Consider the following 57,671-nt stretch of genomic DNA (forward strand, 5'->3'; position numbering starts at 1 on the left):
TCAATCAAGCGTAAATCTACGTGATCCTCATCTGTAAAATGGAGTAGGTTATCTTCTTTAACGAATTTGATTTGTGCATCAGCTAAACGTTGGGCCCAAAAATCTAGGCTGCCTTTAGGGATTTTTAAACCAATCGTGCTTAAAAAAGAATCGTTATCATAACGTCGTCCAAGTGCAGGAACTATAAAAAACGTAATAACTGATCCAGGCGTTCCAGCATAATCACCATAATAATAGTGAAGCATTTTATGATTCTCTTGGTTGACTGTTTTCTTTACAAAACGTAAACCAAGAATAGTTGTGTAAAAAAAATGATTTCTCTCAGCAAATCTAGTTAATAGTGAAACGTGATGGATAGGTGCAAACATAGCGGTTCCTCCTTTTTTTAAAAAACTTACTTTTAGTAAGTGTAACGTTTGAAAAAGACAGTTTCAAGTAATTTGTCTTTTTGAGAAATGCTTTCTTCATAGCCAGATACTATAAAAAATGGTAGAATGACCAAGACAAATCAAGGAGAAAGAGTGACAACTATGTTAAGTACAGAAGATTTTGATTTTGATTTACCTGAAGAACTGATTGCGCAAACCCCTTTAAAAGATCGAACGAGTTCACGTCTTTTAGTCTTAAATCATGAGACAAAAGAAATTGAAGATAAACATTTTCATGACATCATTGATGAATTAAAGGCTGGAGATGCACTAGTCATGAATGATACAAGAGTACTTCCAGCTCGATTGTACGGTGAAAAACCAGAAACGGGTGGTCATTTAGAAGTCCTTCTTTTGACTAACACTGTAGGGGATACGTGGGAAACATTGATCAAACCAGCCAAACGAGCAAAAGTTGGGACCAAAATCAGTTTTGGTGATGGTCGTTTAACAGCAACTGTCGTTGAAGAATTAGAACATGGCGGTCGGATCGTCACGTTTAATTATGAAGGAATTTTCTTAGAAATCTTGGAGTCACTGGGAGAAATGCCCTTGCCTCCGTATATCAAAGAACGGTTAGAAGATCCTGAACGATATCAAACGGTGTATGCTAAAGAAAATGGCTCTGCAGCAGCTCCTACAGCGGGTTTACACTTTACGCAGGAATTACTTGCTAAAATCCAATCAAAAGGCGTGAAGCTCGTTTATTTGACCTTACACGTGGGATTAGGCACATTCCGCCCTGTAAGTGTGGAAAATATTGCAGAACATGAAATGCATAGTGAATTTTATCGTCTAACTGAAGCAGCAGCAGAACAACTGAATGAAGTTCGTAAAATGGGCGGTAGAATTGTTGCGGTTGGGACAACATCGATTCGAACATTAGAAACAATTGGAACAAAATTTGACGGACAAATCAAAGCTGATAGTGGTTGGACAGATATTTTTATCACACCCGGCTATGAATTTAAAATTGTTCAAGCCTTTTCGACTAACTTTCATTTACCGAAGTCGACCTTAGTGATGCTTGTTAGTGCTTTTGCCGGCAAAGATCTGACCCTTACGGCTTACCAGCATGCAATCGATGAACGCTATCGCTTCTTTAGCTTTGGCGATGCGATGTTCGTAAAATAATCTAAGCTAAAAAACTCATTCTCTTTTAACTGAACACCAGTGAAGAATAAATACGCTGCAAACGTGCAAAGGTATTTATTCCACATGTTCTAGCTAGAAACAGAATGAGTTTTTTTGATTTTTTACTTCGAGGTAGTAACAGTCATAAGCCGCTTAAAAGTAAAGTTTGTGATAATTCTCTTTTGCGAACAGCTCTAGGTAAGAAACAGCGAATTTCATCTTCATTAAAGCCGATTTGTAATCTTTTTTCATCGATCATGATTGGACGACGTAATAGTCCAGGATTATCTTTTACCAACTCTAGTAATACATGTAAAGGAAGCTCATTAATATCTGTATCTAGTTTTTGGAAGACCTTGGATCGGATGGAGATAATATCTTCCGTGCCTTCTTCGGTAAGGATCAATATATTTTTTAGTTCGTCTAATGTAATAGGAGTAGTGCCAAAATTCTTTTCCTCAAATGGAATATCATGGTCAATTAGCCATCTACGTGCTTTTCTACATGACGTACAACTATTGGTGGTATATAATTTTAACATATTTTTTCATATCCTTTCAAAAATATTGGTACATACCTCTTAATAACTATAATATACGAAAAGTAAAAAATTCACAAAACAAATGCTTACAAAATAGCTGTTTATTTCTATCAAAAGGCTGAAATAACTAAAAATTCACAATCTTTTGTTATTTTTGTTGAATAATTTTCAAGGTTGATCGTAATAGAGGGAAGCAGACATGTTATGTATAGTTTTGGTAAATTAGATAAGCTTTTCACTATTTTTTGATAACGCTTTCGGTAGGCGTGGGAATTTGTTTTTAGTGAGTAGTGTTAGAAGGTTCGGACAGATAGTCACAAAATAACCATAGTATTTTGGCTATTTATTTATTATTATAAAGAAGAACAGAGAAAATAAAGGAGAGGTAATGATGATTGAGGAGTTGACATATAGTTATGCTACAACAATGTCCGAAAGAATCCAAAGTTGGAAAGCGTTGGATTTAGGAGACGATGGACAAGAATACTTAGCGCAATGGCAAGCGCGTAAAAGTTTAATGAAACTAGCTGACTATGATAAAATGCTTAAAAGCTATCACTTAGATGAACAAACGTATAGTGTTGGATTGCTCCCTTTCACTGAAAAGCGGGCACAGTCATTACTTCCGACTGTCGAAAAAAGTGACTGGTTTCAATTACATAGACAGCTATTTAAGTCTGAGATTACGATAAAAGAAATGAGTTTATCCGCAGCATTACGTTTTCATCTACATTATTATGAAGAACATATTAGATATCTGAGAGATAAATTTTCTTTGATTCAGTTATCAGAAAGAGTAATCAAAGAACTCATTGATCAATTGTCAAAAGAACTTTTTTTCCTTGCACAAAAAACATTGGTTTGGGATATTCATCAAATGATTGAAGAATATCAATTACAAGCGGCAACAAAAGAGGAAGAATTTACTAAATATATCGAAGAATTCCTTGGTGATAAACAAAGAACCTATCTTTTTTATGGTGAATATCCAACTCTTGCTAGAATTCTTGCAGTTAGATTGACCTTTGCTTGTGAAATGATTGAAGAATTCTTTGCTTCGCTAAATGATTCAACAGAACAATTGGCGGAAACCTTTGCTATTTCGACTCCGCTAATACTTACTCAAATAAAGCTAGGGCAAGGAGATAGTCATGATCGTGGGAAATCAGTAATCCAGTTTCAAGTGCAGGAGCAGTCGCTGATTTTCAAATTTAAAAATTTGAAAATAGGCGAAGGGTTCAATGATCTACTAAAGTATCTAGAAGACTTAGATAAAACGTTATCGTTCTATAAAATCAAACGAATTATCGCATCAAACTTTACGATTGAAGAAAAAATTGCTTATCAAGAATGTCAAAATGAAAGGGATGTGGTGGACTTTTATCAAAGGTACGGACAACTGTTAGCTGTTGTCTATTGGTTAGGCGCAACTGACTTACATATGGAAAATTTGATTGCCAGCGGATCGTATCCTGTCTTGATCGATGTAGAAACACTAATTCGTCCTGAAATGTTTAAACAAACACAAAAAGTATCACGACAAACTAGAATAGAAAAACACTCTGTGATCGTTTCAGGATTATTGCCGCAAAAAAAACAATGGAAACGTGTACTAGAAATGGATGCATTATCTGGGACAAAGCAAAAATTACCTGAAAAAGTTAGAAGACTGCGAAATACTCGTTCCAGTGATATCGCATTTCAACTAGAAGAAGGATATATGGATGGGGCTCAAAATATTCCTTGTTTAGCAGGAAAAGAAGTTGATTATAAACATTATCGTGATGTGATCCAAACCGCGTTTCAAGCAACCAATCGCCTATTATTAAAAAATAAGGCAGCCTTTATTGCAAAAGTCAAAGCGTTATTTGCAAATCAGACGATTCGATTGATTTACAGAGATACACAAAATTATGGAGATTTATTGAATTTTACATTGCATACTGAGAGTATGTCAAACTATATTGAACGAGAAAAGATTATTGAGAATTTATGGGCGAGTAAAATCATTCCGGAAGCTTTGATTCCTTTTGAAGTTCAAGCGATGTTGGATCATGATGTTCCTTTATTTACGGCCAATACCTCTTTAACGAATGTCTATACTAACAATCAAGAGTTGCCTAAATTATTAAGAAAGACACCGCTACAAGACACTATTGAACACATGGAACAGATAACAGAGAAAACAAGTAATTTTTCCTATCTATTACTAAAGGAAAGCTTAGGGACTTTAGAATATCAGGAACAACCAATAACAATATCCAAGAGAAATCACTCAATCAAACAGCCATTCCTACAAAAAGCCGCAGATATTGGGGATACGATCATTGACCAACTGGTATTAGATCAAACAAATGGTGAAATTGACTGGATGTCGGTTTTGCCTGAATCTGATAAAGAGATAGGGATTGTATACCCTAGTACGAATCTTTACGAAGGAAGCGCAGGAATCTATCTATTTTTCATCTACCTGAATCATTTTGCTCCAAAGAGTAGCTACCAAAAAGTAATCGAATTATTGGAAAAAGAGATTTTTCAAACATCGGTGGATAAAAATAGCTATGAGAGTGCTTTTTTTGACGAAGGAATGCGTTTAACAGTAGCTTTTTATGTGACAAAGTTACTTGATGATTCAAAACATCGGACCTATCTGGAAAAGAGTTTAAAAGCTTTAAAAATAGAGGACATACAAACAGAAAAACAATCAAATGAATGGCTGTATGGCAAAGCTAGCTTACTAGCTATTTTAGCAGCAGTTTATCAGGAGTTTCAAAGTGAAGAGGCCTATGAGCGGCTTTGGGACTACACACAAGTATTAAGCTGTCATGAAATGGCAGATAACAGCTTTGCTCATGGATATGCAGGTGTTTGTTATGGCCTAGTTAAAGCACATCACATCCTTCAAGAAACGTGGGTTGAAGAAAAACTTGGCTGGTACCAGGAACGATTTGAAGCAATGCTTGAAAGTGACGAAATCCAAAATGATTCTTGGTGTCGAGGGAGCGTAGGAATTAATGAGGTTTGCCAAGAGTTGGGCCTAGATTTTCCAGATAAAATGTCCAGAAGTGTAGAAAATAAAGAGCGGTTAGATGATTGCTTGTGTCATGGAAACTATGGAAGTGCAGACAATCGTTTGGATGATATTCAGTTATTATTAGGAGATGTTATTACACTAAAGTCTGATCCTGCGAACGTTCCTGTGAGCCTTTTTTGTGGTATAGCAGGGGTGGGATACCAACTATTGAGAGCTTACGATCCAGTAAATGTTCTCTCCTTGTTATTTATTAAGTGACACAAACTGAAAAAAGAACTTTACTTATCGGCGAGAACGCTTTATAATTTAGTTATTAACGCAAGGGGGAGAAATTATATCATGAGAAAATTATCAATTGAAAAAATGGAAGCAGCAAAAGATTTGAAGAAAGTAGATGAAGTTGTAGGAGCTTCATTTGAAAGAAGTAAAAATGCCGAGGATACTGATCGTTCAGAAACGATTGTTGCGAATACTGTTAATGGTTGGACACGTCTTATTTGTTTCTAGTAGGAATGATAAAATAAAAAAAGAATGGGATAAGTTTTTATCCCATTCTTTTTAATTTAATTTTCTTAAAATTAGTATACTAATTACGTTAGATCCAGAGATAATTACTAACATAAAATTTAATAACCAAGAATATGCGTTCACACTGCTAGAAGCAACATCATAGAAAAAGTTACCTAAAATGAAAATTGTGATCATAGTAACGATAAATGAAATAAAACTTGCCGTTGAAATGATTTTCTTTCCTCGTTCATCTTTTCCTTCTTTGCTAAAGAAAAAGTAGACTGAGTAAATAATAAATATCAATGAAAGTCCAATAATTAAAAAGCTAGACCAATGATTTACAGGCAAGTCATCAAAAAAAGATTTAAGTGATTCAGTCATAATTTATCCTTTCCTTCCGTTAGTCGGTTTCTTCGTTCGTTTGCTCGTCTTCTGTTAATTTCTTGAACGTGAAGATCTGTTCAATAGGCACTTCGAAAACGTCTGCTATGTCGTGAGCCAGTAAAAGGGAAGGATTGTACCTATTTCTTTCTAACTGAATAATTGTTTGTCTAGATACTCCCACCTTGTCAGCAAGTTCCTGTTGGGTCATGCGTTTCATGGCTCTGTAGACGTGAATGGAACTCTCAAAAGATGAGTTCTTCTTTTTTGGCAATGCAAATCCCTCCAATGGTCTAATTTATGTAGTAAATAAAAAGCGCATAGTCAATATACCATATCTTACTTTCACTTACAAATATCTTGCAAAGAAAAAAGCCAAGCTTCTCGATTAGCTTGGCTTTTGTTTCTGGAAGGAATCAGCGTATTGAATCATAAATGTTTTACTTTTCGTTATACATGTAAAGTAATTAGTCGAATTTCTTGTTCATAAACCAAATGTTGTTTTCATTACATTTTCTACATTTCTTTTTTTAAATTTTTTTAATCAAACTATCTTTATATGTGTTTTTTTATTGTATTTGGCTTGTTTCTACAAATTTTTGCACATATTCACTATTTGTAAAGATGTCTTTATGATTTTTATACTTTACATATATTTTTGTTGAAAGGTGAATGGTGTTCTGTTAACAATTTTGTGTTTAATTTTGTCATGCTTCGAGAAATTCTTCAATACAACTGATGGTACCTCCTTCCTTCTATAAACAGAATAGCATAATTAGTAAGCGTTTTCAAATAAAACGACTTTTGATTACAGAATAAAATTTTATTGGACGAATGATCTACTTTTAAAAAAAGTAAGCTAAAAAAATGAAAATTTAGCCATATTTATTGAAGTTTGAAAAAAAAACATGGTATAGTGAGTATAGATACTATATTAATAGAAGGAAAAAATAAGAATGGGGGGATAGGATGGAAGCATACAAACAACCTATCGAAACAATTATCAAAGAAGTGAATACGAATAAAGAGCAAGGATTAACGGAACAAGAAGTCAAGAGACGGCTTGCTGAGCATGGTGCCAATAAGTTCCATGAAGCCAAGAAAGAGTCGATAGTAAAGAAATTTCTTCATAGTTTATCTGATTTTACAACAATCATTTTATTGGTTGCGGCAGCTATCTCATTTTACACAGCCATTGCAACAGACCATGGGGATTATTTTGAAGGAATCTTGATTATCGCCATTGTGATCATCAATGCAGTATTAGCAATCGTTCAAGAGGGCAATGCTGAAAAATCGTTGGCCGCACTGCAGGATATGAACAAACAAAGTAGCTCTGTTTTACGTGACGGCAAAGTAGAAACGATCGATGCAGAGGATGTAGTCGTGGGTGACATACTTGTATTAGAATCAGGCTCCATGATTACAGCAGATGCTCGTTTGATCCAGGCATCACAACTTAGAGTAGAAGAATCAGCACTTACTGGAGAAAGTGAACCTATTGAGAAAGATTCGGAATACATAGGGAAACAAGATGCACCGATCGGTGATCAAATAAATATGGTCTTTAAAGGCTGTACTGTGGCAAATGGTCGTGGGCGAGCAATCGTTACGTCTACAGGAATGCAAACAGAGATGGGAAAAATCGCAGGCTTATTGAACGACGATGTGACCCAACAAACACCTTTGCAAAAACGTTTAAATCAATTAGGGAAGCGTATCAGTTTTATTGCTTTAGGAGCTGCGGCATTGGTATTTATCATAGGTGAACTACAAGGGGAACCTGTATTGGAAATGTTTATGACAGCTGTGTCCTTAGCAGTTGCAGCAGTGCCTGAAACACTGATGGTGATCGTAACATTAACACTTGCATATGGTGTGCAGAAAATGGCGAAAAAACATGCCATTATTCGTCGTTTGCCAGCGGTTGAAACATTAGGTACAGCAAATGTGATCTGTTCTGATAAGACGGGTACGCTGACGCAAAATAAAATGCGTGTAAGACGCGTTTGGTCACGCGGCGATGAAGTGACCGATACAGAAGATGCAATGACCGATGAAGCAATGGAAGTCTTGAAAATGGCCTCTTTGTGTACTGATGTGATCGTAGATAAAGATGGAGACGATTTAGTCATTCAGGGAAATCCTACTGAGGCAGCGATTGTCCGTGCTGTTGAGGAAAACTATCATACAAAGGCTGAATTGGAAGAAAAATATCCAAGAATCGGTGAAATTCCTTTTGACTCAGAACGTAAGATGATGACGACAGTTCATAAGATGGGGAAAAAATACATTTCTGTAACAAAAGGAGCCTTCGATGTCTTATTGACTCGCTTTCGTTTTGGAGATGTTGAACAGGCGGCTGTGGTCAATGACCGTTTTGGAAAACGTGCATTACGCGTAATAGCAGTTGGTTATGCAATCTATGATGAGGAACCCACGGAGATCACTTCAGAGGCTTTAGAGAAGAATCTACGTCTATTAGGATTGATTGGTATGATCGATCCGCCAAGACCAGAGAGTAAAGGTGCTATTGCCAGAGCCAAAAAAGCTGGGATCAAAACAGTGATGATCACAGGAGATCATGTGGTGACGGCTGGAGCAATTGCAAAAGAATTAGGCATTTTAACGGATAAAAGTGAAGCACTTACTGGCTCAGAACTGCAAAAAATGTCCGATGAAGAATTAGACTCTCGCGTGAAATCACTTTCTGTTTATGCTAGAGTAACGCCAGAAGATAAGATTCGCATCGTAAAATCTTGGCAGCGGACAGGTGCTGTTGTTGCAATGACAGGTGATGGTGTCAATGATGCACCAGCCTTAAAAGCGAGTGATGTCGGGTGTGCTATGGGAATCACAGGAACAGATGTAGCTCAAGGCGCAGCAGATATGATTTTGACGGATGATAATTTTGCTACGATTGTAGATGCTGTTGCTCAAGGGCGAGCAGTTTATCGTAATATTCGTAAGGCGGTAAACTTTTTATTAAGTTGTAATATTTCGGAGATTTTTATTGTACTGATTGCGATGTTACTTGGCTGGGGAGCACCATTCACAGCTGTTCAATTATTATTTGTAAATGTCGTAGCAGATGGTCTTCCAGGCTTTGCTTTAGGGAAAGAACCTGTTGAAAAAGGGATCATGGATGAAGCACCGATTCCTAGAAATGAAGGGATTTTTGCACGTGGTTTGTGGCAAAAAATCGGAATCAATGCCTTTGTCTTTACAGTTATCACACTGTTTGGTTTTTATTTAGGAGCAAATGTTGATTCTGTTTCCTACTTCTTTGAAGCAAGTCATGAAATCGGACAAACAGTTGCCTTCTTGATTTTAGCTTATTCATCGATCTTACATGTTTTTAATGTAAGAAGTACAGAATCGATTTTTAGAGTCAAGTTATCAACAAACAAATCACTTTTCGAAATGGCCGTGTTAGCAGTGATTATCACAACGGTTATCGCATTGTTACCATTTACACAGGATTTGTTTGGGTTAGTTCCAATTGGGATCAACCATTGGTTGTTAGTAATGGGCTTATCGATCATTCCGATTTTTGTGAATGAAATGATTAAATTCCACTACTCAACTGAAGACGACGAAGAATAAATTAATTATTGAAGGAACACTTGAAGGTTGATTTTCTTAATGAAAATCAGCATTTCAAGTGTTCTTTTTAGTTAAGTTAACTCAATTGAAAGAAGTCTTTGAAAATACTATTGAATTTATTTACATAAAAGACTTGCTAAAATAGTAAAGGAGTATTATAGTTGTTATCGAAATCAGTTATTTTGATTTTTTTCTACTATTTTTCAATTAAATCATAAATCGTAACCGATATTTTTGTTTGGACATCCAAATAAAAATCTTAGGGGAGTAGCAGCATAGTCTATCTATGTTTTTAGATCAACAGCAAGTGTGAAAACACTGGTCTAAGAATGAAATTGCGAGACCTAAGTGTAAGGGCCAAGTGTCGTTTCACTTAGGTCTCTTGTTATATTCAAAAGTGACAGTAGCATCTCATTTTTTTATAAAAAAGTGTGGTATCCTATTGAACTTTCGCATTATCTAGCTTTGCAGGCAAGCCTGCTCAGCGTTTAAATTGGAGGAGAATCTTGTGGTAGAGAAGTCTAAAGTTTCGCATCATCAGAAATTGACCGCTGCTGGTCTGTTAGTAGCAATGGGTGTCGTTTATGGAGATATCGGAACAAGTCCGCTGTATGTAATGAAAGCGATCGTAGGTGACAATGGAGGTCTTCAAAATGTTTCCGAAAATTTCATTATTGGTGCGGTATCATTGATTTTTTGGACATTAACGATTTTAACAACGATTAAATATGTTGTGATTGCGTTGAATGCGGATAACCATGGTGAAGGAGGAATATTTTCTTTATATACACTAGTACGTAAAAAAGGAAAATATCTGATCATTCCAGCTATGATCGGAGGAGCCGCACTGCTTGCAGATGGGGTCTTAACGCCTGCTGTAACAGTGACCACAGCAATCGAAGGTTTGCGGGGAATACCAGTGTTCTTTGATCGCTTTGGTAGTGATCAAAACATTATCGTGATGATTACTTTAGTGATTATTCTTATCTTATTTTCTGTCCAACGTTTTGGGACAGACGCAGTTGGTAAAGCGTTTGGACCGATCATGCTTGCTTGGTTTACATTCTTAGGTGTGATGGGACTAATCAATTTTGGACAAGACTGGACGGTGCTTCGTGCATTGAATCCTTATTATGCGATTCAACTGTTGCTTAGTCCTGAAAACAAATTAGGGATCTTCGTTTTGGGCAATGTTTTTCTAGCTACAACTGGGGCCGAAGCACTGTATTCTGATTTAGGTCACGTTGGAAAACATAATATTCGAGCTAGTTGGCCATATATCAAAGTTTGTTTGATTCTTAATTATTTAGGTCAAGCTGCTTGGATCTTAAGTGCCAAAAATGATCCATCTATTTTAGCGATTGAAAATTTAAATCCATTTTTCCAAATGATGCCAAATAGCATCATGCTTATCGGCGTTGTGTTTGCGACAGTTGCCGCTGTAATTGCTTCGCAGGCGTTGATTTCCGGTTCATTTACATTAGTGTCTGAGGCAATCAAATTAAAATTATTGCCAAGATTGAAAATTATTTATCCAGGTGCCAATATCGGTCAAATGTATATTCCAGCAGTCAACATGATGTTGTGGATCGTTTGTTCACTGATCGTTATCACCTTTAGAACCTCTACCCACATGGAGGCTGCTTATGGTCTGTCCATCACTGTAACGATGTTGATGACCACGATTTTATTAATGTTTTATTTACTTCAAAAAGGAGCGCCACGTTGGGTTGCTTATCTTGTTACATTGTTCTTTGGTAGCATCGAGTCGATCTTTTTTGTCTCAAGTATTGCGAAATTCTTCCACGGGGGTTATGTTGCTGTAGGGATCGCTTTATTGATTTTAGCTGTGATGACGATTTGGGAATGGGGCAATATCATCAAAGAGAAAACCTCTGATACCGTTCCACTGAAGCAGTATGTCGAACAATTGCGGATGCTAAAAGAGGACACGTCCGTTCCAAAATCGCAAACCAATGTTGTGTTTATGACTCCAGATACGATTGGTGACGAAATTGGACGCCAGATCATTTATTCAATCTTAGATAAACAGCCGAAACGAGCGAATGTATATTGGTTTGTTAATGTTGAAGTAACAGATGAACCTTTTACGAAAGAGTATTCTGTTGATATGATGGACACAGATTTTATTGTTCAAGTCCAACTATATCTTGGTTTCCATGTAGCGCAAGAAGTGAATGTCTATATCCGTCAAATCGTTTATGATTTAATGAAGGAAGGTCGCTTGCCAAAACAACCACAAAAATATTCATTGACACCAGGTCGTGAAGTTGGTGATTTCCAATTTATTATTATTCGAGAAGAATTATCAAAAGTAACAGAATTGAAGAAGTGGGATCGTCAAATCATGCAACTGAAATTAGCCATCAAAAAAAGAACAACTTCTCCAGAAAACTGGTTTGGTCTAGAATATAGTGAAGTAAAATACGAATCCGTTCCGTTGATTATTGGAGATGCGCGGAAAACGCGATTAAGGGAAAGAAAAGTGTTATTATAAAAAATTAAAATCTCTAAGACTGCCGCCGAAGGTCTTAGAGTTTTTTGTTTCTCCTCAATAGCTCCTATTCGCGCTAATTAAAGAGGACAAGTATAATAAGAGAGAAGAAGAAAAACGAGGTGTAAATATGCTTGCAATAAATTTTTTCATACTATTTTTAATGATTGCGATCACAGCATTTTTTGTAGCAAGTGAATTTGCTTTGGTCAAAATCCGAATGTCCAGGTTGGAACAATTAAAAAAAGAGAACGTCAAGAACGCCGAACTAGCAATTCATGTAACACATCACTTGGATGCTTATTTATCGGCTAGTCAATTAGGGATCACATTGACAGGGTTGATTATTGGGTGGGTCGGTGAAGGATCAGTCGCGGCATTGTTGCATCCACTTATTGGCAACTTGCCGATCAGTACAGCCCTTAGCCGAACAATATCAGTTATTTTAGGGTTTGCTATCGTGACGTATGTCGATGTCGTTGTAGGTGAATTATTACCAAAAAGCTACAGTATTGCACAAACAGAGAAAGTCGTCTTAGGAATTGTTAAACCATTGCATTATTTTTATAAAGTGATGTATCCCTTTATCTGGTTATTGAATCATTCGGCAGCTAGATTGGGGAAACTGTTAGGGATCCGTTTGGTCTCAGAAGGTGAAGAAACATTGACTCAGGAAGAATTGTTATATGTAGCAGTTGATTCCTATAAAAAAGGTGAACTAACCAAAGAAGAATATCATTATATGGAAAATGTTTTTGAATTTGATGATACTTTAGCGAAAGAAATCCAAGTCGACCGAACATCGATGGAAGTGTTTGAAGCAGATGAAACGGTCGAACAAGCAATCCAACATTCACTAGAACGTGGGCATACGCGCTATCCAGTGATCGAAGAATCCAAAGATAATGTTCTTGGTTATGTAACGTTACCAGCCCTGATCAAGGAGTCGTTTACCGATAATCAAAGAAAAGTCAGTGAATTAGTTGAAGAACCGATTGTTGCTTTGGCGACAACGCCAATTAAGAGTCTTTTAACGATGATGCGTAAAGAAGGAAAGCATATCGCCATTTTAAAAGATGAATATGGTGGAACGACAGGGATGGTAACGATCGAGGACATTTTAGAAGAACTAGTTGGCGATATCAGAGATGAAACGGATTTAGAAAATGCCTTGGTCGCTAAAAAATCTGATAATAGCTATATTGTTTCTGGAAAAATCACACTTGATGATTTTGAGCGTTACTTTAAAGTGAAGCTCCCAACGTTCGAAGCGTCTGACATGTCTACATTAGCTGGCTTTATCGTAGAGAAAAAAAACAATCAAATTATAGTTGGCGATCAAATTGTGATTGATGATTTTACTTTTGAAGTACTAGATTATGAACATGCTCATATTGATTATTTTAAAGTAACAAGAGCCGTAAAATAAAGCGAATAAAAAAGTAAGCAGAACTACTTCTAGATTTTGCTTACTTTTTTATGTTATTGAAAGCAAGGTGAAAAGAACTATTTTTAGTGAGAATGCTAGAATAAACTAGTTAAACAAATTCTTGAAAAGAAGGTTGACCAAAGGTTTCGATTCAGCTAGGATTAATTGTAAAAGGAAGTGTTTGAATGCGTAAGGTAGGAATCATTGGTTTAGGACATGTTGGGGCAACTCTTGCTTATACCTTAGTAATGGAAAGTTTGGTTGACGAACTAGTTTTGATCGATAAAAATGAACAGTTGGCGGTTTCTGAGCAATATGATTTGGAAGATGCACAAGTTTTTTTAACAGGTAAAACAAAAATCCTCATTCAAGACTATCAAGCGTTAAAAGATGCAGCAATTATCGTTTTCTGTGCGGGACAAATCAGTGCACTTGGTGAGGAGGGTGATCGGTTTAAGGAACTTGAGATTACTAGTAAAATCGTGGAAGAAACGGCACCTAAAATCAAGCAGTCTGGTTTTACTGGCATTATTTTAACGATTACTAATCCATGTGATGTGATTGCGGCGTATATGCAAAAACTGACAGGATTTGAAACATCTAAAGTTTTTGGGACAGGGACAATGTTGGATACAGCTCGCATGAAACAAGCAGTAAGTCGAAATTTAGCAATTGATGGACGCAATATTGGCGGATATGTTTATGGCGAACATGGGGATTCCCAATTTATTGCTTGGTCGACCGTAACGGTTGGAGATCAACCACTTTTGTCTTGGAATACTGAACTTGATTTAGAAAGCTTGGATGAAGATGTTAGAGCAGGAGGATGGAAGGCCTTTTTTGGCAAAGGTTATACAAGCTATGGTATCGCAACTTGTGCTGCTCGTCTGATTCGGATGATTTTGAACGATTCAAAATCAATCGTGCCTGTTTCAGCCTATAGTCATAAACTAGATGCCTATTATGGGCAGCCTGTTGTGATCGGGAAAAATGGTGTAGAATCGTTTGTTGACTGTTCGCTATCAGAAAAAGAATCTGGTTTATTAACACACTCTATTCAAATTATTAAAAATGGACTGGATAAACTGCCATTTAAACAGTAAAATAAAAGAGAAGGCTTATTAAGTATGGAGGCTATTCATTGATAAATTTAACAGAAATAACGGAGAAAATGTCTCCCAATCAAAAAATAAATTATGATCGCGTTTTACAAAAAGTTATCTTAGAATGGGAAAAGTCTGCTCTACGACCGACAATATTACTTCACAGCTGTTGTGCTCCTTGTAGCACATACTCTCTTGAATACCTGACGCAATATGCAGATGTTACGATTTTCTTTGCGAATTCCAATATTCATCCAAGAGCAGAATATCAACGTCGAGAAATTGTTCAACAAACTTTTGTAAAGGACTTTAATAAACAAACTGGCAGTAAAGTCAAATTTTTAGCTGCTCCTTATGAGCCAAATAAATTTATCCAAATGGTGCAGGAAAAAGAACTGACTGAAGAGCCTGAGGGTGGAAAACGTTGTTCAGCCTGTTTTCAAATGCGTTTAGATATTGTAGCGGAGAAAGCACAAGAATTAGGCTATGATTATTTTGGTAGTGCACTGACGTTATCACCAAAGAAAAATAGTCAATTGATCAACGAAATCGGAATCGATATTCAAAAATTTTATGCCACTAATTATTTACCTAGTGATTTCAAGAAAAACAATGGCTATAAACGTTCGATTGAATTATGTAAAGAGTATGATGTTTATCGTCAATGTTATTGTGGTTGCATGTTTGCTGCAACGAAGCAAGGCCTGGATTTGAAAGCTGTTAATAAAGAAGCAAAAGACTTTTTGGCGCAACAAGAAAAATAGTTTAAATAGTTGAATTTGAAGAAACAGAGCTATGACTCTATGAGTCATAGCTCTGTTTCTTCTATAAAATATAGTTATAAACTATATTTATCAATAGTAAATAAGTGTTATTCTATATTTCTTTCTCGTGGTAAAGTAGTTGAAATACCTTATTGAAGGAGGAAAAGTATGAAAACATCAATTATTGGGTTCCCGCGGGTAGGAGAGTTAAGGGAATTAAAATTTGCAACAGAGAAGTATTTTAGAAAAGAAATCACAGCAGAAGAATTAGAAAAAACAGGAAAAGAATTGCGCCTTAAACACTGGCAGTTGTTGGTAGATCAAGGAATTGATTTTATTCCGAGCGGTGATTTTTCATTTTTTGATACAATATTAGATACAGCAGTTTTGCTGAATCTCGTGCCTAAGAAATATCAAGAATTGGGATTGCCGCCATTAGAGACCTACTTTGCCTTAGCGCGAGGTTATCAAGGTGAGTCTGGTGACGTTACTGCTTTAGCTATGAAAAAATGGTTTAATACCAACTATCATTATATGGTTCCTGAAATCGATGATGATACAGAACTAAAGCTAGTCGGCAATCAACTATTCACAACTTTCTCTGAAGCAAAAGAGGCTGGCATTCAGACTCGCCCAACAATAGTAGGACCATTTACCCTATTGAAATTAGCAACCTATCATGGTTCCAAACAGGCAAAAGATTTTTATGAAGAGGCAATCATAGCCTATACACAAATCTTTGATCAACTAACAAAACTTGGTTGTGAATGGTTTCAAATCGATGAGCCGGCCTTGGTTTTAGATTTAACGCCAACAGATATTCAGCAATTTAGAGAATTGTATGAAAAGCTTTTAGCAAAAAAAGGTCAATTAAAAATCTTAGTTCAAACTTATTTCGGAGACGTTCGAAATGGGTATCAAGAATTAATTGAACTACCATTTGACGGGATTGGATTAGATTTTGTTGAGGGGCGAAAAACAATAGATTTACTCGAAGAACATGGGTTTTCAAAAGAAAAAACTTTATTTGCAGGCATTGTAAATGGAAAAAATATTTGGAAAAATAATTATCAAAAGACATTAGAATTACTAGAGATGATTCAACCGTTCGGTGATATTGTATTAAATACTTCCTGTTCATTACTTCATGTTCCATTTACCTTAGCGAATGAGAACGTGTTAGAAAAAGACGTGACAGCTTATTTTTCTTTCGCTGTAGAAAAATTAACCGAGTTAAATGATTTAAAAAAAATCCTTGAAGATAAAAAAATAAATCAAGATCTGTTAAAGGCGAACAGTGTATTATTTACTCAGGAACGTTTTGTCAAAAACAAACGAGTAGCAAAACAAATCGAAGCATTGACAAAGAATGATTATGTTCGTTTACCAAAATTGTCGGAACGAGCAATTATTCAAAAAGAGAAACTAGAACTACCTACTTTACCAACCACTACGATTGGTTCTTTTCCACAAACAAGAGAAGTCAAACAAAACCGGGCAAAATTCAAAAAAGGAGAAATCACAGAAGCTGAGTATATAGCGTTTAATCGGAAAAAAATCGATGAATGTATCGCTTTTCAAGAAACGATCGGCTTAGATGTTTTAGTTCATGGAGAATTTGAACGGAATGATATGGTTGAGTATTTTGGTGAAAGTTTAGAGGGGTACTTATTTACTGAAAAAGCTTGGGTTCAATCGTATGGTACTCGTTGTGTCAAACCACCGATCATTTGGGGAGATGTTTCGCGCTCGAAACCAATTACTGTTGCGTATTCAAAATATGCGCAAACCTTGACCCATAAGCCAATGAAAGGGATGCTAACAGGTCCAGTAACAATCTTGAACTGGTCATTTCCGCGAGAAGATATTAGTTTAAAAGAAGCGACATTACAATTGGCTTTAGCAATTCAAGAAGAAGTTTTAGACTTAGAAGCGAATGGAATTGAAATTATTCAAATCGATGAAGCTGCTTTACGTGAAAAGCTACCATTACGTCAATCAGATTGGCATACTGAATATCTAGATTGGGCGATTCCAGCATTCCGACTTGTTCATAGTAAAGTACAGCCGACAACACAAATTCATACACATATGTGTTATAGCGAATTTGCCGATATTATTCAAGATATCGATCATATGGATGCGGATGTCATTTCCTTTGAAGCTTCCCGTTCAAATTTAGATATTTTAGATGCTTTAAAAGCAATCGATTTTCAAACGCAAGTGGGACCAGGAGTTTATGATATTCACTCGCCACGTGTTCCTTCAGTAGAAGAAATCGAAACAACGATCCAGAATATCTTAAATAAATTACCAATCGAAAAAATTTGGATCAATCCAGACTGTGGCTTAAAAACCCGCGGTGTATCAGAAACACAAGCAAGTTTGAAAAACTTAGTATTGGCAGCTAAAAAGGTACGTGGAGGGGTGTAAATGAGGACTGATACCTTGTTCAAAGAAAAGACCGTTTTCTCCTATGAAATTTTTCCACCTAGACGAACAGCACCAGTTGACACGATTTATCATACCTTAGATCGTTTGAAAGGCCAACAGCCTGATTTTATCAGTGTAACTTTAGGTGCTGGGGGAACCGATGCTAACTTAAGTACAGCAGATATTGCACAGAAAATCCAAGATGAACAATTTTTACCTAGCGTAGCACATTTACCTGCTGTAAATTTTTCAAAAGATGAGATCAAAGTTATTTTAGAGGAGCTTAAACAAAAAAAGGTAGAAAATATTCTAGCTTTAAGAGGAGATATTTTACCAGATAAAGAACCAAAGAAAGACTTTTCTTATGCGAATGATTTAGTCGCATTTATCCAAGAACAAGGTGATTTTAATATTATCGGTGCTTGCTATCCTGAAACCCATAGCGATGCCGTAAATTCAGTTGAAGATATCAGAAACTTAAAACGAAAAGTTGATTCTGGAGTCAATCAATTGATCAGTCAATTGTTTTTTGATAATAACTATTTTTATACATTCAAAGAAAAGTGTGATATTGCGGCTATTGAAGTACCGATTCAAGCGGGCATTATGCCTGTTGTCAATAAAAGACAAATTGAGCGTATGATAAAGATGTCTAATGTGACGTTGCCAACTAAATTTTTAAAGATGATGGAGCGTTATGAGCATAATCCGGAAGCTATTCGTGATGCAGGGATCGCTTATGCGATCAATCAAATTGTTGATTTAGTTTCACAAGGAACAGAAGGGATTCATCTTTATACGATGAATAATCCGTATGTAGCACAAAAAATCAGAGAAGCAACACGTAGTTTATTTGAAACGTAGCACAAAGTAGAATGTTCAGTTATGGAAAGGAAGAAGCCTCTTTTTTTAAACACTCTTTGCTTGATAATTATTTAAATCTAAAGTGCGAATTCAAAACAAGTAGTTTGTTTTGGGTTCGCACTTTTTTTGATAAAATGTTAAAAAATGAATAAATAACTTGTTTATTGTTATTTTTAAAGGATGGAAGTCCCCTTTTTTTTATCTAATTAAATAACATGTAAATAAATTTTGTTTCATCTTTTCTTTTAGGTGTATTTATTTATTTTTTTGAAATTAAAAAACTTAGAATTAATGTAATTTTTTTAGAAAATTCCTTTTTTTTGAATAAACTCTATTTTAACGAGGTTTATCGCTGTTTTTTATAAATTTTTGTGCTGTTTCCAATTTTAGAGAAATCAGTTTCCTCTTTTAGTAAAAAATAATGACTGAAAAAAATAGAAATAGATTGACATGAAAAATAACAAGAGATATAGTTTACATGTGGATTAAAATAATAATGTATTGTCATGTTTTTTGTTTTTTATGGTTGTATCTTATTATTTGTTTTTATGAAAGTCATGATGAGTGAAATTTTATATGACTGATTATCTTTTGAAATGAAAGGAGATTGTATATGCCAAGAAGGACTCCTGTCCGAAAAAATCGCCGTTCTATAGATGAAGAGGTTAGGCAGAGTATTCCTAAAAAACGTTCACGCACTTATGTAGAGCCTGAAAGGATCTATATAGAAGACGAAAGCCATAGGCAACGTATTGGAAAGAAAAGGGGGCGGCCAACAGCGCAAAGCTCTCGTAATGATTTTTCCAAAAAGCCTAGACGATCTGAATATCAAGAGTCTCCTCGAAGGCATCGACCTCGTAGGCCTGACCAAGAACGCGGAGTAACAGCTGAGTATCTTAAAGAGCGTGAGCAACCATCTAAAAAAAGTTCAGGTATCCTAATATTTTCTTTTTTGAGCAATTTGGTATTTTATGGTCTTACGATTGGAATCATTTCGATGGCAGTGATGTTTTCATTTAGTTCGAAATCGACAGCCTCGATTTTTGGGTATCGGTTTTATACAGTTTTGACTAATTCGATGGTTCCACAAGAAAATGGTCCCAAAGGTGGTTTTTATGCTGGAGATATCGTTATTGTTAAATTGACAGATGGGAAAAAAGTCAAAAAAAATGATATTGTAACTTTTGCTGTGGGAGATGGCTCACGCTATCTAACTCACCGAATGGTGGAATACAAAAATGAATTGAACGGAGAAAAAGGAGATTATCTTGTTACTAAAGGAGATGCCAATAAGAGCAACGACCCGCCAATATCGGCAGACAGAGTATTAGGAAAAGTAGTATTTGCAGTGCCGAAGGTGGGAAGTATCATAGAATTTGCTCGAGAAGAATTTTGGGCTTGTTTAGTTTGTATTCTTTCTTTATATGGATTCTTTTTAGTATTGAAATCTTATCTGTTTACAGCAAATGAAGAGTCGGTTGGCAGGAAAAGAAGACGCCCAATGTATGAAAAGGGATATTAACACTTTGCTTTACTTAAAAAAGCAAGTGAAAATATACATTATAATTTATAGGAGGATTATTTAAAATGAAAAAGAACAAAAAGAAAAAGTTGGCAGCAGCCACGGGATTAGCTTTAGTAGCATTCCTTGCAGGTACCTTTGCTTGGATCAATTCTCAAGACCAAAAAATTAACCGTGTTGATGCGGCTGCAATCAAAGATGACAGTGTTACTGTGGAGGAGAACTGGAAACCTAAGGATATTATCCCAGGAACAGAGGCTACCAAAGAAGTAGCTATCAAGAATACAGGGAACGTACCAGTGTTTGTTCGTGTATCTTATGAAGAAGTTTTGAAACATTTAGCGGAAAAAGGTGCTGTAACAAACCGAGATACAGGTTGGAAGGCTAGTGCTACACCAAAACCGTTAGAAGATGATATTCCTGTTGAATATGACGGAGATAAGTATGTCAAACAAGCAAATGATTATACAGATGTAACAAGTAAGGTCAAAGATGCTGGAGGAGCAGCTATACCAGAAGGTGTAAAAGTTTATGCAAAAGGTTCTGTCACAACAAACCCTGTGACAAACGCAGATGTCACAACATTTACATATTCAGCATTCTATGAATATGCACCAGGTAAATATCAAGCAATGGAAACTAATGTGTCCGTGGCTGGAGGAAATACTGCTGGAACATCAGTAGAAAACTGGGATTTTGCTTTATCTAAAGCGAAATATTCAGTTTACAGTGGTGGCTACAAATATGCAGTATCAAACTGGGCAGCCTCTACTTTAGATGGAGCGTCTACAGAAGCAACAGCAGCAAAAGCTGCTCTATTAGGAAGTGCTGGCAAAAAATACGATGTAGATTATGACTATACAGTCGCAACTTTAGGACTTACAGCGATTCCACCAGTTTCTGTCGCAACAGCAGCTGATCAAGTACCAGTAGCTGATTCAGAGAAAAAAGGTGTTCAGACAGATAAGGCTGCGTTAAACGTTAGTGGGATAAACATTGAGTATGGCACAGATATGGCGACGATTGCGGATCTGAAGAATGATAAATGGGCATATAATAAAGAAGATGGCTATTTTTACTTTACAAGCCCAGTCAATTCTGGAGCAACAACACCGCACTTATTGAAAAAATTAGTGTTTACAAATTCTATAGGAAAAGAGTTTACAAATGCAACATACGACTTAATCATAAAAATGGAAGCCATTCAAGCAACTAAGGAAGCTTTGGTCGATAGTACTGGTTGGAATTTAAATGGAGCTGACGGTTCAGAAACAAAAAAAATCACGACTTATCTAGATGGTCAAGCAGTAAGCTAATTATGAATAAAGCGTAAAAAATGGGAAGGGGGAAAAATGATGCAGCAACAATTAAAGCGAAAACATCGATTATTTCTGGTGTTATGTAGTTTGTTAAGTCTGTATATCACTTTTACCAGTGGAACACTACTAGCTGTTGCCCGTCAAACCCTTCCTCCAGGAGTGGTCATTGGCGATGAAACTGGAGTATCTGCTTCTTCAGAAGGAGAGTACTATGTTGATTTGCCAAATGTCTTACCTGGAGAAAGTTATGAAAAAACAATTACGATTCGTAGTATGGATATAGAGGAACCATTTGAACTAGGTATTTTAGCAACCCCAAAGTCTACAAAAGGTGTAATTGATTTTGATAAACAGATCACATTGACCTTATCACTTGATGGGAAACAGTTGTATCAAGGGCCATTGTTAGGAAATGGGGAATTTGATTGGACCGTTCAGCCTTTGATAATAGGGACTTGTGAATATGGTAAGGATCAAATTTTGACGGCAGTATTTGAAGTAGACAAAGATTTAACTCTTGCAGACTATAAAGAAGATAGTCAATTACTATATCACTGGACATTTGTTGCAACAAAAAACCAGCCCGAGTCATCAGATACTAGTAGTAGCAAAGACTCCCCAGCAAAGGCGAAGCCCAAAGGCATGTTTCCGATGACTGGTGAAGAAATAAAAAATTTACTTTATAAAACCTTAGCTGGATTGTTGCTGATGTTGATCGCAATTTTATTATGGAAAAAGCGTAAAGACGAACAAAACAATATTGTGTAGAGGAGGGGGAGACCAATGAGAAAAGGAAGAAGATTATTGAAAACAATTAATCAAAATAAACCTTTCTTAGCCATATTTTCTGTGTTTTTAAGCTTATTACTGGTAGTGGGAAGTACATACTCTTGGATTACCTATAGTGATGAAAAAATCAACCCAAGTATGACCAATACAAAAAAGCTTTCTGCAACAATCGATGAAGTCTTTACCCCAAATCTGCAATGGATACCTGGAACAACGACGGAAATGAAATTATCAGTAAAAAATAATGGACAAATACCAGCCATTGTTCGCATCTCTTTATATGAGTTTTTAGGTCAATTTGAACAGGATATGACTGATGGGACAGGGAATGGCAGTCTAAAAACTGTCTCTAAATCAAGTGGCTCAGATATAAAGATGGAAGATGTCGCTACATGGACAAAGGGGAGTACATACAAGCTAGCTTCGGGAAAATATTATATAGCATCCGAGATTTATAAAGCGGATAAGAACAATTCAAATACAGCATATGTGTATAACGGGAATCGATTAACTGAAGGGCTTAATTATTTAACGATTCAATTTAATAGTACGGTTATCTATGATGTAAACAACAAACCCGCAACTGGGGTACGTCACTATTGGTATTATTCAGAAGGTTATTTTTATTACTCAGAGGTATTACAGCCTAATGAACAAACGAAGCAGCTGATTCAAAGTGTGACAGTAGATAAAATGTTACCAAACAAATATAAAAGTTCGTTATATCAATTAATTCCAGTTATGGATGCTCATGATATTACAAAATCCTTACTAGCTGATTGGGAACTCACTTCTAATTCATATGTAGGAACAATGTATCGTGAAAAAGTTCGTTAGGAGGAATTAAAGATGAAAGACAAGAAAAAGTTTATTCGTTTTTTCTGGATAATCCCTGCGTTAATCATGTGTTTAGTTATTGGAAGTGTAGTAGCATATGCTGCAATGACAGAAAGGGAAGAGAAAGTAAATTTTTTTCAGATTGGAAATTTTCAAACTAAAATAGAAGAGGTTTTTAAAGAACCAACAACGATTTCACCAAATACTTCCGTTGAAAAGAAAGTAACTATAAAAAATACAGGCTCTGTCGATCAATTTATTCGAGTGATGATTCTTCCGGAAATTCGTTTAGAAAGTGGTGAAAGTAATCGCTTGTTACCTTCAAAAATTGGTGAGGAAGTGCTTTTGGACCTGAATACGACACAATGGAAGTTGGGAGAAGATGGATATTATTATTATTTAAATGTCTTGGAATCTGATCCGTCTAAAGTTGCAGAGAATTTGTTTACAAAAGTTACATTAAAAAAAGAGTTAGGTCAGGAGTATCAGAATGCCTCTTTCAATTTGTTAGTAAAAGTAGAGGCAATTAATTGTGCAAAATTTGCTTATCGTGATGCTTGGTGGCAAGGAACTACACCGAATAATGGGAATTTACAAATAATAGATAATCAATTAGCTGGAAAAGCAAAATAAGCTAGGCGCATGGAATAATTGTTCCATGTATGCCTTTTTCAATTATTCAACACTCATGAAATGAGTGTTTTCAACAAAGAAACCATTGATTTGATGAGTCTTGAAAAGAAGGAGATAAAATGAAAAAGAGAAGACTAAGAAAGCGATTATTAAAAAAAAGTAGTTGGTTGTTATTTCTATTAATAACATTTGTTGCCATTGGTAGCTATCTGTTTACAAACAAGGAGAAAATGCAAGCCTCTACTATTGTTAATAATGGAGACTTTCGATTGACGGCTGAAAACAAGTGGAGTTCTCAAGATAAAAAAAGCTATGCGGATTTAGAGTGGGATAAAGTAGACGATCTAAGTCAATCGGGTTATCAATTGTTTCAATCAGAAGACGGTGAAATCTGGGAGAGTCGCTCTTTAAATTATGGGAAATCTATCAAAGTTCTAAATATCTATCCTGATGAACCTAAATCGAATACACTAAAAAGTTGGATGGATGGTTTAAAATTAACGGCAGCAGATGGGAGTAATCTGATTCAAGTTACCTCGGTATCGATGAGTGATTACAATGCGAATCCAAATAACTATTTAAAAAGTAGTGCTGGGGAGTACAAATATGATGTTTTGATGTTTGGATCATGGGATTCAAATAACAATAAGGATATTACTGAAAATGCTGCTAAAATAACAAATGAGTATCTTAATACAGGAAGAGGAGTATTATTTGGTCATGATACCATCAACAATAACCCAAAAAGAGCTGTGTTTTATAAGTATTTTAAAGATGCAGTAGGGTTAGGCAACCGTCAGGCAAATTCTGTCACAGGTTCTGCAGAAGTTAAATTAATCAATAATGGTTACTTGATGAAATATCCATTTGAAATGAAAAATGATATTGTTTTAGATATTCCGTATGCTCATAATATTGATTTACAAGATACCACTGTGGGAACAGTATGGCTGGAATTTATTAATCCCTCAGGTGCATGGCCAAATCCAATTTTAGTAGACGGGAAGTGGCGTGGAGGTTGGTATTTAAAGACTAACAACAATGTCGGGATGATTCAAACAGGACATTCTAACGGACAGTCGAGTCTGGATGAAAGAAAAATAATAGCAAACACATTATATAATTTAGCACAAGTATCATTAGAAAATGTTGCTACTGATCAAACGGTCAAAGATGATAAGGCTCCTAATACTCCCCAAGTTAGTGTCCGTTGTGATAACGGTAGCAATAATTTAAGTATAAAGGCAGACGCTGTTGATATTGGTAAGGAATATCAATGGTACGTAGAAGCAAGTACTAAAAGTAACGGTATCAAAAAATCAGATGTGGTAAAAGAAGTAATTAAAAGTAACATTGCTGGCTATTTTTACGAAGTAACCAATTTACCAACATCAAATTTAGCAAAACAGGTTGAGAGTTATAAAGATTCATATGGTCGGATAGATGCAAGTAAATTTGATCATTATGTTGCGCCGAACGATGATTCTCTTGATTATGAGACAAGAAGTACGTTTACAATTACGGAAAATAAAGATTCAGGAAAATATCTTCATGTTTTGGCTGTAGATCGTTCTAACAATATTTCTCAAGTGAGCAGTCAAAAAATCAAAGAGATACCTCAAAATATTGATTTTAAAGTTGAACGTACAAAGAATGAATCAAGGCTTATTGAACTGAGTATAGATAGTTCTTTAAATAATTCAATAGAAGAAGTAGAAGTCCGTACCCCTAAGAATACAATAATTAAAGATTTCACTTCTCTGATACTTCCTACTAATTGGAAGGCTCACGAAAATAGTGAAACAACTGAATACAAATCATTTTCATTTATGACTAAAGGAAATAATGATTTATCGACACTCACTAAATTTATAAATGATTTACGCTTTACAATTAATGCTCCACTTGATCAAAAAGGAGAAATTCAGATAATTCTGCATGAAAAAGCTCAAAGTGCTACACTGGTAAACGAGGTAACGAAAGTTTGTAGGATTGCAGAAGTCCCTCAACGAATTTCCTTAAAAGCGTATAGTGAGACAGGGGAGCCGCTTCAATCGGGAGACATATGGTTAGATCAGAAGATAACAATCAACAAAAAGGAAAGTATCACAACAAAAAATGTTGATCTATATGATTTTATTAAATTAGTAGGGAGTGGAGGAAATCAAATCTCACCTCTTGAATGGGTTGTTACCAATGAATTCCAAGAAGGACGGTTAATTTATAGAAGCCGTAAACTAACTGTTCATAGTCGACAAGTTGTAACTAATCAGAATGATCAGGTAGTGATACCTAAAACAGGATTTGGGGTATTAGAAAGTCAAACTACGTTAGGGCAAAATGGAGAGGAATTTCCATTAACAATGAGTTCTACTATAGATAATAAGGCAAATTTTGATACTTATATTATTCGTTATCAATTCAGTCAGCGGATTTATTCTTTTGTCCCAAAGGTTCCGATGAATTATAGACTCCTTGGCTACGTACTAACAACTAAAAACGAAGCGCATTTGCCTAGCAATAGTACATTAAATCCAATTAAGATTGATGCATCGGCGAACCCAGAATTTTGGTTGACGACATATATCGAGCCGGTAACAGAAAAACCTACTTTCTATCATTGGGAGTATAAGGAAAATAAATTAGGTGCAATTAAAGTAGAATAAAAGAATAGTCTATCTAAGGATATTGAGGGATTTAAGAAGTTTGGTTCATAGGGTCCTCCATTACTATAGAATGATGAAAACCCTAAATCTATATAGATAGGAATAACATATAATGTATTTACTGTTGATAGTATTAGGGATTATTACATTTGTTCATAGTGTATTATTCATAATTGTTATTCAAAAAAATGCAGAAATAACAAATAAGCTTAATCAAATTACTAGAAAAAAAACTTATTCCAAAGCAAACGAGCAACCTTTTGCATCAAAAAAAGAAATAACTAGAAGGGATAAGCGTGCTACAGATAAGAGAATAATTGATGAAACGAGGAAGTAGATAACGATGAATATAGGCTATGCTCGTGGCAATAAATTGAATCAACAGTTTGATTTTTTAGAAAATTATGAAGTAGAAGAAATTTTCTCGGATAAAAGCCAGAGCTATGAAGTACTTCAAGATCCTGAAAGTGACTATCAACGCTTATTGGACTATACAGAGCCAGGTGATTGTGTAGTGATTGCGTTTTTAGAAGCTATCTCGAGAGATTATCAAAAACTACTAGAATTTTTTAATGAACTAGATGAGTTGGAGCTTGATTTAATTGTATTGACCTCGCCAGACTTAACTTTGGCTGAGTGGCGAGAAGTACTTTTGTGGATCAATAAAAACGATCGCTTGTTGCATCCGCGTCTGATCAAACTAAAGTTAAAACAAGAAAAAAATAGAAATAAAGAGAGCTACTCAGTTTTTAGTAGAGATAGTGAGGCAAAGCAGTTATATCGGGATGTTTTATGGCAGCTGATTGGGAAACGGAAACTACGAGAAATTGCTCAACAAAAAAGTGTTCCTATTGAAACAATCTATCGAATTCAGCAAGAATTCAAGCGGATAAAATTAGCAGGAATTTTAGCAATTTGTTTTTTTCTCGCAATTGCTACGCTTAAAATATCGGAAAATTTTTCGGATAATCTGTGGATTCAAATCACTGTGTGTATTGTCGCAACACTGGCCATTTTGTATAACGTTTTAGCGGATAATGAAGAGTTGTAGTACTTTTTATTCCTAAATAAAAATAGTTTTGCTTTTTCCGATTGGTTAGGGAAAAGCAAAACTATTTTTAGGTTAAAAATGCATCTTCTCAATTCGGTCAAATGCATCTTCTAAAATTGTGATATCTTGAGTTGCGGCTAAACGTACATAATTATCTCCAGTTGTCTCACCAAATGCCTTTCCCGGAATCATCAATACGTTCGTCTCTTTCAAAACTTTCTCCACAAAAGGAACGGAAGTCATTCCTGTTTTAGAGATATTGATAAAAGCGTATATGCTGCCTTTGACAGGATGTAAAGACAGAAATGGGATTGTTGCAATACGTTGTTCAAGATATTCTAAACGTTCTTTAAAGACAGAAACGACGTTTGGTACTAAACTATCAGAGTGATTTAAAGCATAAATCCCTGCCTGTTGAGACGGACTTGGTGCAGAATAGGTAATACTTTCATTGATTAGTTTTGCTGCATCATTGATATATTTAGGTGCGATCATATAGCCAATTCGCCATCCAGTCATAGCAAAAGTTTTTGAAAAACTGCTAAAAGTAATGGTATTCTCAGGTGCGAAGGTAGCCATTGGGACAAAATTATCGTAGAAACAAAATGCTTCATAGACTTCATCAGATAGAATATAAAACTCTTTCTCGATGGCTAAATCTGCGATAGCCTTAAATGTTTCTGGAGAAAATACGGCTCCAGTAGGATTATTAGGCGAATTGATAATAATTGCTTTTGTTTTATCTGTGATTGCGGCTTTTAAAATGTCGATATCAATCTGAAAACCATCTTCTTCATAGGTTGGGATAAATATTGGGTTGCCGCCAGCTAAAAGTACTTGATCTTTGTAGGGAGAAAAATAAGGCTCATGGATGATCACTTCATCATCAGGGTCTAAAATCACCTGTAACGTTAAATACATACCATGCAACGCACCAACTGTTGCTCGGATTTGAGCAGGTTTGAAGGCCAAACCATATTGCTTTCGATAAAAGTCAGCTACAGTATCGATAAATTCTTGACTACCGCCGGATGCAGTGTATTTTGTATGACCATTTTTGACATCAGCAAAAGCCGCATCAATAATTCGTTCATCGGTAATTAAATCCGGATCACCAATCGATAAATCAAGTAGGTTGGGGACTTGTTTAGCTAAAGTGGCAATATCCATCAATATATTTTCAGCAGGATGCTGGTGCTTTTTTGAAATAGTTGAAATGTCCATAATTCTTTCCTCCAATAGTTACTTGCTTTAATCTATTCTATCTTACTTTGTGAAAGAGGACAAAGCAAATTTAGATGAATTTGCTTTGCCCTCTTGCAATGTTATAGTACTTTTCTAAGAAAATCTTGCGTACGTGGATTTTTTGGTTGTCCAAAAATTTCTTCTGGCGTCCCTTCTTCTTGGATAATTCCAGCATCCATGAAAATAACACGATCAGCAACTTCACGAGCAAAGCCCATTTCATGTGTCACAACAACCATAGTCATTCCTTCGACGGCCAAAGCTTTCATTACTGCCAGCACTTCACCAACCATTTCTGGGTCCAGCGCAGAGGTAGGCTCATCGAACAACATAACATCAGGATTCATTGCTAGTGCTCTTGCAATGGCTACTCGTTGTTGTTGACCGCCAGATAAACTGGAGGGATAGCTGCTGCTTTTATCTTTTAGCCCTACTTGTTCTAATAGAGCCTGAGCTTTTTCTTTAGCGGCTTCAGCAGTTTCTTTTTTCACTTTAATTGGACTAATCGTTAAGTTATCTAAAACTGTTTTATGAGGAAATAGATTGAAGTTTTGAAATACCATACCCATTTTTTGACGAAGGGCGTCGATATCGGTATCTTTGTCTAATAAATTTTTTCCTTCAAATTCAATCGTTCCATCTGTTGGTTGTTCTAATAAGTTCAAACAACGTAAAAAGGTACTTTTTCCGCTACCTGAAGGTCCGATGATTACAACGACTTCGCCAGCCTTGACATCTAAGTCGATGCCTTTTAAGACTTCATTCTTTCCGAATGTTTTGTGTAGGTTTTTAATATTAATCACTAGTACTCATTCTCCTTTCAGCAACACCTAATAGGCGGGAAATCGTAAAGGTTAAAACAAAATAGATCAATGAAACAACTAGATACGGTAAGAATGGTTTAAAACTTGCGCCTTGAACATTACCGGCTTGGAAAATCAATTCAGAAACACCAATAACTGATACAACTGAAGATTCTTTGATGACTGTTACAAATTCATTTCCTAATGCAGGTAAAATATTTTTGATTGCTTGCGGTAAAATGATATAGCGCATTGCTTGAGGTTGGTTCATTCCTAAAGAACGGGCCGCTTCTAATTGTCCATTATTAACAGCGTTGATCCCAGCTCGAACGATTTCTGCAACATAAGCGCCACTGTTTAAGGCAAGAGCGATACATCCAGCTGCAATTTTTGATAGATCAAGCCCTAAAACACCTGTACCAAAATAAACGATGAAGATTTGTACTAATAACGGAGTACCTCGAACATATTCTATATAACAAATTGCGATGCCACGTAAGATTTTTGATTTGGATAATTTCATCAAAGCGAGTAAGCCACCGAGAATTGCACCAAACAAGACACCCATAAAAGCTAAGAAAATCGTATAGCCAGCACCGCTGATATAGAATTTACCATACTTCCCAAGAAAACTTTGATCGTCAGTAAACATTAATTTCCCGGCTTCTTTTTTATAACCTTCTAACAAGTTATTGTCATTGATGGTTTGAATCGAAGCGTTGACCTTTTGTTCTAAGATAGGAGCATTTTTTGGAATAGCAACGGCGGCGTCCTTTTGCCCTTGTTCAAAGGTGACATCTGCAAATGTCAATTCTTTGTCACGATCGACATAGGCTTCAGCAACTGGACCTTCTAACACTGCTGCTTCAACTTTTTTATTTTTTAAGTTCATGATAATGTCTGGAACTTTTTGTAAAGAGGTTGGAATCGATCCAACTAGTTCTGTTTTCGCTAATTCTTCTTGGGTTGTCTGTTTTTGAACACCAACTTTGACACCATCAAAATCTTTTGTTGACTGAAAGCGATTTTTATCGTCTGCTCGAACAACAACTTTTTGTTGAACGGTCATATAAGGTGTCGAAAAATTGACTTCCTGCAGCCGTTCAGGTGTTGGGGCCATCCCTGAAATAATCAAGTCGATTTTACCAGTTTTCAATGCACCTAATAATGCATCAAAACCCAATTCTTCAATTTTTAATTTTACACCTAAATCATCAGCAATTTTTTGCGCGATAGAGATGTCAAAACCCACGACCTGGTCTTTGCCATCAACATCTGCATGGAATTCATAAGGGGCATAATCGGCTGATAAGCCAACGATTAGTTCGCCACGTTTCATGATAGCATCATAGACTGGATCTTTTTCTTCAGCTAAGGCTACACTGGTAGGCAAAAAAGTGAGTAATACCAATAGTATTGGTATGATAAGTGCTAAGGTTCTTTTACATAGTTTCATTTGTTCGTCTCCTTTATAGTAGATTGTTCATAAGCATAAACACTCGATAACTTTCTGTTTCAATAAATATTCTAAAAATAGCATATATATGTATAAAAATTTATTGTTTTTGGATGTGTTTTATCATATCATAGATTAAGGGAAAGGAAAAGTGAATTTTACCAAAGAAGTCATAATTTTTCACTTTTGCATAAAAATAAGAAAAAATGAAAGGTCGAGAACGATGAATCAATCATTAATAGTAAGAGGGGCACCTCAAGAATATGAATGCCGAGTGGGTGCGTGGGATAGTTTGGAAGAGCACTTAAATAGAAGAAACATTAAGTGTGTCATGATTTTACATGGGAAAGACTCGTGGGAAGCAGCTAAACCATACTTTCCTACTTTCATGCATATAGATACATGTTTTGTTGAGTATGGTGGAGAATGTACGGATGAAAAAACAGCAGAGCTAAAAGCGATTTTTGAGCAAAAAGAGTTAGATGGGATCATAGCTGTAGGTGGTGGGAAAATTGCAGACTTAGGTAAAGCGATTGCGAATCAGTGCCAAACGCCGATTTTAATTTTACCTACATTAGCGGCTACTTGTGCGGCTTATACCCCCCTAAGTGTCATCTATAATACAGATGGTTCGATGGACCGTTACGATGTATTTCCTATCAGTAATGCTTTAGTTTTGATTGAACCAAAGGTGATCTTGACCTCTCCAAGCGAGTTGATGATTGCAGGGATCGGCGATACGGTTGCAAAATGGTATGAAGCAGATGCAATGATCTCACAGTTAGCAACCCAACCAATTGAAATTCAAGTGTCCGCATTCGCTGCTAAAAAATGTCGTGATGTGTTGCTTCGTGATAGTCAAGAAGCGTTGAAGGCCATGGCACAAAAAGAAATCAATCAAGCCTTCTTAAATGTTGTAGAAACGAATATTTTACTTGGCGGAATGGTTGGCGGCTTTGGGGATGATTATGGACGGACGGCAGGAGCGCACTCGATTCATGATGCGTTGACGATTTTACCAGAAAGCCATCAACAACTACATGGAAATAAAGTAGCCTATGGTGTGTTTGTTCAATTGGTAATCGAAAATAAATGGGATGAGATCGAACGATTAATTCCATTTTATCAAAGCTTGAAGTTACCTGTTTCTTTAAAAGCGATGAATATGGTTTTATCTGAATTCGATTACGAGCAAGTTGCAGAACGCGCTTGCGAGTCGCATGAAACCATTCATTATATGAAAGAAAAAATCACACCAGACGTTGTAAAAAATGCGATGATGGCATTAGAAACAGCAATGAAGAACAAATAAATGAATTAAAAACTCAACGAAACTAGAGACAAACGATTGTATACTTGCCTCTAGTTTTTATTGTCTAAGGATATACTAAAGAAAGCCTGTAAAACCTTGCAAATACGAATAAAAAAAAGTATGATGATTGAAGTGTAAATTTGTAAAAGAAAGTAGGGAAATGAATGACAGAACCAGCCATTCGTTATCGTTTAATAAAGAAAGAAAAGCATACAGGTGCTCGTTTAGGAGAGATAGTCACACCACATGGGACTTTCCCCACACCGATGTTTATGCCTGTAGGAACGTTAGCGACAGTAAAAACAATGTCACCAGAAGACTTAAAGGAAATGGGAGCAGGAGTGATCTTGAGCAATACGTATCATTTATGGCTTCGTCCTGGAGATGATTTGATTGCAGAAGCAGGTGGTTTACATAAATTTATGAATTGGAATCAACCGATTTTAACAGATTCGGGTGGTTTCCAAGTATTCTCATTAAGTGATATGCGTAAAATCACAGAGGAAGGTGTTCATTTTAGACATCATTTGAATGGATCTAAGTTATTCCTTTCACCAGAAAAAGCAATTAATATTCAAAATAACTTAGGATCTGATATTATGATGAGTTTTGATGAATGTCCACCGTTTGATGAAAGCTATGATTATGTGAAGAAATCAATTGAGCGTACATCACGTTGGGCAGAACGAGGGTTGAAAGCTCATGCTAATCCAGATCGTCAAGGCTTGTTTGGAATTATCCAAGGGGCAGGATTTGAAGATTTACGTCGTCAAAGTGCTAAAGATTTAATTAGTATGGACTTTCCAGGTTATTCCATTGGTGGTTTATCTGTTGGGGAGCCTAAAGCTGAAATGAACCGCGTATTAGACTTTACGACACCTTTGATACCTGACAACAAGCCAAGATACTTGATGGGTGTTGGAACTGCTGATTCATTAATTGATGGTGTGATTCGTGGAATCGATATGTTTGACTGTGTACTGCCAACCAGAATTGCTAGAAATGGAACTTGTATGACCTCTAAAGGTCGTTTGGTTGTTAAAAATGCTCAATACGCTAGAGATTTCCGTCCGTTAGATGAGAAATGTGATTGTTACACATGTAAAAACTACACACGTGCATATATTCGTCACTTGATTAAGGCTGATGAGACATTTGGTATTCGTTTGACTTCGTACCATAACTTGTATTTCCTATTGAATTTGATGAAACAAGTTCGTCAAGCAATTATGGATGATAATCTATTGGAATTTCGTGAAGCCTTTTTTGAAGAATATGGCTTTAATAAAGAGAATGCAAAAAGTTTCTAAAAAAATGATCAAAAGACTAGTGTTGAACAAGAAATTTTGTTACAGTAAACTAGTGATTATACGATAGAGAGGTGAATACAAAATGGGCGGAGGACTTTCGTTTATTTTACCATTAATTCTTTTAGCAGGAATGATGTTTTTTATGACTCGTTCGCAAAAGAAACAACAAAATGAACGTCAAACACTTTTAGATGCAATGAAAGTGGGCGATGACGTTGTAACGATTGGGGGATTACATGGTGTAATCTCTGAAATCGACAATGACAAAAAGACTGTACTGATTGATTGTGAAGGAATTATCCTTGAATTTGATCGTGCAGCAATTAAAACAGTTAAACCAGGTACAGTAGTAGCGAATGATAGTGATGTTACTGTAGTTGAAACGCCAGAAGAAACAATCGTTGAAGAGACAACGGTTGAGACAACTTCTGAAAACAACGAAACGAAAGAATAAATTCCAGCTTGCTGGAATTTTTTCTTTCTAAAACACATATAAAGAATAGCATAGATCATTTTTTACAAAGAGGAGGGAGAACCATCGAAACGTTGTCGTGGCATCAAAAGTTCTTATTAAAAAAAGAATTAAAAATCACTTGCCGATCGTTTCAGCAACTTGGTTATTCATCAGTCAATGAAATAGAATTGATGAATTACCTCGTTTCTTATCGTTGGAAAAAGAAAGCTCCATCGTCTATCAAGGCTTGTCGCGAAGACATTTTACATATTGAACCAAACGAGTTCTTTGATTATCAACAATTGATTGCACAAACAAGCAACTTAACGATCAAAGATTGGCATGATTTAACGGATTTATTCTAGTATAGAATAAATTCGTTTTTTCTTTTAGTACGATAAAAAACGCTTACGATAATAAGTTGAATAAAAATAGGTTTAAATGTGAAAAAAATCACAATAAACTATTTACAAGAAAAAAATAATGTTGTATGATATGTATGTGAAATGGTTAACAAACAAAAATAAATTACTTATTTTTCTAGGAGGATCACAATGGCTAAAACAATGAAGCAAGAAGAGACGAAAACTGTTGATGTACCAGCAATGATTGATGAGTTAGCAAAAAAAGCAAATGTTGCTTTAAAAGAAATGGAAGACTTCGATCAAGAAAAAGTCGACCACATTGTGCACCAAATGGCAATGGCAGCGTTAGACCAACATATGCCTTTAGCAAAAATGGCTGTAGAAGAAACTGGCCGTGGAATTTATGAAGATAAAGCAATCAAAAATATGTACGCTTCAGAATATATTTGGAACAGCATCAAACATGATAAAACTGTTGGGGTCATCAACAAAGATGACCAAACAGGTTTAATTGAAATTGCTGAACCAGTAGGTGTGGTTTGTGGTGTTACACCGACAACAAATCCAACATCAACAACGATTTTTAAAGCATTGATTTCCATCAAAACACGTAACCCAATCGTATTTGCTTTCCACCCAAGTGCGCAAAAATGTTCTGCAGAAGCTGCTCGTATCGTTCGGGATGCTGCAATCAAAGCGGGTGCTCCTGAAAACTGTGTACAATGGATCGAACAACCTTCATTAGAAGCTACTTCAGGTTTGATGAATCATCCTGGAATCGCAATCGTTTTAGCTACTGGTGGTGCCGGCATGGTGAAATCAGCTTATTCAACTGGTAAACCAGCATTAGGTGTTGGACCAGGTAATGTTCCTTCATATATTGAAAAAACAGCGAAAATCAAACGCGCAGTCAACGATTTGATCGTTTCTAAATCATTTGACAACGGAATGATTTGTGCTTCTGAACAAGCTGTAATTGTAGATAAAGAAGTTTATGCAGCTGTAAAAGCTGAATTTGAAGCACATCAAGTGTACTTCGTCAAACCAAACGAATTACAAAAATTAGAAGATGCCGTTATGAACGAAGGAAAATATGCAGTAAATCCTGCGATCGTTGGGTACTCTGCTGAACATATCGCAGAACTTGCTGGCATCAAAGTACCAAAAGGCACTAAAATCTTAGTTGCTGAAATCGAAGGTGCTGGAGCTGAATATCCATTGTCACGTGAAAAACTATCGCCAGTTTTAGCGATGATGAAAGCTCAAAATTCAGAGCATGCTTTTGATTTATGTGAAGCAATGCTTGAACTAGGCGGGTTAGGTCATACTGCTGTGATCCATACAGAAGATGAAGATCTACAAGTTAAATTTGGATTACGTATGAAAGCGTGCCGTATCTTAGTGAACTCTCCATCAGCTGAAGGAGGAATCGGTAATATCTATAACGAAATGATTCCTTCATTAACATTAGGTTGTGGTTCGTATGGTAAAAACTCAGTCTCTAAAAACGTATCTGCTGTTAACTTGATCAACGTCAAAACTGTAGCGAAACGGAGAAATAATATGCAATGGTTTAAATTACCACCAAAAATTTTCTTTGAAAAAAATTCATTACAATACCTACAAAAAATGGAGAATGTTGAACGTGTAATGATCGTTTGTGATCCAGGAATGGTTCAATTTGGTTATGCAGATACAGTTCGTAAAGAATTACAAAAACGTAAAAACGACGTTCAAATTGAAGTCTTTTCAGCAGTAGAACCAAATCCATCTACAAATACAGTGTATGCTGGAACAAAAGTTATGGTTGATTTTGAACCAGATACGATCATCGCTTTAGGTGGCGGATCTGCAATGGATGCAGCCAAAGGCATGTGGATGTTCTATGAGCACCCAGATACAGAATTCTTTGGCGCTAAACAAAAATTCTTAGATATCCGTAAACGTACGTACAAAATTGAAAAAGCAGTTAAAACACAATTTGTATGTATCCCAACAACATCAGGTACAGGTTCAGAAGTCACACCATTTGCTGTTATTACAGATAGTGATACTCACGTAAAATATCCATTAGCTGATTACGCATTAACGCCAGATGTTGCGATCATCGATCCACAATTTGTCATGTCAGTTCCAGCTTCTGTAACAGCTGATACTGGGATGGACGTTTTAACACATGCAATCGAGTCTTACGTTTCAGTAATGGCTTCTGATTACACTCGTGGATTAAGTTTGCAAGCAATCAAATTAGTCTTTGAACACTTGGAAAACTCAGTGAAACGTCCAGATGCAGAAAGCCGTGAAAAAATGCATAATGCATCAACAATGGCTGGTATGGCATTTGCCAATGCATTCTTAGGAATTTGTCACTCTGTAGCTCATAAAATTGGTGGAGAATATGGGATTCCTCACGGACGTACAAATGCGATTTTATTACCGCATATTATCCGTTACAATGCCAAAGATCCTTCAAAACATGCAATGTTCCCTAAATATGACTACTTCCGTGCTGACACAGATTACGCTGATATCGCGAAATTCTTAGGTCTTAAAGGGAAAAATACAGCCGAATTAGTGGATGCATTAGCAACAGCTGTATACGATTTAGGCGTATCTGTTGGAATCGATATGAACTTGAAAGCACAAGGTGTGACACAAGAAATTCTTGATTCAACTGTTGATCACATGGCTGAATTAGCTTACGAAGATCAATGTACAACAGCAAATCCAAAAGAACCATTGATCAGTGAATTAAAACAAATCATTATCGATGCTTATAATGGCTAGTCGAATATAGTAAGAAGAGCGACGTAAAAGTTGCTCTTCTTTTTTTATTTAGAGGTATAATAAAGTCAAAAGAAATGGGAGCGATGTAAGATGACGATTAGAGAAGCAACGTTAGAAGATGTAGAAGCAATCAATCAGCTAAATACTGGTCCATTAAATCACGAATATCCCTTGGCCGATGCAAAAAAACAGTTGTGCTATTTATTATCTTCTCCAGTAAATAAATTATTTGTGAAAGAGTTAGATGAAAAGGTTGTGGGCTATATTCAATTAAGTGAATATGTTAGCACATATGCGCCTAGATTAATGAATGTTTTAGCACTTGTGGTAGCTGAGGATTTCCATAGTCAAGGGCTAGGAAAAGCCCTGCTTGATTATGCAGAGCAATGGGCAAAGGAACAAGGTGTTAAAGGGATAAGGTTAAACTCGGGTGTAGAAAGAACCGCAGCCCATAAATTTTATGAGAAGCAAGAGTATGTGAGAGTGAAAAATCAAGTCAATTTCAGAAAATTATTTAACGAAAGAATCTCAAAAGAGTAATCAAAAAAATGAAAGTTTTTCTTATTCATTATCAAAAATATAGCCGCTTCTATATAATAAAAGTAGAACAAATCCAATTGAAGAAAATGAACAATTAGGTTTATCAAGAAAGGATGATCCGAAATGCCAAAATTTTCTCCATGTTTGTGGTTTGATGGGAAAGTAGAAGAAGTGGCTGAATTTTATGTTCATGCTTTTGACTATAGAGCTAACACTTGCAGGACAAGAAGTTATTTTGCTAAATGGTGGATTAGATTTTTCATTTACCCCCTCAATCTCTCTTTTTGTAGAGTGTGAAACGGAAGAACAAATTGATAAATTATGGGAAACGTTAAGTTTCAATGGTAAGGTATTGATGGAATTTGGGCCCTATCCATTCAGTGAAAAGTATGGCTGGTTGGAAGATCAATATGGCGTTTTTTGGCAACTGGTTTTGACGTGAAGGACGCAGTCGACTACACCAAGCTTTTTGTTTTCGGGAGAGCAGTTTGGAAAGGCAGAGGCAGCTATGCATCAGTGGATCGAGATTTTTGGTGAGGGAGAAGTAGAGTATGTCCAAAAAAATCCAGATGGTACTGTTGCTCAAGCTTTATTCACAATGCATGGACAATCCTTTCGAGTGATGGATAGTGGTGAAACACATGCTTTTACCTTTTCAATGGCTACTTCATTTTATGTCTATTGTAAAGATCAAGCTGAAATCGATCGTTTATGGAAAGCTGTGACATCAAGAGAAAAAGAATGGCCGTGTGGGTGGATGGAAGATGAGTATGGTGTATGTTGGCAAACGGTTACGAAAGATATGGATATGTTATTCGATAACTCAGATCCTGAAAGAGCTTATCGAGTCATGTAAGAGTTGTATAAAATGAAACGAATCGACATAACTACGTTGAGACGAGCGTATGAAGGATAAATTAAAAAGAAGATTGGGCTTTTTAAGCTCAATCTTCTTTGTTTATTTACTTCTCTTAGCAAAAGGCTGATAAGCAATGCCACGACTTTCACACCAGTGAATGATTTCGCCAGAAAAAATAATATCAGTTGTTGCAAGATCAGCAGTTGTCTTTTTACCAAGTAAGGTATACATCATTTTAAGTTCATCTTCCCATTGTTGGATCAGTTCGATTGTTTCATCAACGCTATTTGTCATCAAATGGTTTAAAATAGTGCCAGCAACGCCAACACTTGCAGCACCTAAACTCAGGGCTTTGATAATATCCATAGATTGACGGATACCGCCAGAAGCTAAAATAGTTAGTTCTTTTTGCCAGTCCGTAGATTCTAATAAGGAGAGAACCGTTGATTGCCCCCAGTCCGTTAAGAAACCTAATTCTCTTTTTTTTCGACGAGCATTTTCGATTTGGGTAAAACTAGTGCCGCCCTGTCCACTGATATCTACCAATTTAACACCTCGGCAGATTAATTGTTCGATTGTTTCACTGCTCATACCGAACCCAACTTCTTTAACGAGGACTGGAACAGACAAGTGAGCAACGATATCTTCAATAGTATCCAACCAGCCATGGAAATCACGATCTCCTTCAGGCATTACGAGTTCTTGAGGAGTATTCACATGAATTTGCAGCCCATCCGCTTGAAACAAGTCGACTGCCCTTTTCGCATCTTCTAAAGAGAGGCCTGCGCCAATATTCGCCCAAATCACACCATCAGGATTTTCCTTACGCATGATTTGGTAAGTATCTGCTAAATCAGGATTCTTCAAAGCGGCATTAACTGATCCTGTTGCAGTCATTATTCCAGTTTCTCTAGCGATGATACCTAATTCCTGATTGATTTCTTTCGCTCGTTTACTACCGCCGGTCATAGCATTGATGTAAAAAGGTTGCTTAAAGGAAAAATCAAGAAAAGAAGTTGAAATATCGACTTCATCCATTGCAATTTCAGAAAATGAATGATGCACAAAACGGATTTGATCAAAGTCATTGGTCTTTTCTTTATGAAAGGCTTTAGCTAAAGAGATGTGTTCATCTTTTCGGTTCATTTTTTTCCTGCTTTCCGTAAAAATAGACGTGTAATGGTAAAGGCGTGATTCCTTCTTTTTCCCAAGAGCTCATTAAAGGTAGAATTCCTGATTTTTGTTTGAATAGGACGATTCCGCAATCACCACCACCTGCACCAGACGATTTTGCTGCGCCACCGTATGTTTGTGCTAAGTTACATAGTTTTTTTAGCGCAGGCGTTTCAATCGTAACACCAGTGATGGAGGTCAATTGTTGGAGTAATTTACGGTTTTTTCGTATTTGGGTTTGGATCAAGGAAATATTTTCTTGATCGAAGCCTGCTATCATTGTCTCAACACAGGTTTTACTTTCATCAAGAAATTCCTGATAAGCGTTCTCTTTTACATCTTTTGATTGATGGACTTGATCCACCAAATCTGACGTTGAAGCAGGGCTGCCAGTCCAACCGATCAATAAGCGTAGTTTCTTAGGAACGACCAAAGGTTTGATCATTAATTTTGGCCAAGTTGCCTGAAGCAAGGTCGTTAATGTTTGTGTCTGAGATTGTTCATTGACCCAACGGTGATCAAAGGTTGAAAAAGCGATCCAACCACCATAACAGCTTGCCGCAATATCGCCGCAGGAGCCGTTTCCTTGAACAGCTAAATGAGCTAGAGCCGAAAGTTTAAAAATCTCTTCTTCTTTTAATTGCAAGTCATAGAAGAGGGCTAAAGCTTTCACTGTTGCTACAGTAACGGCACCGCTGGAACCTAATCCGTATTTTCGTCCGTTTGAACTATCTAACTCACTGGTGACTTTTAAGTGATAAAAAGAAAGCTCTTTTTGTTGTTCATGCGCATATTTTTCAGTTAAGCGAATTGCAGCAAGAACATAATGAAACGGATTTTCTCGAATATCAAGGACAAGTTCGTTATTTCTTCTAGTCCAACGCACAGGTAGTGTGCTATATTGGGCAGATTGGATACTGCCGACATCTTTTGCTGTTTCGACAGTGACTGTCACAAATTGGTCTACTGCAACAATGATTGCCGGATGTCCTGGTTCAACAACGGCATATTCACCAGCAATAAACAATTTACCTGGTGTAGAAACTTCTATCATAACTTTTCCGACCTTTCTAAAGGAATCAGGGCAATCTTAGGTCCTGCGTAAGCTTCAATCAATTGTTTTTTAGAAAAATGAGTAGCTAAATGATTTTTTAAAGTACTCAGATTTTTCTTCTCAACTAAGATTTTGACGTTTGGTCCAGCATCCATTGTGAAGTAACACGGCAACCCTTGTTGGCGTGCGCTCCGGACTAATTGCATGACCTTGAGACTTTCAGGTGACCAGTATGTAAATGGCGGTACAGCAGCTAAAGTCGTTCCATGCATACGTAAGCCATTTGCTTCAGTGACTTCCCCTAACTTATTAAAATCTTTTTCTGCGATGGCTTGTTTGGCTGTCGCTAAATCGGCTTCGACTGTTTCCAACCAACCTGAATAAAAACTCGAGCTTTCAACGGTTCGTTTCATACCGTCACGACTAGAAACATCTTTCACACCATCATCCACTAAAACAAATAACATCGCTAATTCATCTTCCCAGTGATCAGATGGGATCCCTTGGGCAAAGGAGGTTTGATCAGAGTCGCCTTTTTGCCATTCAGCAAATCCACCAAAAATACTCCGGCAAGCTGATCCTGAACCGCGTCTAGCTAAACGGGATAATTCAATTTCAGTTAATTGCAAGTCTAACGCTTCATTGCAAGCACCAGCTAAAGCTGCTAAACCACTAGCAGAAGAAGCAAGACCAGCTGCAGTCGGGACATAGTTTTGACTATCTACTTTAGCAAATAAGGCTAGATTTTGCTCTTTTCGAACAAGGTCTAAAAATTTAGAAATCTTTGCAGTTTGTTTCGTGTCTTGTTTTTGTCCATCTAAGACAAAAAGATCTTCGGTCAAATTTTCATCGAATTGTACACTAGTTTCTGTATAAAAAGCATCTAACGTTAAAGAAAGACTGCTGTTCATCGGTATTATCAAGTGTTCATCTTTTTTTCCCCAATATTTGATCAAAGCAATATTTGTATAGGCTCGTGCTTTCCCAGTGTACATTAATTTTTCACTCCTAATGATTGAATCCAAGTAGCTACAGCACCAGCTGATTCTAACGCTACTGCTATATTTTCTGCTTGTTTTTTTGAACCAGCTAAAGCGATCATACAACCACCGCGGCCGCCACCTGTTAGTTTTGCCCCTAAGGCCCCGTTTGCACGAGCAGTGCTGACCAAGTGGTCCAACTGTTCATTGCTGACAGTCAGTGCGCTAAGATGTTCCTGAGCTTGGTTCATGACATTGCCTAACGTATCAACTTCATCTGCTAAAATAGCGTGTTTTGCGCTTTTAGTCAAGTGGCCTAATGTTGTAATATGTTGTGAAATTCGTTTTTTATCTAATTCAAAAAGGTGCGCCACATCTCTGACCGCAGCTCTTGTTTGGCCCTTGATACCTGTATCTGCAACGATCAAAAAAGCATTGGAAACATTCATGGGGAATGATTCTAATGGATGACTTTTTATAAAAAATAAAGGTTCATCACCAGTTGTTGCTGCCGCGTCTATACCGCTAGGATTACCGTGAGCTATTTTTTCTGCACGATTTACTAATGGAAGCAGAGATTCAGACGTACAAGGAATATCAAAATAATCAAACAAAGCTCGAACGATTGAAACGGCAACAGCCGCACTTGAACCCATGCCTCGTTCAGCAGGAATCGTACTAGTAATGGTAATTTTTAAGGTTGCCTCTTCATGGTGAAGAGCAATCAGTGTTTGATCGATGACCTCTGATACACTTTTTAATTGTGAAGGAACTTGCGAAAGCTCTCCTGAAAAGTAATGACACTCTAAGATCATAGTAGAGTCAGGTTCAACTTTTGTTGAGATATAGGTCTCCTGAAATGGAAAAGCAATTGCAGGTTCACCGTAAACCACAGAATGTTCCCCCATCAATATAATTTTTCCAGAAGCTTGGCCATGACCAATTTTTTTTTTATTCATTTTAATAAACAGTCCTTTTAGTTAAATATCAGATGCGTAGACATCTAAGGTTCCTCATAAGAATCATGCATTGCACACCGTAATTCATGCTCAACTTATTAAGAGTACCACAAACGCTTCCTACCAGCAAAATCCCCAAAATAGTAATCAAGTCGGCTTCCATATAAGTTCACAATAAATTAAAGTCGATAAACAATCCAAGTATTGCTTTATGAGTTTTTTACGATCGATGCTGTTATCTGACGAGCATCGTTCATTCATTTACTTTTCTAAAAGCGGAGAATCATTCTTGACCTATCCTAGTTTACCAAAAAAGCACATGAAATAAAATCATTGGATTCTTCTTAAGAAAAAAATTAATAAGTAAATAAAAAAAATCCTAAATAATTTTAATTAGAAATCCAGTTATTATTTTATTAGGTGCGGTTTATTTAAAAAGAACACAACAATAAACTAGGTATAAAGATCGGACAACGGAGTTAGCTGAAATCTGTGGGATTTGTTGAAGCAATCAACGATTCTTTAGGAACGATACCTCCTAGACAAAATCGAGTATAAGAATTAAGCTTATGACTTAGTCTTATTTAATATGAAAGAATACCAAATGGCTGTTGCCAATGCCAGTGTTGTAGGTCTGAATGATTAGTTTCTAACCCCAAGAAAGCTTAAAAAAGAGCAAAAAACGACAAAATCCTACTCGATTTTGTCGTTTTTATTATTCAATAATCAACCCTAAGCCTGCAGCAATAGTGATTGCTTGTTCTTGAGTCACCTTTAGCCCTTTAAGTAATTCTTGTGAAAAGGCAATTCTTTCAAAAGTACATGTTGTTAAATCAAGAGCAGCTAATTTTGTATGGAACCAGTTGCTACCTGTGACAGAACACTGATCAAGTAGCAGGTTATTATACATCACTTCAACAAATTCTGTATTATTCAAGCTAGTTTTTTTAAATTCAACGACTTTTTGATTTGTAGCACTGAACGAGGTGTAATCGGCAAGGCAGTCTTCAAAAAGGCAATCTCTTAGGTAACTCTCAGCAAAATTTGTTCCAGTTAATTTACATTGACGAAAATGAACCTGGTGAAAACTAGCACCAATCCATTCTGTATTCGAAAGGTCACAATGATCAAAAATCACATTACTACACTCAAAACGTTCTAAGTGATTGCGGTTCATCGTTACTTTTTCAAAGCGAGATTCTCGAAAGACTAAATTGCGGATATCCTGATAACTAAGATCTTGGTCTTTTAAGGAGAGACCTTCAATAATGACCTCATCATCGATAGAAATAAAATCTGTTTTAGTGAGTTTGGGTAACACGGGTGTAATCGGCTTTTTGATTTTCATAAATAAAACCTCCAAAAAATTGTAATAGCGGTGGTGATTTATTCTGTTTCCTTATCTAAATTTTCGTTTAATTGGTAAGCACGATTGTAAAATTTCAAACTAGTCGTCAATACAAACGCACCTAAAAGGCCCAAAAGACTACCTAAAACAATACCGATCAAGCGGTAATTCAAGAGACTGATTAAATATTGATGACGGGCGAGATTGGCCAATAGTAAGGACATTGGCGTTGTAAAAAAATTTGCAATTGCATAATTTCGTTTAATAAAATATTCCACAGTCAAAAAGAAAAAGCAAATCAGCAAAATAGTTTCTAAAGAAGTAAAAGAGATGCTCAATAAAAAAGCGGCAATCAATAAGCCGATCATCGTACCTAAGATCCGTTGAATATTGCGATGCATAACAGCACGTAGATTATCCCCTTGTAAAACAGCGGCACAAGAAACAATCATCCAATAAGCATTAGTCAAATGCAATGATTGACTGATATAGGTCGCTAAAAATAGAATTGCGGCATAATGCAAAGCATCGAGTAATGCGGAAGGATCTGTATAAAGTCGCTCTTGTAAAGAGATTTTCTTTTGTGGTTCCACAGATTCCCTTTCAATAAAAAATAAAACGACTGCCACAACAAGGGATGTTATAACGCCCAACAAAACATAGCTCATCATGGTGGGAACACTTTCTAGAGGGATTTTAGTTCCACTCCCCATTGCAGTTACCATGACAATAAAAAAAGCCCCCGGCTTAGCGATTCTGTATAATCTGAAAATAATACGAGCACAAAAGGCAACCAATGCAATAACGATCGGTATGATCCAAGGAATATGAGTACTTAACATCCCAACCAGATTTCCGAAAAGTAAAAAAGCGCCAATCGAACTTAAGCGAATCAGCAATTCTCTTAATGGAAGAGTTTGATAATAAAGAAAGGTAAAGATACCTAGAGAACCAAAACTGCCAATCAATAAATTATTTGAAAAATAACCAATAAATAATGGTACCGCCATACAAACTCCTGCACCAATCAAGCGAAAAGGTGCTTTTTGTGGTTTATGAAAGGTTGTTAACTCTTTGAAAAATGATGAATGATGCATCAAATCACTCCTTATTGTTGTGATGAAACATAAGATGACGAGCGATAACGTCATGACAACATATTGTTTCTTCCATATACTAATCTAACATACTTATTTAGAAGAAAACAATCGCTTTTTATCTAATCTGGCTTTATGGGCTAGCCTTTTGGAAAAAGAGAGAACTTGCTTGCAGCAAAAATCTCATCCTTATATTTTCCTATTTTCCCTTCAGGGCTAAGCGAACAGTTCAACTTTTTACCATTTCTAAGAAATAACTTTTAATGAAGATATAATTTAATGATGTGAGTATTAAAAAAAAATAAGATTATTCTTGATTTTTTAATTTAAAAATTGTAAACTATACCTCAGTACAATAAATAATTATTAAATTCTGATTTTTCAGAAAATACTCAGGGTCTTTTAGGGAGGAAAAAAGAATGAAGTTAAAGAAGTCATTTGCTTTTGGATTCATCACTTTATTTAGTTTAACACTAGCAGCGTGTGGTAACGGTGGTGCAAAGACAGACGATTCAGGTAGCTCTAAAACAGCTGATGGAAAGCCTAGCGGAGAACAGATTTTCCGTGTCAATGAATTACAAGAAATGCCAAGTGCTGATTTATCAGTAGCGACAGACGTTATCAGCTTTACTGCTTTAAACAATGTATATGAAGGAATCTATCGTTTGAATTTAGATAATAAACCAGAACCTGCAGGGGCTAGCGAAAAAGCTGAAGTCAGTGAAGATGGTATTACGTACAAAATCAAATTAAATGAAAAATCTAAATGGTCAGATGGCAAACCCGTAAAAGCAGAAGATTATGTTTATGGATGGCAACGCACGGTTGATCCTGCGACAGCTTCAGAATATGCCTACCTTTACGAGTCTGTAAAAAATGGTGCAGATATTGCAGCAGGTAAAAAAGACAAAGCTGAATTAGGAATCAAAGCAACAGGTGATTATGAATTAGAAATCACTCTAGAAAAAGCAACGCCATACTTTGATTATCTATTAGCATTCCCATCATTCTTCCCACAAAGAAAAGATGTTGTTGAAAAATATGGTAAAGAATACGCTACAACAAGCGAAAATTCAGTTTATAACGGACCGTTTGTATTAGATGGGTTCGATGGACCAGGTACCGATACAAAATGGTCATACAAGAAAAACAAAGATTATTGGGATGCTGACACAGTTAAATTAGATGAAGTACAAGTCAATGTTGTAAAAGAAGCACCGACTTCATATAACTTATTCCAAGATGGACAAGCAGATGACGTTCAATTGACTGGTGAATTAGCGCAGCAAGCAGCGAATGATCCACAACTTGTGATTCAAAAAGAAGCTTCTACACAATATATGGAATTAAATCAAATTGATGAAGATTCACCATATAGAAATGAAAACCTAAGAAAAGCCATTTCTTATTCAATCGACCGTAAATCATTAGTTGAACAAATCTTAGGAGACGGTTCAGTAGAACCTAAAGGCCTAGTTCCAGCAGATATGTCTAAATCGCCAGATGGCAAAGAAGACTTCACAGAAGCTGCTGAAGACAAGATTTCTTACGATAAAGAAAAAGCAAAAGAGCATTGGGAAAAAGCTAAGAAAGAGCTGGGTATTAAAACGTTAGATATTGATATCTTATCTTCAGATGCAGACTCTTCTAAGAAAACAGTAGAATATATTCAAGGTGCAATTCAAGAAACATTAGATGGAACAAAAGTAACTGTAAGCCCAGTTCCATTCTCTGTTCGTTTAGATCGTTCTAACAAAGGGGATTTCAAAGCTGTTATCGGTGGCTGGGGAGCAGACTATGTCGATCCAAGTAGCTTCTTAGATTTATTCCAAACAGGAGTTCCTTATAACCGTGGTCACTATAGCAATACTGAATATGATAAAGCATTAAAAGCTGCTTCAACAACCAATGCTAATGATCCTGAAAAACGTTGGGACAATTTAGTTGATGCAGAGAAAATTATTATGGGTGACATGGGTGTGATTCCGCTTTATCAAAAAGCAGAAGCTCACTTACGCGCTGAAAAAGTAAAAGATGTTGGTTTCCATCCAGCAGGCGCGCAATACGATTACAAATGGACTTACATTTCAGAATAGTCTGAAATAGTTTTCTATAGTAAAAGGACCTTTGCCCTCTTTGAATAAAAAGGCAACGGTCCTCTTGCTATCTTTGCTCATAAAAAGTAAAATAATAAAGAAACAATAGAGACAATCAGTAAAATACCTCCTGTTTCAAGCCAGTAAAGCTGATGTGCTTTACCTATCTCTGAAAATGGGATAAATTCTTTCGGTTCATTTTTCTTCCTAAAACGAAAATGCATTTTCATAAAACGTTGGAAATTATCGAAAAATCCTGAGGACATGATCCATAAGGCGAACCCGATAATTAAAAAGAATAATGAAACGATGAAGAAGGTATCAGATATAGAACGGATAGTCAGTGACTGTTTTATCAGTAGGTAAGTAAAAATACCGATGCTTGAGACCGCTGAGGTAATCAAGGGCCATTTCATTTTTTTCATGTGCTCATCCTTACTTAATTTTCTATCCTTACTTTATCGAAAAAAACTGATGAAGTCAAAATAATCTCGGAGGTGTCATTCTTGAACAGTTTTGGAAAATATTTTCTTAAACGGGTCTTCTTCATGATCATCACATTGTGGCTGATCGCAACGATTACGTTTTTCTTAATGCAATTATTACCAGGTACTCCTTATACCAACCAAGAAAAACTTAGTCCAGAAACAATTGCTATGTTGAATAAGCAGTCAGGTTTAGATAAGCCAGTGATCGTTCAATACGGAATTTATCTAAAAAATCTTTTAGTGGGTGATTTTGGAATCTCATTCCAATTTAAAAATCAACCAGTAGCCAAACTTTTGGTAGGCCGTATCGGACCATCAGTACAATTAGGGGCGCAAGCAATCGTCTTTGGTACACTAGTAGGTATTTTACTAGGAATCATTGCAGCGATGCGTCAAAATACATGGGTAGATACATTAGCTACGTTAATGGCTATTTTAGGACGTTCGATTCCTAACTTCGTTTTTGCGGTATTATTGCAATATATCTTCGCGATGAAATTAAAAGTTTTACCAATTGCAATGTGGAATGGATTTGCTTATACAATTTTACCGACGATTGCGTTGGCAATGAGTCCCATGGCCGATTCCGCCAGGTTTATACGAACGGAAATGGTTGAAGTTTTACATAGTGACTATGTAGAGTTAGCACGAGCTAAAGGCTTGAGCCGCTGGCAAGTTGCTGTGAGACATGGACTTAGAAATAGTTTGATTCCATTGATCACCTTACTTGGACCATTAGCTGTTGGTTTGATGACGGGATCTTTAGTAGTTGAAAATATTTTTGCGATCCCAGGTATTGGGGAGCAGTTCGTAAAATCAATCATGACAAACGATTATCCGACAATTATGGCAGTGACGATTCTATATTCTGCTTTGTTAGTATTCGTAATCTTGATCGTTGATTTACTTTATGGATTGATCGATCCAAGAATTCGTGTTTCAGGAGGTGCCAAAGGTTAATGGAAACAGTTGACTTAAACAATGTCCCAGAAAAAATTAAAAAAATCCCTGCAAATGACTTCCAGCCTTTGGATACATCAACAACAAAGGAACGTGAAAGAATTGCAACGCCGTCGCTAAGCTTTTTACAAGATTCTTGGCGTCGTTTGAAAAAGAATAAAGCAGCCGTGATTTCTTTAGTTTTCTTAGGAATCATCATCTTTATCTCAATTATCACGATTTGGGTCTCACCACATGATCCAACTCAGCAAAATGTCGCTTATATCAATTTACCGCCGCGTATTCCATTTTTAGATAGTATCAATGGCTTTAACGGTACAGCGAATGTTGCTGGTAAAATGGTCGACAAATATGCGCAAGCAAATGTTCCAGACAATGTGAATTTCTACCTAGGAACAGATGGTTTAGGCCGTGATGTATTAAGTCGTTTATTTATGGGCACACGTATCTCATTATTGATTGCGTTTATCGCAGCATTACTTGATATTACGATCGGTGTAACATATGGTTTGATTTCAGGTCTATTAGGTGGACGTGTGGATACAGTGATGCAACGTGTACTTGAAGTTCTTTCTGGAATTCCTAACCTTGTTGTCATGATCTTGATGCTGACTGTTTTTGATCCAGGTATTTTATCAATTGTTTTAGCAATGGTGATTACCAACTGGATTTCAATGGCCAGAATTGTTCGGGCTCAGACATTGAAACTAAAAGATCAAGAGTTCGTTTTAGCTGCTCAAACATTAGGTGAATCTCGTTTGAAGATCGCCATCAAACATATATTGCCGAATATCTCTAGTGTGATCATCGTTCAAATGATGTTCAGTATCCCATCGGCAATTTTCTTCGAAGCGTTTCTAAGTTTCATCGGTTTAGGATTAAGACCGCCGACCGCTTCTCTTGGAACATTATTAAATGAAGGGTATAAAACGTTCCGTTTCCTTCCATATTTGATGTGGATTCCTGCCGTAACTTTGTCAGTCGTAATGATTTGTTTCAACTTGTTAGCTGACGGACTACGTGATGCCTTCGATCCTAAGATGAAAGAGTAGAGTGAATGACTATGGAAAAAGTATTAGAAGTAAAAGACTTACAGATTTCTTTTGATACATTTGCTGGTAAAGTAAATGCTATTCGTGGCGTGAGCTTTGAACTGTTTAAAGGGGAAACTCTTGCAATCGTAGGAGAATCTGGTAGTGGTAAATCAGTCACTACTAGAAGTATCATGCGTTTGTTGAGCAGCAATGCAAACATCGACAATGGAGAAATTCTGTTTAAAGGTGAAGATATCGTACACAAAACGGAAAAACAAATGCAAACCATTCGTGGGAAAGAAATTGCCATGATTTTCCAAGACCCAATGACGTCATTGGATCCAACAATGCCGATTGGCAAGCAAGTAGCAGAATCGTTGATCAAGCACAATAAAGTATCGAAAAAAGAAGGACTTGATCAAGCATTAGAACTATTGAAATTAGTAGGGATTCCAAACGCTGAAAAACGTTTGAAAAATTACCCACACCAATTTTCAGGTGGACAACGTCAACGTATCGTTATCGCGATTGCACTGATTTGTTATCCAGAAGTTTTGATTGCAGATGAGCCGACAACTGCTTTAGATGTTACGATCCAAGCACAAATTTTAGAATTATTAAAAGACTTACAACAAAAAATCAGCACATCGATCATCTTTATCACCCATGATTTAGGTGTCGTAGCAAACGTTGCGGATCGTGTAGCTGTTATGTATGGTGGACGTTTAGTTGAAGTAGGAACATCAGAAGAGATTTTCTATAATCCGCAACATCCATACACTTGGGGCTTACTAGGCTCAATGCCGACAATGGAAGGGACGGAAGATAAGTTATATGCGATTCCTGGTTCTCCTCCCGATTTGTTAGACCCACCAAAAGGAGATGCGTTCTATCCGCGTAACGAGTTTGCCATGAAGATCGACGCAGAAGAAGCACCACCGTATTTTGAAGTATCACCAACTCATAAAGCTGCAACGTGGTTATTAGCACCGCAAGCACCAAAAATCACCCCTCCAGCTGAAATTGTAAGACGTTGGGCGATTTATGCTGAACGCCATAATACGACTGCAGGAGGCGTTAAATAATGAGTGAAAAAAGAAAAGTACTTTTAGATGTTAAAGGGCTAAAACAATATTTTAACGTTGGACGTCCTGACGAAGTTAGAGCTGTTGACGATATCAGTTTCCATATCTATGAAGGTGAAACATTTGGATTAGTTGGAGAATCTGGTAGTGGTAAATCTACAACTGGTCGTAGTGTAATTCGTTTATATGATCCAACTGGTGGCGAAATCATTTTCAATGGTGACGATATCAGTAAAATTCGTTCAAAATCTGGGATGCAGGCATTCCGTCGTGAAGTTCAAATGATCTTCCAAGATCCATACGCTTCATTGAATCCAAGAATGAAGGTCAATGATATCATTGCAGAAGGAATCGACATTAATCATTTAGCAAAAGATGCCGCTGAGCGTGAATCTAAGGTCAACGAATTACTAAAAGTCGTTGGACTTGATCCGAGTCACGGAACACGTTATCCACATGAGTTTTCAGGTGGTCAGCGTCAACGTATCGGGATTGCAAGAGCTTTGGCTGTTGATCCTCGTTTTATTATCTGTGATGAGCCGATTTCAGCTTTGGATGTATCGATTCAAGCTCAAGTTGTCAATTTATTACAAGACTTACAAAAAGATGCTGGACTGACTTATCTGTTTATTGCTCATGATTTATCCATGGTTAAACATATCAGTGACCGAATCGGTGTTATGCATAGTGGTAGATTACTGGAAATGGGGTCAAGTGATGATGTGTATAACTTTGGTGTACATCCGTATACTGAAAGTTTATTATCAGCGATTCCCTTGCCTGATCCAGACTATGAACGGACACGTAAACGTATCGTTTATAAACCACAACCAGAAGATAATAAAGAACGTAAACTAAGAGAAATCACGCCAGAACATTATGTGTACTGTTCTGAAGATGAAGTCGATGTTTATCGTAAAAAAATCGAAGAGAAAAAAGCCAAAGCAACTCAGGAGTAGCAGTTGGTCAACTAAATACTAGCTAAGAAAAAGAAACATTTTTCTTAGCTAGCATTTTTAAAAAGGGAATGAAGATAAGAAGTGAACAGTTGAAATAGTGTGTTTTCGGGATATTTCACCGCTTCTTGTTAAGGTGGGAAATAAATGAAGGTATTAAAGGCGTATAAATATAGACTTTACCCTACTTCATTACAAGAAGAGTTTATCAAAAAAACATTTTCTTGTGTCAGACTTGTGCATAATCTTTTATTACAGGAAAGAATTCAACTGTATAAACAATTGAAAGAAAACCCTGATCTAAACGTTAAACTACCGACACCTGCTCAATACAAAAAAGAGCATCCTTGTTTAAGGGAAGTGGACAGTTTGGCCTTATCAAATGCGCAGGTATACTTAGATCGAGCATTTAAAAAATTTCATCGAGAAAAATCAGTAGGCTTTCCCAAGTTAAAACAAAAAAAGAATGCTGTTAACTCTTATACAACAAATAATCAAAATGGTACAGTGAAAATTATTGATGGAAAATATTTGAAGGTACCTAAATTAAAATCGTTGATAAAAATGAAAATGCATCGGCCGGTAATAGGGAAAATAAAGTCAGCAACGATTTCTTTAACTCCCAGCAATAAATATTTCGTTTCAATCTTGTGTGAAGAAGAAATTCCAACTGTTGAAAAAACACATTCGGCTATCGGGATAACTTTAGGTGTTTCAGAATTTGCGGTATTATCAAATGGCAGACGCATTGATAATGATAAATACACAAAAGAGTTTGAACAACGGATCACGAGAGAAGAAAGAAAGTTGATGCGGCGTAAGGAAATTGCGAAATCTAAAGGAACAGAACTCTCCCAACAGAAAAACTATCAGAAACAAAAATTAAAAATAGTAAAAATGCGGGAAAAATTAATGAATCAGCGCATCGATTTTCTGAATAAAATCACGACAGAAATTGTTAGAAAGTATGATTTGATTTGTATCGAAGATATTCAGCAAGCCGATTTTTATAGAAATAATAAGTTGCATCGAGGAGTTACAGATGTTTCGTGGGCATTATTTGTCTCGAAGTTAGAATATAAAGCATCTTGGTATAACAAACGGCTGATCAAAGTTTCTGCATGCGGAAAATGTTCTGAACATTCAGATAATAAAGAACTAAGTCAAATATTTTTTCAAGATATTAATACGAAAAAAAGTAAAAATGATCCAGAAACAGCCGCTAGTGTTCAAGTCTTGATTCGAGGCTTACAAGAAGTTGTGCAATAGTCACTGGAGATAAAGAACTGTAGGGACTACAGGGATAGCCTAGGGTATATAAGATAGATATAGCGTTTATTCGATCATTTATCTTTTTCTAGGAAATTTCTAGCGAATAGAGATAGTTCACTAATTATTAGTTAATAAAAAATCATCTTCATTCTATTGCATCAAGTATGAACGTACTTAGGTAAATAGGATGAAGTTTTTTTGTTTGGTGTTGTCAAAAGTATAGTACAATATAAATAAGATGAAAAAATCGAGAAAGGGGATAAAAATGACAGAATACCAAGCACTTGTTTTTTTTGATTTGGATGGTACGTTATTAGGTTCTGATGCAACAATTCCTAAAGAAAATAAGCAAGCAATTTTGCAGTTAAAAAAGAAAAATATTCTACCTATGATCGCAAGTGGGCGTTCTCCAAAGGAAATCAAGCAGATTACAGCAGAAACAGGAATTGATTCTTATGTGAGTTTGAATGGGCAGTATAATGTTGTCGAAAATCAGGTTGTCTCAAAACATGCGATCCCAATAAAACAAATCAATGAATTGATGACGTTTTCTAAATCTTTAAATCATTCGTTAGCCTGTTATACAGAAGATGAGTACGCTGCGTGTTATTCAACGAAAAGCATGGAAAAATTATATCAATTAGATCATGCACCACTTCCACGAATTTCATTAGATTTCCACGAAAAAAATGAAATTTATATGGTCTATCTTTTTTCAGAAGAACCTGAGAAAGATTCTCTATATCGGCAGACCTTTGCGAGAGAACTAACTTTCTTTAGGGATAGTCCTTATTCATTAGCGGTTGTTCTAAGTGGTCAATCAAAAAAATCTGGGATTCAGCAAGTCATCAAACGCTTGAACTTAAACGAGTTACCAACGTATGCCTTTGGTGATGGAAATAATGATTTAGGCATGTTTGAAGCTGTACAGACTGCGATTGCGATGGGAAATGCAGCGACAAATGTAAAAGAGCAAGCTGATTCTATTACAAAGTCCCATGTAGAAGATGGCATTCGATTTGGTTTAAAACATTTTGGCTTATTAGATTGAGAGGAAGTAGAATCATGACAGTAAAAATGATTGCAGTAGATATGGATGGAACGTTTTTGACTAGTCAACAAGACTATGATCGTGAGAAATTCAAGCAGTTGTACAACAAAATGAAGGAACAAGGTATTCGGTTTGTTGTGGCTAGTGGGAATCAATATTATCAATTGAAGTCCTTTTTTCCAGAAATCGCAACTGAAATCTCTTTTGTGGCTGAAAATGGTGCGTATATTGTCAGCGAAGGCAACGAGATTTTCAATGGTGAAATTGACCCGAAAACGATCCAAAAAGTATTGCAAATTTTAGTAAATTTTGAAGAGGGCCATATCATTCTTTGTGGGAAAAATAGTGCTTATGTTAGTCTTAACGAACCTGACGAATTTGTAGCACACGGTCAAAAATATTACCATCGTTTAAAAAAAGTGCCTGACTTACGTGAAGTGAAAGACGACACTTTGTTTAAATTTGCCTTGAGTTTTCCAGTGGATCAGGTAGAAACAGTATTGCATCAGTTGCATGTTGCTTTAGGCGATAAAGTTATTCCAGTTTCTAGTGGACACGGAGACGTTGATTTGATTGTACCTGGTATCCATAAAGCACATGGTTTGATTAAGCTACAAGAACTATGGGGGGTCAAAACAGAAGAAGTTGCAGCTTTTGGTGATAGTGGCAATGATTTAGAAATGCTGAAACATGCAGGATACAGCTATGCGATGGGCAATGGACAGCCAGAGGTCAAAGCAATAGCTAAGGAGATTATTTCATCGAATGATGAAAATGGTGTGTTACTAAAAATTGAAGAATTACTCCAAAACTAAACAAGCCAATAGATCACAGAACGCAATAGAAAGATGTTTCTCTCTTAGAAAAACTATTGACAATAGCGAATTATTATCGTATACTGTTAAAGTTGAGAAAAGAAAGCAGAAGCACCCGCTTCTCGCCTTAGTTGACAATGTCACTGGGCTAGATAGGATTCCTTGTATCGATCGATACAAGTCCGAACAATTGCGGGATCTGTATACAGAGCCTGTTTTTTATTGTATTTTATGACGATAATGAACACATAGGAAAAAAGTTTCGGCGCTGATTTTCTCTTAAAAAACTTGGAGGTGAATGACCATAGCAAAGGATATGATGGTGAACGACGGCATTCGTGCACGCGAGTTACGTTTGATCGGACAAGATGGCGAACAATTAGGTGTAAAAACAAAGGTAGAAGCATTGCAAATTGCTGAAACTGCGAATTTAGATTTAGTGCTAGTAGCACCTACTGCAAAACCGCCTGTTGCGCGAATTATGGATTACGGTAAATTCCGTTTCGAAACGCAAAAGAAAGAGCGTGAAGCTCGTAAGAAACAAAAAGTGATCAACGTAAAAGAAGTTCGTTTAAGTCCAACAATTGATTTAAATGACTTTAATACAAAACTTCGTAATGCACGTAAATTCTTAGAAAAAGGGGATAAAGTGAAAGCTTCGATCCGTTTCAAAGGCCGTGCCATTACCCACAAAGAAATTGGTCAGAAAGTTCTTGATCGCTTGGCTGAAGAAACTGCAGATATTGCTACAGTGGAACAAAAAGCGAAAATGGACGGACGCAGCATGTTCCTAACGCTGGCACCGAAGAATGAAAATTAAGCTAACAAGCTGATAATTAGTATGAAATTGTAGGAGGAAAATTAGTCATGCCAAAACAAAAAACACACCGCGGATCAGCAAAACGTTTCAAACGTACTGGTAACGGCGGGTTAAAAAGATTCCGTGCGTTTACAAGTCACCGTTTCCACGGTAAAACAAAAAAACAACGTCGTCAATTGCGTAAAGCAGGAATGGTTTCAGCAGGCGATTTCAAACGTATTCGCCAACAATTAGCAAGAATGAAATAAAAAAGCTTGCTTGATTTGAGAGAGCTGAAAAGATTCTTGTCACAACTTAGCAATTAAAAATAACTCATAGAGACAACAGATATATTAGGAGGAATTAACCATGGCACGTGTTAAAGGTGGCGTAGTAAGCCGTAAACGTCGTAAAAAGATCCTTAAGTTAGCGAAAGGCTATTACGGATCAAAACATACTTTATTTAAAACAGCAAAAGAACAAGTAATGAAATCTTATAGTTATGCATACAGAGATCGTCGTCAAAAGAAACGTGATTTCCGTAAATTATGGATTGCGCGTATCAATGCAGCAGCTCGTATGAATGGCTTGAGCTATTCTAAATTAATGCACGGTTTGAAATTGGCAGAGATTGACATCAACCGCAAAATGTTAGCTGAATTAGCAGTGAACGATGCAGCAGCTTTTACAGCATTAGCTGACCAAGCTAAAGGTGCTTTAGCTAAATAATTGAATCTTCGTTGATTTATCAGCGTTTGTACCCACTCATTCGAGTGGGTATTTTTTTGAACTCATTTTAAGGTTAGACTAAATTGAATATAACAGCTTGGAAAGTCGCTTTACAGCTATTTTTGGTTTCAGTAAGTGAGTTTCTAACTGTAATTGATAAAAATTGTTGATCAAAAACAATTTCAACAGGTAATAACATTAGCACAGGAACATGTTAGATCTGCTCGAAAAGTAGCAGTCCAAAGCATTGTCTTATTGAAAAGCGAGCAAGAAGTACTACCTGTATCGGGGGGCAGGCTCTGCTTTAAGAAACGCTTGTAAAGCTGTATCAAAACGATTGATCCACAGCTACCTGCTCGATTAAAAAAGCGGGTTTTAGGAGCCTCGATTTCAAGAAATGATTACATATCTATAAAACTCGTCAAAGAATCTATGGCGTCAATTATCGCGTTGTATATAAAGTTGGTATAAAATTTAATTTACTCATCCACCATACTTTGCTATCATGAATACATACAGAATTTTACTGTATAAGAAGGGGAGTATTGGATGGAGTATATTAAAAAGTTTTTTATTGTTATTGGATTGTTCTTATTGAGCCAAGTTAGTATGACTGCCTATACAATAGCAAAGGGATTTTCAATGGAAATGGGCGAAGTGAACATGCCGCTATTTGCAACGATTTTATTGATTTTATTGGCAATTGGAAATATCTGGCTATTGATTTATGTCGCAAAAAAGCTAGGCTTTTTGAGTTTCAAATTTGATTTTCTAACGAAGAAAAATATTGGGATCATAATTGTTGGGATTATCTTAGCAAGAGTTATCGCTATCGGCGGAACGTTATTATTGAATAATCAAGGAGCTAAGTCAACGGCTAATGATGCGGTGATTCAAACCATATTTACAGGTGAAAATCCATTATTGATTATATTGTTGCTTGGGATTTCAGCACCAATTATGGAGGAAATTGTTTTTAGAGGTGGCATCATTGGCTATTGGTTAGAAAAATTTCCAATTGTTAGTATTGCAATCAGCTCCGTTTTATTTGGCTTGATTCATGGACCAACAAACTTGATTAGTTT

50 protein-coding genes and 1 pseudogene (2 of these 51 cut by a window edge) are annotated in these 57,671 nt (G+C 36.3%); 37 read left to right on the plus strand and 14 right to left on the minus strand.

Annotated features, from left to right (window positions below):
* Positions 1–368, minus strand: the start of a protein-coding gene (locus tag IGJ55_RS03095) for a VOC family protein (protein WP_429950188.1). The gene continues 523 nt to the left of window position 1, outside the view; only the first 368 of its 891 coding nucleotides appear in the window; it begins with the start codon at positions 366–368; its stop codon lies off the left edge, out of view.
* Positions 369–530: 162 nt separating this feature from the next.
* Here IGJ55_RS03095 and queA point away from each other — a divergent pair, with 162 nt between their 5' ends.
* Complete coding sequence (gene queA, locus IGJ55_RS03100; RefSeq protein WP_069638943.1) at positions 531–1,562, plus strand: tRNA preQ1(34) S-adenosylmethionine ribosyltransferase-isomerase QueA; 1,032 nt, start codon at positions 531–533, stop codon at positions 1,560–1,562.
* A 142-nt stretch (positions 1,563–1,704) separates the two neighbouring features.
* Here queA and spx read toward each other — a convergent pair whose 3' ends face one another.
* On the minus strand, positions 1,705–2,103 hold the full coding sequence (gene spx / locus IGJ55_RS03105; protein ID WP_069638944.1) for a transcriptional regulator Spx: 399 nt from the start codon (positions 2,101–2,103) through the stop codon (positions 1,705–1,707).
* A 391-nt stretch (positions 2,104–2,494) separates the two neighbouring features.
* Here spx and lanM point away from each other — a divergent pair, with 391 nt between their 5' ends.
* A complete protein-coding gene (gene lanM / locus IGJ55_RS03110) occupies positions 2,495–5,395 on the plus strand; it encodes a type 2 lanthipeptide synthetase LanM (protein WP_430607283.1) in 2,901 nt (966 codons plus the stop codon).
* 81 nt (positions 5,396–5,476) lie between these two features.
* Positions 5,477–5,644, plus strand: a complete 168-nt coding sequence (locus IGJ55_RS03115; protein ID WP_167351659.1) for a hypothetical protein — start codon at positions 5,477–5,479, stop codon at positions 5,642–5,644.
* A 51-nt stretch (positions 5,645–5,695) separates the two neighbouring features.
* On the opposite strand, the gene IGJ55_RS03120 is transcribed toward IGJ55_RS03115, so the two are convergent.
* Together IGJ55_RS03120 and IGJ55_RS03125 are read right to left on the minus strand one after the other, a co-directional pair.
* Complete coding sequence (locus IGJ55_RS03120) at positions 5,696–6,028, minus strand: hypothetical protein (RefSeq protein ID WP_069638946.1); 333 nt, start codon at positions 6,026–6,028, stop codon at positions 5,696–5,698.
* A 19-nt stretch (positions 6,029–6,047) separates the two neighbouring features.
* Positions 6,048–6,302 carry a helix-turn-helix transcriptional regulator gene (locus IGJ55_RS03125; protein WP_010762625.1) on the minus strand — a complete coding sequence of 85 codons (255 nt, stop codon included), beginning with the start codon at positions 6,300–6,302 and terminating at the stop codon, positions 6,048–6,050.
* A gap of 695 nt (positions 6,303–6,997) precedes the next feature.
* Here IGJ55_RS03125 and IGJ55_RS03130 point away from each other — a divergent pair.
* The 15 genes from IGJ55_RS03130 (at position 6,998) to IGJ55_RS03200 (ending at position 27,559) form a co-directional block, all read left to right on the plus strand.
* Complete coding sequence (locus tag IGJ55_RS03130) at positions 6,998–9,634, plus strand: calcium-translocating P-type ATPase, PMCA-type (RefSeq protein WP_069638947.1); 2,637 nt, start codon at positions 6,998–7,000, stop codon at positions 9,632–9,634.
* Between the two features lie 571 nt (positions 9,635–10,205).
* On the plus strand, positions 10,206–12,152 hold the full coding sequence (locus IGJ55_RS03135) for a KUP/HAK/KT family potassium transporter (protein WP_167351660.1): 1,947 nt from the start codon (positions 10,206–10,208) through the stop codon (positions 12,150–12,152).
* A gap of 127 nt (positions 12,153–12,279) precedes the next feature.
* Complete coding sequence (locus IGJ55_RS03140; RefSeq protein ID WP_069638949.1) at positions 12,280–13,578, plus strand: hemolysin family protein; 1,299 nt, start codon at positions 12,280–12,282, stop codon at positions 13,576–13,578.
* A gap of 185 nt (positions 13,579–13,763) precedes the next feature.
* A complete protein-coding gene (locus IGJ55_RS03145; RefSeq protein WP_430607284.1) occupies positions 13,764–14,681 on the plus strand; it encodes an L-lactate dehydrogenase in 918 nt (305 codons plus the stop codon).
* A gap of 38 nt (positions 14,682–14,719) precedes the next feature.
* Positions 14,720–15,445 (plus strand): epoxyqueuosine reductase QueH, encoded by a 726-nt coding sequence (locus IGJ55_RS03150; protein WP_207120233.1) that lies wholly within the window; start codon positions 14,720–14,722, stop codon positions 15,443–15,445.
* Positions 15,446–15,613: 168 nt separating this feature from the next.
* Positions 15,614–17,878, plus strand: coding sequence for a 5-methyltetrahydropteroyltriglutamate--homocysteine S-methyltransferase (metE, locus tag IGJ55_RS03155; protein ID WP_430607285.1), 2,265 nt, complete (start codon positions 15,614–15,616; stop codon positions 17,876–17,878).
* Positions 17,879–18,742, plus strand: coding sequence for a methylenetetrahydrofolate reductase [NAD(P)H] (gene metF / locus IGJ55_RS03160; protein WP_207120231.1), 864 nt, complete (start codon positions 17,879–17,881; stop codon positions 18,740–18,742). It abuts the gene before it with no gap.
* 613 nt (positions 18,743–19,355) lie between these two features.
* Complete coding sequence (locus IGJ55_RS03165) at positions 19,356–20,264, plus strand: signal peptidase I (protein WP_430607286.1); 909 nt, start codon at positions 19,356–19,358, stop codon at positions 20,262–20,264.
* A 65-nt stretch (positions 20,265–20,329) separates the two neighbouring features.
* On the plus strand, positions 20,330–21,580 hold the full coding sequence (locus tag IGJ55_RS03170; protein WP_430607287.1) for a hypothetical protein: 1,251 nt from the start codon (positions 20,330–20,332) through the stop codon (positions 21,578–21,580).
* Between the two features lie 36 nt (positions 21,581–21,616).
* On the plus strand, positions 21,617–22,351 hold the full coding sequence (locus IGJ55_RS03175; RefSeq protein WP_239574192.1) for an LPXTG cell wall anchor domain-containing protein: 735 nt from the start codon (positions 21,617–21,619) through the stop codon (positions 22,349–22,351).
* 15 nt (positions 22,352–22,366) lie between these two features.
* Entirely contained in the window at positions 22,367–23,209 is an 843-nt protein-coding gene (locus IGJ55_RS03180; protein ID WP_430607288.1) for a BsaA family SipW-dependent biofilm matrix protein, read from the plus strand.
* 12 nt (positions 23,210–23,221) lie between these two features.
* Complete coding sequence (locus tag IGJ55_RS03185; RefSeq protein WP_429950204.1) at positions 23,222–23,842, plus strand: hypothetical protein; 621 nt, start codon at positions 23,222–23,224, stop codon at positions 23,840–23,842.
* A 119-nt stretch (positions 23,843–23,961) separates the two neighbouring features.
* A complete protein-coding gene (locus tag IGJ55_RS03190; protein ID WP_429950206.1) occupies positions 23,962–26,508 on the plus strand; it encodes a hypothetical protein in 2,547 nt (848 codons plus the stop codon).
* Positions 26,509–26,620: 112 nt separating this feature from the next.
* Positions 26,621–26,845, plus strand: coding sequence for a hypothetical protein (locus IGJ55_RS03195; protein ID WP_069638960.1), 225 nt, complete (start codon positions 26,621–26,623; stop codon positions 26,843–26,845).
* Between the two features lie 6 nt (positions 26,846–26,851).
* Entirely contained in the window at positions 26,852–27,559 is a 708-nt protein-coding gene (locus IGJ55_RS03200; RefSeq protein WP_069638961.1) for a recombinase family protein, read from the plus strand.
* A gap of 72 nt (positions 27,560–27,631) precedes the next feature.
* Here IGJ55_RS03200 and IGJ55_RS03205 read toward each other — a convergent pair whose 3' ends face one another.
* The 3 genes from IGJ55_RS03205 to IGJ55_RS03215 form a co-directional block, all read right to left on the minus strand.
* Complete coding sequence (locus IGJ55_RS03205) at positions 27,632–28,783, minus strand: pyridoxal phosphate-dependent aminotransferase (protein WP_430607289.1); 1,152 nt, start codon at positions 28,781–28,783, stop codon at positions 27,632–27,634.
* 101 nt (positions 28,784–28,884) lie between these two features.
* Entirely contained in the window at positions 28,885–29,607 is a 723-nt protein-coding gene (locus IGJ55_RS03210; RefSeq protein ID WP_429950210.1) for an amino acid ABC transporter ATP-binding protein, read from the minus strand.
* On the minus strand, positions 29,600–31,063 hold the full coding sequence (locus IGJ55_RS03215; RefSeq protein ID WP_430607290.1) for an ABC transporter substrate-binding protein/permease: 1,464 nt from the start codon (positions 31,061–31,063) through the stop codon (positions 29,600–29,602). The genes IGJ55_RS03210 and IGJ55_RS03215 overlap by 8 nt, the downstream gene beginning before the upstream one ends.
* Positions 31,064–31,286: 223 nt before the next feature.
* On the opposite strand from IGJ55_RS03215, the gene IGJ55_RS03220 reads away from it, so the two are divergent.
* The 7 genes and pseudogenes from IGJ55_RS03220 (at position 31,287) to IGJ55_RS03250 (ending at position 38,687) form a co-directional block, all read left to right on the plus strand.
* Positions 31,287–32,375: an iron-containing alcohol dehydrogenase family protein gene (locus IGJ55_RS03220; RefSeq protein WP_069638965.1), complete on the plus strand. Its 1,089-nt coding sequence runs from the start codon at positions 31,287–31,289 to the stop codon at positions 32,373–32,375.
* A gap of 164 nt (positions 32,376–32,539) precedes the next feature.
* Positions 32,540–33,685 (plus strand): tRNA guanosine(34) transglycosylase Tgt, encoded by a 1,146-nt coding sequence (tgt, locus tag IGJ55_RS03225; RefSeq protein WP_430607291.1) that lies wholly within the window; start codon positions 32,540–32,542, stop codon positions 33,683–33,685.
* An 82-nt stretch (positions 33,686–33,767) separates the two neighbouring features.
* Positions 33,768–34,139, plus strand: coding sequence for a preprotein translocase subunit YajC (gene yajC, locus IGJ55_RS03230; protein WP_069638967.1), 372 nt, complete (start codon positions 33,768–33,770; stop codon positions 34,137–34,139).
* Between the two features lie 92 nt (positions 34,140–34,231).
* Complete coding sequence (locus tag IGJ55_RS03235) at positions 34,232–34,504, plus strand: post-transcriptional regulator (RefSeq protein ID WP_083244278.1); 273 nt, start codon at positions 34,232–34,234, stop codon at positions 34,502–34,504.
* A 189-nt stretch (positions 34,505–34,693) separates the two neighbouring features.
* Positions 34,694–37,291, plus strand: coding sequence for a bifunctional acetaldehyde-CoA/alcohol dehydrogenase (gene adhE / locus IGJ55_RS03240; protein WP_069638968.1), 2,598 nt, complete (start codon positions 34,694–34,696; stop codon positions 37,289–37,291).
* Between the two features lie 90 nt (positions 37,292–37,381).
* Positions 37,382–37,831, plus strand: a complete 450-nt coding sequence (locus tag IGJ55_RS03245; RefSeq protein WP_069638969.1) for a GNAT family N-acetyltransferase — start codon at positions 37,382–37,384, stop codon at positions 37,829–37,831.
* Positions 37,832–37,954: 123 nt separating this feature from the next.
* Positions 37,955–38,687, plus strand: a pseudogene (locus tag IGJ55_RS03250) (VOC family protein).
* 102 nt (positions 38,688–38,789) lie between these two features.
* Here the strand turns inward: IGJ55_RS03250 and fni are convergent.
* From fni to IGJ55_RS03280, 6 genes are all read right to left on the minus strand, one after another.
* Positions 38,790–39,836 carry a type 2 isopentenyl-diphosphate Delta-isomerase gene (gene fni / locus IGJ55_RS03255; RefSeq protein ID WP_430607292.1) on the minus strand — a complete coding sequence of 349 codons (1,047 nt, stop codon included), beginning with the start codon at positions 39,834–39,836 and terminating at the stop codon, positions 38,790–38,792.
* Positions 39,820–40,917 carry a phosphomevalonate kinase gene (locus IGJ55_RS03260; protein ID WP_069639350.1) on the minus strand — a complete coding sequence of 366 codons (1,098 nt, stop codon included), beginning with the start codon at positions 40,915–40,917 and terminating at the stop codon, positions 39,820–39,822. Before IGJ55_RS03260 ends, fni begins: the two co-directional genes overlap by 17 nt.
* Positions 40,914–41,912, minus strand: a complete 999-nt coding sequence (gene mvaD, locus IGJ55_RS03265) for a diphosphomevalonate decarboxylase (protein WP_207120221.1) — start codon at positions 41,910–41,912, stop codon at positions 40,914–40,916. The genes IGJ55_RS03260 and mvaD overlap by 4 nt, the downstream gene beginning before the upstream one ends.
* The gene (gene mvk / locus IGJ55_RS03270; protein ID WP_207120220.1) at positions 41,912–42,856 is read right to left on the minus strand and encodes a mevalonate kinase; all 945 of its coding nucleotides are present in this window, start codon (positions 42,854–42,856) and stop codon (positions 41,912–41,914) included. The genes mvaD and mvk overlap by 1 nt, the downstream gene beginning before the upstream one ends.
* Positions 42,857–43,571: 715 nt before the next feature.
* Positions 43,572–44,204, minus strand: coding sequence for a pentapeptide repeat-containing protein (locus IGJ55_RS03275; RefSeq protein WP_069639347.1), 633 nt, complete (start codon positions 44,202–44,204; stop codon positions 43,572–43,574).
* 38 nt (positions 44,205–44,242) lie between these two features.
* Entirely contained in the window at positions 44,243–45,301 is a 1,059-nt protein-coding gene (locus IGJ55_RS03280) for an FUSC family protein (protein ID WP_069639346.1), read from the minus strand.
* Between the two features lie 419 nt (positions 45,302–45,720).
* On the opposite strand from IGJ55_RS03280, the gene IGJ55_RS03285 reads away from it, so the two are divergent.
* Positions 45,721–47,397, plus strand: a complete 1,677-nt coding sequence (locus IGJ55_RS03285; protein WP_069639345.1) for a peptide ABC transporter substrate-binding protein — start codon at positions 45,721–45,723, stop codon at positions 47,395–47,397.
* A gap of 77 nt (positions 47,398–47,474) precedes the next feature.
* Here the strand turns inward: IGJ55_RS03285 and IGJ55_RS03290 are convergent, their stop codons facing one another.
* On the minus strand, positions 47,475–47,822 hold the full coding sequence (locus tag IGJ55_RS03290) for a DUF3899 domain-containing protein (RefSeq protein ID WP_069639344.1): 348 nt from the start codon (positions 47,820–47,822) through the stop codon (positions 47,475–47,477).
* An 81-nt stretch (positions 47,823–47,903) separates the two neighbouring features.
* Here IGJ55_RS03290 and opp1B point away from each other — a divergent pair, with 81 nt between their 5' ends.
* The 11 genes from opp1B to IGJ55_RS03345 form a co-directional block, all read left to right on the plus strand.
* Positions 47,904–48,845, plus strand: coding sequence for an oligopeptide ABC transporter permease Opp1B (gene opp1B / locus IGJ55_RS03295; protein WP_069639343.1), 942 nt, complete (start codon positions 47,904–47,906; stop codon positions 48,843–48,845).
* Positions 48,845–49,897: an oligopeptide ABC transporter permease gene (gene opp3C / locus IGJ55_RS03300; protein ID WP_069639342.1), complete on the plus strand. Its 1,053-nt coding sequence runs from the start codon at positions 48,845–48,847 to the stop codon at positions 49,895–49,897. The genes opp1B and opp3C overlap by 1 nt, the downstream gene beginning before the upstream one ends.
* A gap of 5 nt (positions 49,898–49,902) precedes the next feature.
* Positions 49,903–50,964: an oligopeptide ABC transporter ATP-binding protein Opp1D gene (gene opp1D / locus IGJ55_RS03305; RefSeq protein WP_010771135.1), complete on the plus strand. Its 1,062-nt coding sequence runs from the start codon at positions 49,903–49,905 to the stop codon at positions 50,962–50,964.
* Positions 50,964–51,923, plus strand: a complete 960-nt coding sequence (locus tag IGJ55_RS03310) for an ABC transporter ATP-binding protein (protein ID WP_069639341.1) — start codon at positions 50,964–50,966, stop codon at positions 51,921–51,923. The genes opp1D and IGJ55_RS03310 overlap by 1 nt, the downstream gene beginning before the upstream one ends.
* Positions 51,924–52,067: 144 nt before the next feature.
* A complete protein-coding gene (locus IGJ55_RS03315) occupies positions 52,068–53,189 on the plus strand; it encodes an RNA-guided endonuclease TnpB family protein (protein WP_069639340.1) in 1,122 nt (373 codons plus the stop codon).
* A 268-nt stretch (positions 53,190–53,457) separates the two neighbouring features.
* Positions 53,458–54,243, plus strand: coding sequence for a Cof-type HAD-IIB family hydrolase (locus IGJ55_RS03320; RefSeq protein WP_430607294.1), 786 nt, complete (start codon positions 53,458–53,460; stop codon positions 54,241–54,243).
* A 14-nt stretch (positions 54,244–54,257) separates the two neighbouring features.
* Positions 54,258–55,058 carry a Cof-type HAD-IIB family hydrolase gene (locus IGJ55_RS03325; RefSeq protein ID WP_069639338.1) on the plus strand — a complete coding sequence of 267 codons (801 nt, stop codon included), beginning with the start codon at positions 54,258–54,260 and terminating at the stop codon, positions 55,056–55,058.
* Positions 55,059–55,356: 298 nt separating this feature from the next.
* A complete protein-coding gene (gene infC, locus IGJ55_RS03330; protein ID WP_010762696.1) occupies positions 55,357–55,878 on the plus strand; it encodes a translation initiation factor IF-3 in 522 nt (173 codons plus the stop codon).
* 47 nt (positions 55,879–55,925) lie between these two features.
* Entirely contained in the window at positions 55,926–56,126 is a 201-nt protein-coding gene (gene rpmI / locus IGJ55_RS03335; RefSeq protein WP_010771140.1) for a 50S ribosomal protein L35, read from the plus strand.
* Positions 56,127–56,226: 100 nt separating this feature from the next.
* Positions 56,227–56,586: a 50S ribosomal protein L20 gene (gene rplT, locus IGJ55_RS03340; RefSeq protein ID WP_069639337.1), complete on the plus strand. Its 360-nt coding sequence runs from the start codon at positions 56,227–56,229 to the stop codon at positions 56,584–56,586.
* A 549-nt stretch (positions 56,587–57,135) separates the two neighbouring features.
* Positions 57,136–57,671, plus strand: the 5' portion of a protein-coding gene (locus IGJ55_RS03345; RefSeq protein ID WP_069639336.1) for a CPBP family intramembrane glutamic endopeptidase. 133 nt of this gene lie beyond the right edge of the window; the window shows 536 of its 669 coding nt (coding positions 1–536); the start codon lies at positions 57,136–57,138; its stop codon lies off the right edge, out of view.

The organism is Enterococcus sp. AZ170 (assembly GCF_050545135.1).
Lineage (GTDB): Bacteria > Bacillota > Bacilli > Lactobacillales > Enterococcaceae > Enterococcus_L > Enterococcus_L ureilyticus.

Excerpts from the sequence above, each read along its gene's own strand:
- queA (WP_069638943.1), top strand. The coding sequence starts at position 531 with ATGTTAAGTACAGAAGATTTTGATTTTGATTTACCTGAAGAACTGATT.
- spx (WP_069638944.1), bottom strand. The coding sequence starts at position 2,103 with ATGTTAAAATTATATACCACCAATAGTTGTACGTCATGTAGAAAAGCA.
- lanM (WP_430607283.1), top strand. The coding sequence starts at position 2,495 with ATGATTGAGGAGTTGACATATAGTTATGCTACAACAATGTCCGAAAGA.
- IGJ55_RS03115 (WP_167351659.1), top strand. The coding sequence starts at position 5,477 with ATGAGAAAATTATCAATTGAAAAAATGGAAGCAGCAAAAGATTTGAAG.
- IGJ55_RS03120 (WP_069638946.1), bottom strand. The coding sequence starts at position 6,028 with ATGACTGAATCACTTAAATCTTTTTTTGATGACTTGCCTGTAAATCAT.
- IGJ55_RS03130 (WP_069638947.1), top strand. The coding sequence starts at position 6,998 with ATGGAAGCATACAAACAACCTATCGAAACAATTATCAAAGAAGTGAAT.
- IGJ55_RS03135 (WP_167351660.1), top strand. The coding sequence starts at position 10,206 with ATGGGTGTCGTTTATGGAGATATCGGAACAAGTCCGCTGTATGTAATG.
- IGJ55_RS03140 (WP_069638949.1), top strand. The coding sequence starts at position 12,280 with ATGCTTGCAATAAATTTTTTCATACTATTTTTAATGATTGCGATCACA.
- IGJ55_RS03145 (WP_430607284.1), top strand. The coding sequence starts at position 13,764 with ATGCGTAAGGTAGGAATCATTGGTTTAGGACATGTTGGGGCAACTCTT.
- metE (WP_430607285.1), top strand. The coding sequence starts at position 15,614 with ATGAAAACATCAATTATTGGGTTCCCGCGGGTAGGAGAGTTAAGGGAA.
- metF (WP_207120231.1), top strand. The coding sequence starts at position 17,879 with ATGAGGACTGATACCTTGTTCAAAGAAAAGACCGTTTTCTCCTATGAA.
- IGJ55_RS03165 (WP_430607286.1), top strand. The coding sequence starts at position 19,356 with ATGCCAAGAAGGACTCCTGTCCGAAAAAATCGCCGTTCTATAGATGAA.
- IGJ55_RS03170 (WP_430607287.1), top strand. The coding sequence starts at position 20,330 with ATGAAAAAGAACAAAAAGAAAAAGTTGGCAGCAGCCACGGGATTAGCT.
- IGJ55_RS03175 (WP_239574192.1), top strand. The coding sequence starts at position 21,617 with ATGATGCAGCAACAATTAAAGCGAAAACATCGATTATTTCTGGTGTTA.
- IGJ55_RS03180 (WP_430607288.1), top strand. The coding sequence starts at position 22,367 with ATGAGAAAAGGAAGAAGATTATTGAAAACAATTAATCAAAATAAACCT.
- IGJ55_RS03185 (WP_429950204.1), top strand. The coding sequence starts at position 23,222 with ATGAAAGACAAGAAAAAGTTTATTCGTTTTTTCTGGATAATCCCTGCG.
- IGJ55_RS03190 (WP_429950206.1), top strand. The coding sequence starts at position 23,962 with ATGAAAAAGAGAAGACTAAGAAAGCGATTATTAAAAAAAAGTAGTTGG.
- IGJ55_RS03195 (WP_069638960.1), top strand. The coding sequence starts at position 26,621 with ATGTATTTACTGTTGATAGTATTAGGGATTATTACATTTGTTCATAGT.
- IGJ55_RS03200 (WP_069638961.1), top strand. The coding sequence starts at position 26,852 with ATGAATATAGGCTATGCTCGTGGCAATAAATTGAATCAACAGTTTGAT.
- IGJ55_RS03205 (WP_430607289.1), bottom strand. The coding sequence starts at position 28,783 with ATGGACATTTCAACTATTTCAAAAAAGCACCAGCATCCTGCTGAAAAT.
- IGJ55_RS03215 (WP_430607290.1), bottom strand. The coding sequence starts at position 31,063 with ATGAAACTATGTAAAAGAACCTTAGCACTTATCATACCAATACTATTG.
- IGJ55_RS03220 (WP_069638965.1), top strand. The coding sequence starts at position 31,287 with ATGAATCAATCATTAATAGTAAGAGGGGCACCTCAAGAATATGAATGC.
- tgt (WP_430607291.1), top strand. The coding sequence starts at position 32,540 with ATGACAGAACCAGCCATTCGTTATCGTTTAATAAAGAAAGAAAAGCAT.
- yajC (WP_069638967.1), top strand. The coding sequence starts at position 33,768 with ATGGGCGGAGGACTTTCGTTTATTTTACCATTAATTCTTTTAGCAGGA.
- adhE (WP_069638968.1), top strand. The coding sequence starts at position 34,694 with ATGGCTAAAACAATGAAGCAAGAAGAGACGAAAACTGTTGATGTACCA.
- IGJ55_RS03245 (WP_069638969.1), top strand. The coding sequence starts at position 37,382 with ATGACGATTAGAGAAGCAACGTTAGAAGATGTAGAAGCAATCAATCAG.
- fni (WP_430607292.1), bottom strand. The coding sequence starts at position 39,836 with ATGAACCGAAAAGATGAACACATCTCTTTAGCTAAAGCCTTTCATAAA.
- IGJ55_RS03260 (WP_069639350.1), bottom strand. The coding sequence starts at position 40,917 with ATGATAGAAGTTTCTACACCAGGTAAATTGTTTATTGCTGGTGAATAT.
- mvaD (WP_207120221.1), bottom strand. The coding sequence starts at position 41,912 with ATGTACACTGGGAAAGCACGAGCCTATACAAATATTGCTTTGATCAAA.
- mvk (WP_207120220.1), bottom strand. The coding sequence starts at position 42,856 with ATGAATAAAAAAAAAATTGGTCATGGCCAAGCTTCTGGAAAAATTATA.
- IGJ55_RS03275 (WP_069639347.1), bottom strand. The coding sequence starts at position 44,204 with ATGAAAATCAAAAAGCCGATTACACCCGTGTTACCCAAACTCACTAAA.
- IGJ55_RS03280 (WP_069639346.1), bottom strand. The coding sequence starts at position 45,301 with ATGCATCATTCATCATTTTTCAAAGAGTTAACAACCTTTCATAAACCA.
- IGJ55_RS03285 (WP_069639345.1), top strand. The coding sequence starts at position 45,721 with ATGAAGTTAAAGAAGTCATTTGCTTTTGGATTCATCACTTTATTTAGT.
- IGJ55_RS03290 (WP_069639344.1), bottom strand. The coding sequence starts at position 47,822 with ATGAAAAAAATGAAATGGCCCTTGATTACCTCAGCGGTCTCAAGCATC.
- opp3C (WP_069639342.1), top strand. The coding sequence starts at position 48,845 with ATGGAAACAGTTGACTTAAACAATGTCCCAGAAAAAATTAAAAAAATC.
- opp1D (WP_010771135.1), top strand. The coding sequence starts at position 49,903 with ATGACTATGGAAAAAGTATTAGAAGTAAAAGACTTACAGATTTCTTTT.
- IGJ55_RS03310 (WP_069639341.1), top strand. The coding sequence starts at position 50,964 with ATGAGTGAAAAAAGAAAAGTACTTTTAGATGTTAAAGGGCTAAAACAA.
- IGJ55_RS03315 (WP_069639340.1), top strand. The coding sequence starts at position 52,068 with ATGAAGGTATTAAAGGCGTATAAATATAGACTTTACCCTACTTCATTA.
- IGJ55_RS03320 (WP_430607294.1), top strand. The coding sequence starts at position 53,458 with ATGACAGAATACCAAGCACTTGTTTTTTTTGATTTGGATGGTACGTTA.
- IGJ55_RS03325 (WP_069639338.1), top strand. The coding sequence starts at position 54,258 with ATGACAGTAAAAATGATTGCAGTAGATATGGATGGAACGTTTTTGACT.
- infC (WP_010762696.1), top strand. The coding sequence starts at position 55,357 with ATGACCATAGCAAAGGATATGATGGTGAACGACGGCATTCGTGCACGC.
- rpmI (WP_010771140.1), top strand. The coding sequence starts at position 55,926 with ATGCCAAAACAAAAAACACACCGCGGATCAGCAAAACGTTTCAAACGT.
- rplT (WP_069639337.1), top strand. The coding sequence starts at position 56,227 with ATGGCACGTGTTAAAGGTGGCGTAGTAAGCCGTAAACGTCGTAAAAAG.